The 55540-nt window shown below is 73.5% G+C and carries 49 protein-coding genes and 1 pseudogene (1 of these 50 cut by a window edge); 21 read left to right on the top strand and 29 right to left on the bottom strand.

The genetic code is table 11. The features are described 5' to 3' along the window. Nucleotides 1–659 carry the 5' portion of a TetR/AcrR family transcriptional regulator C-terminal domain-containing protein gene (locus ACFWYM_RS38155; protein WP_384847879.1) on the bottom strand. Its footprint begins 16 nt before the window's first position, so the window shows 659 of its 675 coding nt (coding positions 1–659); its start codon is at nucleotides 657–659; its stop codon lies beyond the left edge, outside the window. A 123-nt stretch (nucleotides 660–782) separates the two neighbouring features. Here ACFWYM_RS38155 and ACFWYM_RS38150 point away from each other — a divergent pair, with 123 nt between their 5' ends. Then, nucleotides 783–2237 carry an APC family permease gene (locus ACFWYM_RS38150; RefSeq protein ID WP_384847876.1) on the top strand — a complete coding sequence of 485 codons (1455 nt, stop codon included), beginning with the start codon at nucleotides 783–785 and terminating at the stop codon, nucleotides 2235–2237. Then, the gene (locus ACFWYM_RS38145; RefSeq protein ID WP_384847873.1) at nucleotides 2234–3925 is read left to right on the top strand and encodes an amidohydrolase; all 1692 of its coding nucleotides are present in this window, start codon (nucleotides 2234–2236) and stop codon (nucleotides 3923–3925) included. The genes ACFWYM_RS38150 and ACFWYM_RS38145 overlap by 4 nt, the downstream gene beginning before the upstream one ends. A gap of 6 nt (nucleotides 3926–3931) precedes the next feature. Here the strand turns inward: ACFWYM_RS38145 and ACFWYM_RS38140 are convergent, their stop codons facing one another. Beyond that, the gene (locus tag ACFWYM_RS38140) at nucleotides 3932–4618 is read right to left on the bottom strand and encodes a 4'-phosphopantetheinyl transferase (protein ID WP_384847940.1); all 687 of its coding nucleotides are present in this window, start codon (nucleotides 4616–4618) and stop codon (nucleotides 3932–3934) included. Between the two features lie 113 nt (nucleotides 4619–4731). Between ACFWYM_RS38140 and ACFWYM_RS38135 the strand changes: the two genes are divergently transcribed. The 4 genes from ACFWYM_RS38135 to ACFWYM_RS38120 all read left to right on the top strand — a co-directional run bounded on the left by ACFWYM_RS38135 (nucleotide 4732) and on the right by ACFWYM_RS38120 (nucleotide 10697). Next, on the top strand, nucleotides 4732–5358 hold the full coding sequence (locus ACFWYM_RS38135; RefSeq protein WP_384847870.1) for a YigZ family protein: 627 nt from the start codon (nucleotides 4732–4734) through the stop codon (nucleotides 5356–5358). A gap of 99 nt (nucleotides 5359–5457) precedes the next feature. Further along, nucleotides 5458–6060 carry a hypothetical protein gene (locus ACFWYM_RS38130; RefSeq protein WP_384847867.1) on the top strand — a complete coding sequence of 201 codons (603 nt, stop codon included), beginning with the start codon at nucleotides 5458–5460 and terminating at the stop codon, nucleotides 6058–6060. Between the two features lie 108 nt (nucleotides 6061–6168). Next, a complete protein-coding gene (locus ACFWYM_RS38125; protein ID WP_384847864.1) occupies nucleotides 6169–7332 on the top strand; it encodes an exonuclease SbcCD subunit D in 1164 nt (387 codons plus the stop codon). Beyond that, nucleotides 7329–10697, top strand: coding sequence for an AAA family ATPase (locus tag ACFWYM_RS38120; protein ID WP_384847861.1), 3369 nt, complete (start codon nucleotides 7329–7331; stop codon nucleotides 10695–10697). The genes ACFWYM_RS38125 and ACFWYM_RS38120 overlap by 4 nt, the downstream gene beginning before the upstream one ends. A gap of 20 nt (nucleotides 10698–10717) precedes the next feature. Here the strand turns inward: ACFWYM_RS38120 and ACFWYM_RS38115 are convergent, their stop codons facing one another. Then, nucleotides 10718–11164, bottom strand: a complete 447-nt coding sequence (locus ACFWYM_RS38115; protein WP_384847858.1) for an Lrp/AsnC family transcriptional regulator — start codon at nucleotides 11162–11164, stop codon at nucleotides 10718–10720. 131 nt (nucleotides 11165–11295) lie between these two features. On the opposite strand from ACFWYM_RS38115, the gene ACFWYM_RS38110 reads away from it, so the two are divergent. Beyond that, nucleotides 11296–11787 carry a rhodanese-like domain-containing protein gene (locus tag ACFWYM_RS38110; protein WP_384847937.1) on the top strand — a complete coding sequence of 164 codons (492 nt, stop codon included), beginning with the start codon at nucleotides 11296–11298 and terminating at the stop codon, nucleotides 11785–11787. Between the two features lie 96 nt (nucleotides 11788–11883). Continuing rightward, the gene (locus ACFWYM_RS38105) at nucleotides 11884–12729 is read left to right on the top strand and encodes an SDR family oxidoreductase (protein WP_384847855.1); all 846 of its coding nucleotides are present in this window, start codon (nucleotides 11884–11886) and stop codon (nucleotides 12727–12729) included. A gap of 12 nt (nucleotides 12730–12741) precedes the next feature. On the opposite strand, the gene ACFWYM_RS38100 is transcribed toward ACFWYM_RS38105, so the two are convergent. Both ACFWYM_RS38100 and ACFWYM_RS38095 read right to left on the bottom strand, forming a co-directional pair. After that, nucleotides 12742–14445, bottom strand: coding sequence for a DUF885 domain-containing protein (locus ACFWYM_RS38100; protein ID WP_384847852.1), 1704 nt, complete (start codon nucleotides 14443–14445; stop codon nucleotides 12742–12744). Between the two features lie 135 nt (nucleotides 14446–14580). Next, nucleotides 14581–15078, bottom strand: a complete 498-nt coding sequence (locus tag ACFWYM_RS38095; RefSeq protein WP_384847849.1) for an Lrp/AsnC family transcriptional regulator — start codon at nucleotides 15076–15078, stop codon at nucleotides 14581–14583. A gap of 60 nt (nucleotides 15079–15138) precedes the next feature. Between ACFWYM_RS38095 and ACFWYM_RS38090 the strand changes: the two genes are divergently transcribed. After that, nucleotides 15139–16386, top strand: coding sequence for a trans-sulfuration enzyme family protein (locus tag ACFWYM_RS38090; protein WP_384847846.1), 1248 nt, complete (start codon nucleotides 15139–15141; stop codon nucleotides 16384–16386). Here ACFWYM_RS38090 and ACFWYM_RS38085 read toward each other — a convergent pair. Together ACFWYM_RS38085 and ACFWYM_RS38080 are read right to left on the bottom strand one after the other, a co-directional pair. Further along, complete coding sequence (locus tag ACFWYM_RS38085) at nucleotides 16319–17731, bottom strand: GNAT family N-acetyltransferase (protein WP_384847843.1); 1413 nt, start codon at nucleotides 17729–17731, stop codon at nucleotides 16319–16321. The genes ACFWYM_RS38090 and ACFWYM_RS38085 overlap by 68 nt on opposite strands. A 135-nt stretch (nucleotides 17732–17866) precedes the next feature. Then, the gene (locus tag ACFWYM_RS38080; protein WP_384847839.1) at nucleotides 17867–19459 is read right to left on the bottom strand and encodes an alkaline phosphatase D family protein; all 1593 of its coding nucleotides are present in this window, start codon (nucleotides 19457–19459) and stop codon (nucleotides 17867–17869) included. A 280-nt stretch (nucleotides 19460–19739) separates the two neighbouring features. On the opposite strand from ACFWYM_RS38080, the gene ACFWYM_RS38075 reads away from it, so the two are divergent. Further along, nucleotides 19740–20156 carry a VOC family protein gene (locus tag ACFWYM_RS38075; protein WP_384847836.1) on the top strand — a complete coding sequence of 139 codons (417 nt, stop codon included), beginning with the start codon at nucleotides 19740–19742 and terminating at the stop codon, nucleotides 20154–20156. Here ACFWYM_RS38075 and ACFWYM_RS38070 read toward each other — a convergent pair. Further along, nucleotides 20114–21568, bottom strand: coding sequence for a PLP-dependent aminotransferase family protein (locus ACFWYM_RS38070; protein WP_384847833.1), 1455 nt, complete (start codon nucleotides 21566–21568; stop codon nucleotides 20114–20116). The genes ACFWYM_RS38075 and ACFWYM_RS38070 overlap by 43 nt on opposite strands. A 107-nt stretch (nucleotides 21569–21675) precedes the next feature. On the opposite strand from ACFWYM_RS38070, the pseudogene ACFWYM_RS38065 reads away from it, so the two are divergent. Then, nucleotides 21676–22461: pseudogene (locus tag ACFWYM_RS38065) on the top strand (EamA family transporter); the annotation flags it as partial. 93 nt (nucleotides 22462–22554) lie between these two features. Here ACFWYM_RS38065 and ACFWYM_RS38060 read toward each other — a convergent pair. Beyond that, nucleotides 22555–23427, bottom strand: a complete 873-nt coding sequence (locus ACFWYM_RS38060; protein WP_384847830.1) for an alpha/beta fold hydrolase — start codon at nucleotides 23425–23427, stop codon at nucleotides 22555–22557. Between the two features lie 99 nt (nucleotides 23428–23526). Next, a complete protein-coding gene (locus ACFWYM_RS38055; protein WP_384847828.1) occupies nucleotides 23527–24186 on the bottom strand; it encodes an NADPH-dependent F420 reductase in 660 nt (219 codons plus the stop codon). A gap of 169 nt (nucleotides 24187–24355) precedes the next feature. Between ACFWYM_RS38055 and ACFWYM_RS38050 the strand changes: the two genes are divergently transcribed. Both ACFWYM_RS38050 and ACFWYM_RS38045 read left to right on the top strand, forming a co-directional pair. After that, nucleotides 24356–25195 (top strand): RNA polymerase sigma-70 factor, encoded by an 840-nt coding sequence (locus ACFWYM_RS38050; RefSeq protein WP_384847934.1) that lies wholly within the window; start codon nucleotides 24356–24358, stop codon nucleotides 25193–25195. Between the two features lie 266 nt (nucleotides 25196–25461). Beyond that, on the top strand, nucleotides 25462–26223 hold the full coding sequence (locus ACFWYM_RS38045) for a GntR family transcriptional regulator (RefSeq protein ID WP_384847824.1): 762 nt from the start codon (nucleotides 25462–25464) through the stop codon (nucleotides 26221–26223). A gap of 44 nt (nucleotides 26224–26267) precedes the next feature. Here the strand turns inward: ACFWYM_RS38045 and ACFWYM_RS38040 are convergent, their stop codons facing one another. The 3 genes from ACFWYM_RS38040 to ACFWYM_RS38030 all read right to left on the bottom strand — a co-directional run bounded on the left by ACFWYM_RS38040 (nucleotide 26268) and on the right by ACFWYM_RS38030 (nucleotide 29517). Then, on the bottom strand, nucleotides 26268–27425 hold the full coding sequence (locus tag ACFWYM_RS38040; RefSeq protein WP_384847821.1) for an ROK family transcriptional regulator: 1158 nt from the start codon (nucleotides 27423–27425) through the stop codon (nucleotides 26268–26270). An 85-nt stretch (nucleotides 27426–27510) separates the two neighbouring features. Then, nucleotides 27511–28176 (bottom strand): response regulator, encoded by a 666-nt coding sequence (locus ACFWYM_RS38035; RefSeq protein WP_384847818.1) that lies wholly within the window; start codon nucleotides 28174–28176, stop codon nucleotides 27511–27513. 78 nt (nucleotides 28177–28254) lie between these two features. Beyond that, a complete protein-coding gene (locus ACFWYM_RS38030; protein ID WP_384847816.1) occupies nucleotides 28255–29517 on the bottom strand; it encodes a sensor histidine kinase in 1263 nt (420 codons plus the stop codon). Between the two features lie 108 nt (nucleotides 29518–29625). On the opposite strand from ACFWYM_RS38030, the gene ACFWYM_RS38025 reads away from it, so the two are divergent. Genes ACFWYM_RS38025 through ACFWYM_RS38015 form a run of 3 tightly spaced genes read left to right on the top strand, consistent with a single transcriptional unit; the run spans nucleotide 29626 to nucleotide 31794 of the window. Next, nucleotides 29626–30567 carry an ABC transporter ATP-binding protein gene (locus tag ACFWYM_RS38025; protein ID WP_384847813.1) on the top strand — a complete coding sequence of 314 codons (942 nt, stop codon included), beginning with the start codon at nucleotides 29626–29628 and terminating at the stop codon, nucleotides 30565–30567. After that, on the top strand, nucleotides 30564–31298 hold the full coding sequence (locus tag ACFWYM_RS38020) for an ABC transporter permease (RefSeq protein WP_384847810.1): 735 nt from the start codon (nucleotides 30564–30566) through the stop codon (nucleotides 31296–31298). Before ACFWYM_RS38025 ends, ACFWYM_RS38020 begins: the two co-directional genes overlap by 4 nt. A gap of 55 nt (nucleotides 31299–31353) precedes the next feature. Next, the gene (locus ACFWYM_RS38015) at nucleotides 31354–31794 is read left to right on the top strand and encodes a hypothetical protein (protein WP_384847807.1); all 441 of its coding nucleotides are present in this window, start codon (nucleotides 31354–31356) and stop codon (nucleotides 31792–31794) included. 7 nt (nucleotides 31795–31801) lie between these two features. Here the strand turns inward: ACFWYM_RS38015 and ACFWYM_RS38010 are convergent, their stop codons facing one another. The 7 genes from ACFWYM_RS38010 to ACFWYM_RS37980 form a co-directional block, all read right to left on the bottom strand. Continuing rightward, nucleotides 31802–33628 (bottom strand): WD40 repeat domain-containing protein, encoded by a 1827-nt coding sequence (locus ACFWYM_RS38010; protein WP_384847804.1) that lies wholly within the window; start codon nucleotides 33626–33628, stop codon nucleotides 31802–31804. Nucleotides 33629–33682: 54 nt separating this feature from the next. Continuing rightward, nucleotides 33683–34756 (bottom strand): enoyl-CoA hydratase/isomerase family protein, encoded by a 1074-nt coding sequence (locus ACFWYM_RS38005; protein WP_384847801.1) that lies wholly within the window; start codon nucleotides 34754–34756, stop codon nucleotides 33683–33685. A 17-nt stretch (nucleotides 34757–34773) separates the two neighbouring features. After that, the gene (gene meaB / locus ACFWYM_RS38000) at nucleotides 34774–35793 is read right to left on the bottom strand and encodes a methylmalonyl Co-A mutase-associated GTPase MeaB (protein ID WP_384847798.1); all 1020 of its coding nucleotides are present in this window, start codon (nucleotides 35791–35793) and stop codon (nucleotides 34774–34776) included. A 29-nt stretch (nucleotides 35794–35822) separates the two neighbouring features. Beyond that, complete coding sequence (gene scpA, locus ACFWYM_RS37995) at nucleotides 35823–38027, bottom strand: methylmalonyl-CoA mutase (protein ID WP_384847795.1); 2205 nt, start codon at nucleotides 38025–38027, stop codon at nucleotides 35823–35825. Further along, nucleotides 38024–39877 (bottom strand): methylmalonyl-CoA mutase small subunit, encoded by a 1854-nt coding sequence (gene mutA / locus ACFWYM_RS37990; protein ID WP_384847792.1) that lies wholly within the window; start codon nucleotides 39875–39877, stop codon nucleotides 38024–38026. Before mutA ends, scpA begins: the two co-directional genes overlap by 4 nt. Nucleotides 39878–40026: 149 nt before the next feature. After that, a complete protein-coding gene (locus ACFWYM_RS37985) occupies nucleotides 40027–40662 on the bottom strand; it encodes a response regulator (RefSeq protein ID WP_384847788.1) in 636 nt (211 codons plus the stop codon). Beyond that, nucleotides 40659–41804, bottom strand: a complete 1146-nt coding sequence (locus tag ACFWYM_RS37980; protein WP_384847785.1) for a sensor histidine kinase — start codon at nucleotides 41802–41804, stop codon at nucleotides 40659–40661. The genes ACFWYM_RS37985 and ACFWYM_RS37980 overlap by 4 nt, the downstream gene beginning before the upstream one ends. Nucleotides 41805–42039: 235 nt before the next feature. Here ACFWYM_RS37980 and ACFWYM_RS37975 point away from each other — a divergent pair, with 235 nt between their 5' ends. After that, nucleotides 42040–42642 carry a DedA family protein gene (locus ACFWYM_RS37975; protein WP_384847931.1) on the top strand — a complete coding sequence of 201 codons (603 nt, stop codon included), beginning with the start codon at nucleotides 42040–42042 and terminating at the stop codon, nucleotides 42640–42642. Here ACFWYM_RS37975 and purB read toward each other — a convergent pair. Then, nucleotides 42639–44081, bottom strand: coding sequence for an adenylosuccinate lyase (gene purB, locus ACFWYM_RS37970; protein WP_384847782.1), 1443 nt, complete (start codon nucleotides 44079–44081; stop codon nucleotides 42639–42641). The two genes, ACFWYM_RS37975 and purB, sit on opposite strands and share 4 nt — an antisense overlap. Nucleotides 44082–44481: 400 nt before the next feature. Then, nucleotides 44482–45261 (bottom strand): SGNH/GDSL hydrolase family protein, encoded by a 780-nt coding sequence (locus tag ACFWYM_RS37965; RefSeq protein WP_384847779.1) that lies wholly within the window; start codon nucleotides 45259–45261, stop codon nucleotides 44482–44484. Nucleotides 45262–45386: 125 nt separating this feature from the next. Here ACFWYM_RS37965 and ACFWYM_RS37960 point away from each other — a divergent pair, with 125 nt between their 5' ends. Beyond that, nucleotides 45387–45632 carry a holin gene (locus ACFWYM_RS37960; protein ID WP_384847776.1) on the top strand — a complete coding sequence of 82 codons (246 nt, stop codon included), beginning with the start codon at nucleotides 45387–45389 and terminating at the stop codon, nucleotides 45630–45632. Nucleotides 45633–45684: 52 nt separating this feature from the next. Here the strand turns inward: ACFWYM_RS37960 and ACFWYM_RS37955 are convergent, their stop codons facing one another. The 6 genes from ACFWYM_RS37955 to ACFWYM_RS37930 form a co-directional block, all read right to left on the bottom strand. After that, a complete protein-coding gene (locus tag ACFWYM_RS37955; RefSeq protein WP_384847774.1) occupies nucleotides 45685–46698 on the bottom strand; it encodes a hemolysin family protein in 1014 nt (337 codons plus the stop codon). Then, nucleotides 46695–48032 (bottom strand): hemolysin family protein, encoded by a 1338-nt coding sequence (locus ACFWYM_RS37950; RefSeq protein ID WP_384847771.1) that lies wholly within the window; start codon nucleotides 48030–48032, stop codon nucleotides 46695–46697. Before ACFWYM_RS37950 ends, ACFWYM_RS37955 begins: the two co-directional genes overlap by 4 nt. Before the next feature lie 180 nt (nucleotides 48033–48212). After that, nucleotides 48213–48641, bottom strand: coding sequence for a GNAT family N-acetyltransferase (locus tag ACFWYM_RS37945; protein WP_384847768.1), 429 nt, complete (start codon nucleotides 48639–48641; stop codon nucleotides 48213–48215). A gap of 74 nt (nucleotides 48642–48715) precedes the next feature. Then, on the bottom strand, nucleotides 48716–49615 hold the full coding sequence (locus ACFWYM_RS37940) for a TIGR03621 family F420-dependent LLM class oxidoreductase (protein WP_384847765.1): 900 nt from the start codon (nucleotides 49613–49615) through the stop codon (nucleotides 48716–48718). 50 nt (nucleotides 49616–49665) lie between these two features. Next, a complete protein-coding gene (locus tag ACFWYM_RS37935; protein ID WP_384847762.1) occupies nucleotides 49666–52233 on the bottom strand; it encodes an ABC transporter permease in 2568 nt (855 codons plus the stop codon). 13 nt (nucleotides 52234–52246) lie between these two features. Continuing rightward, nucleotides 52247–53074, bottom strand: coding sequence for an ABC transporter ATP-binding protein (locus ACFWYM_RS37930; RefSeq protein WP_384847759.1), 828 nt, complete (start codon nucleotides 53072–53074; stop codon nucleotides 52247–52249). A gap of 222 nt (nucleotides 53075–53296) precedes the next feature. Between ACFWYM_RS37930 and ACFWYM_RS37925 the strand changes: the two genes are divergently transcribed. From ACFWYM_RS37925 to ACFWYM_RS37915, 3 genes are all read left to right on the top strand, one after another. Next, the gene (locus tag ACFWYM_RS37925; RefSeq protein WP_384847756.1) at nucleotides 53297–53524 is read left to right on the top strand and encodes an antitoxin; all 228 of its coding nucleotides are present in this window, start codon (nucleotides 53297–53299) and stop codon (nucleotides 53522–53524) included. A 37-nt stretch (nucleotides 53525–53561) separates the two neighbouring features. Continuing rightward, nucleotides 53562–53900: a fic family toxin-antitoxin system, toxin component gene (locus tag ACFWYM_RS37920; protein ID WP_384847753.1), complete on the top strand. Its 339-nt coding sequence runs from the start codon at nucleotides 53562–53564 to the stop codon at nucleotides 53898–53900. 170 nt (nucleotides 53901–54070) lie between these two features. Next, the gene (locus ACFWYM_RS37915; RefSeq protein WP_384847750.1) at nucleotides 54071–54445 is read left to right on the top strand and encodes a VOC family protein; all 375 of its coding nucleotides are present in this window, start codon (nucleotides 54071–54073) and stop codon (nucleotides 54443–54445) included. Here the strand turns inward: ACFWYM_RS37915 and ACFWYM_RS37910 are convergent. Then, on the bottom strand, nucleotides 54417–55082 hold the full coding sequence (locus ACFWYM_RS37910; RefSeq protein WP_384847746.1) for a class I SAM-dependent methyltransferase: 666 nt from the start codon (nucleotides 55080–55082) through the stop codon (nucleotides 54417–54419). The two genes, ACFWYM_RS37915 and ACFWYM_RS37910, sit on opposite strands and share 29 nt — an antisense overlap. Nucleotides 55083–55540 lie beyond the last annotated feature (458 nt).

Raw genomic sequence — 55540 nt, 5'->3', positions numbered from 1 at the left:
AGGTACCGCTCCAGAGCGGTGAGTTGGTCCTCCAGGCCGCGTACGAGCGCGTCCAGACCGCAGTCGAAGGCCCGGTCGGCGCGCGCCGCCTTCGAGCCTTCGAGGGCGTCGGCGAGGACCGGCACCCGCTCCGCCTGTCCCGCCGTGTCGATCATGATCGGGGGCGCCACGAGGTCGAGTGCCGAGCCGAGCAGGAAGGACTCCACGCAGGTCAGGACCGACACGAGCCGCTCCCTCGGCCAGCCCCCGCGGGCCAGCGCGGACACGACGGCCTCGTACATGGTGAGCGTGGCCGGGGAGCTGATCGTCGTCGTCGCGAGCAGCTCTATCGCGTGCGGGTGGCGCGCGAAGGCGTCCCGGTACGAACGCGCCCAGGACCGCAGGGCGTCGGGCCACGGCAGCGCGCCGAACGCCGCGACGTCCATCTCCTCCACGACCAGGCGTCGCACCCCCTCGATGACGGCGGCGCGGCCGTCGAGGTGGTTGTAGAGCGAGGCGGTCTTCACACCGAGCCGGGCCGCGAGCCGGGGCAGGCTGAAGGCGTCCGCGCCCTCCTCGTCGATCAGGGCGAGCGCCTCGCGCGCGATCAGCTCCGCGCCGAGCACGGGCGTGCGGGGCCTGCCGGGCCCCGCGCCGTCGGATGCGGCCGTGCTGCTCATGGCGTCGTCAACTCCCTTGCCCCGATGCGCTCTTCCCCGTGGCCTGCTGCGCACAGTACGGTCTCGCCAGCCCGGACTAAAGGGTTTAGTTTTTCCGGAGCCCGGCGACTCGGGAGTACGGGGGTGGCGGTGCACAGGAGTACGGGCGCGGCGGCAGGGCTGCGCCACGGCGCCATCGGCGTCGGCGACCTGGTCTTCTTCGTCGTGGCCGCCGCCGCTCCGCTCACCGTCATGGCGGGCGTGGCCCCGGTCTCCATCGGCATGGCGGGCCGCGCCGCACCGCTCGGCTATCTCGTCTCGGGCCTGCTGCTCATCGTGTTCGCGGCCGGATTCACCGCGATGAGCCGGTTCGTGCGCAACGCGGGCGCGTTCTACGCCTACGTCGGCCGCGGCCTCGGCCGCCCCACCGGCGCGGGCGCCGCGTATGTCGCGCTCTTCTCCTACAACGCGATCGAGACGGGTCTGCTCGTCGCCTTCGGCTGGTTCACCGAGTCCGGGTTCGCGGACCTGACGGGCGCCCAAGTGCCGTGGTGGGTCTGGTCGGTGGGCGGGCTTGCCGCGATCGGGGTGCTCGGCTACCTCGAGGTGACGCTCAGCGCGAAGGTGCTCGGTGTCGCGCTGTTCCTCGAAGTGCTCGTGCTGCTCGTCTTCGAGGCGGGGGTGTTCGCGCACGGCGGCGGGCCGCAGGGGCTCGACGCGGGCGCGCTGTCGCCCGGCCGCCTCGGGGACGCGGGCGTGGGCGGCATGTTCGTGCTCGCCATCGGCGCCTTCGTCGGCTTCGAGGCGACCGCGATCTACGCCGAGGAGGCCAGGGAGCCCGCGCGCACGGTGCCGCGCGCCACCTGCGTCGCCGTGGCCTTCCTCGCGCTCTTCTACACCTTCACCGTGTGGATGATCATCAACGCGTACGGGGGCGGGCGCGCCCAGGCGGTCGCCGAGGCCGACGGCGGCGCCGACATGGTCTTCGGCGCCACCGAACGCTTCGCGGGAGCGTGGGCGGCCGACGCCATGCACGTACTGATCATCACGAGCGCCTTCGCGGCGACGCTCGCCTTCCACAACGGCGCCGCCCGGTACTTCTACGCGCTCGGCCGCGAGGGCCTGCTGCCGCGCCGCCTCGGCACCGTGACGGCGCGCACCCGGGCGCCCGCCGCCGCGGTCCTCGTCCAGAGCTGCCTGGCCCTGGCGGTGGTGGCCGTGACGGTGGTGAGCGGCGTGGACCCGTACGACGTCACGTTCCTGTGGAGCAACGGCGCGGGCATCCTCGGCGTGATGCTGCTCCAGGCGCTCGCCGCGCTCGCCGTGTACGGGTTCTTCCGGCACGACCGGCGCGGACTCCCCGCCTGGCGGGTGCGGGTCGCGCCGCTCGTCGCCTGCGCGGGCCTGGTGGTCCTCATCGGCCTGGTCTGCGCCGACCTCGGCCTGCTGACCGGGGCCTCGGGGGCCGTCAACGCCGCGCTCCTCGCCCCGCTGCCGGTCCTGTTCGCGCTGGGGGCGGCCCGCGCCGTGCGCATCCGGCGGCGCGACCTCGGGGCCTACGAGAAGCTGACGACCGTCGAGACGGAGCACGCAGGATGAGCGATTCGGAGAGTTCCGAGAATTCGGAGAGTTCGGAGAGTTCGGTGCATGCGGCCATGGAGGCCCGTACGGAGACGTGGGTCTTCCTCGGGGCGGTCCGCACCGGAACCGCCCGCTACGGAGACACCACCGCGCTCGCCGTCCGCGACGGCCGGGTCCTCGCCCTCGGGGAGGAGGCGCGCGCCCTCTCCGAAGAGGCCGATCACGTTGTGGAGTTGGGCGACGGACTGCTGATGGCAGCCTTCGGAGACGGCCACGCGCACCCTCTCTTCGGTGGCCTGGAGAGCTTCGGACCGCGCATCAAGGAAGCGGCGTCCGTCGAAGCCGTCGTCTCCGAAGTGGGGCGGTGGGCCCGCGAACACCCCGACGCCGAGTGGGTCGTGGGGGCCTCGTACGACCCGGCGCTTGCGCCCGGCGGGGCGTTCGACGCGCGGTGGCTGGACGCCGTCGTACCGGACCGGCCCGTGGTGCTGCGCGCCCACGACTACCACACCGTCTGGTGCAACTCCGAGGCGCTGCGCAGGGCCGGGGTGAGCGGGGCGACACGGGATCCGCGTGTGGGGTGGATCGAGCGCCGCGCGGACGGCTCCCCGCTCGGCACCCTGCGCGAGTGGCACGCCTGCGACCTCGTCCTCGACCAGGTGCCCGCCCGCTCCGAGGACCAGCTCGTCGAGGCGCTACGAAGAGCGGGCGCCGCCTACGCGCGCGCGGGACTCACCTGGGTCCAGGACGCGTGGGTCGAGCCCGACATGGTGCCCGCCTACCTCGCCGCCGCCCGCGACGGCGCCCTCACCCTCCGCGTCGACCTGGCCCAGCGCGCCGACCCCGACCGCTGGCGCGAGCAGCTGGAGCCCTTCACGCAGACGCGGCGCCGCGTCACACAGGAGGGCGGCCCGCTGCTGTCCGCCCGCACCGTGAAGTACTTCAGCGACGGCGTCATCGAAGGCGGCACGGCCGCGCTGCTCAGCCCCTACGAGGACGCCCCGCACAGCTGCGGCATGCCCGTGTGGGAGCCGGACGCGCTCGCCGAAGCGGTGCGGGCCTTCGACGCGGCGGGCTTCCAGACCCACGTCCACGCCATCGGGGACGCGGGGGTGCGGGCGGCGCTCGACGCCGTGGAGTCGGCGGTCCGCGCGGGCCCCGCCTGGGACCGGCGCCCTGTCATCACCCACGTCCAGCTCGTCGACCCCGCCGACCTGCCCCGCTTCGCCGCCCTCGGCGTCATCGCCAACTTCGAGCCCCTGTGGGCCCAGCTCGACCCCCTCCAGACCGAGCTCTCCGTCCCGCGGATCGGCGCCGCACGGGCCGCCCTCCAGTATCCGATGGGCGACCTCGCGCGGGACGGCGTGCGGCTCTCCTTCGGCAGCGACTGGCCGGTGAGCTCGCACGTGCCCCTGGAGGGCATCCAAGTCGCGGTCACCCGGCGGACGTTCGAGGGCGAACCGGAAGCGGGCTGGACCCCGCACCAGCGCCTCACCATGGAGCAGGCCCTGACCGCGGCGACCAGCGGCGTCGCCCACCAGGCGGGCGCCGACGACCGCACGGGGCTCGCGCCGGGCGCCCCAGCGGACCTGGTCCGGCTCTCCGCCGACCCACGGGCCGTGGACCCGATGGCGGTGCGGGACGTGCGGGTGCTGGGGACGTGGCTGGCGGGCCGGGTGACGTACGCGGGCCAGACGGCGCCGTGACGTGCCTCAGGCGGCGGGCGCGGCGGGCGCGGCGGGCGTCGCGGGCAGGACGATGGCCGTGACGGCGATCCCGTCCCGCACCAGCCACCGGCCCGGGAACGAGGCGATCTCCCGCCCCGCCACCACGGGCCCCGGCACCAGGAGCCGCGCCGTGAAGGTGCCGTCGGGGCCGAAGGTGAGATGCGCCTCGTCGAAGTCGAGCCACTGCCGGGTCAGCGGGAACCACGTCTTGTAGACCGACTCCTTGGCGCTGAACAGGAGCCGGTCCCAGGGCACCTCCGGTTGCTCGGCGGCCAGGGCGGCGAGAGCGGCGCGCTCCTCGTCGTCCGCCACGAGACGCAGCACATCGGGGTCGGAGATCGGCTCCGCGGGCTCCGCGTCGATCCCGAGGGAGACCACTTCGGAGGTGCGGGCCACGACCGCGGCGCGGTAGCCGGTGCAGTGCGTCATGCTGCCGGCGACGCCCTCCGGCCAGCCCGGCGCGCCCCGCTCGCCCGGCAGGATCGCCGCGGCGGCCACGCCGATGCGGGCCAGGGCGGTGCGGGCGCAGTGCCGGACGGTGATGAACTCGCCCCGCCGCTTGGCGACGGACTTCGCGATCACCTCGGCCTCGCCGGGGAACAGGTCCGCGCCCGGGATGTCGGCACGGGTCTCCACGACGGTGACGGGCGTCCCCGCGAGGAGCGAACCCAATATGTCGACCGCTCCGGGGACTTGAGCTGCGTACTTCGAAGGAGACGTCACGACCGACAACGCTACCCGGGGCGCCGGACCTGCGGTCCCGGGGGAGCGCATACGCTGGCGGGATGCAGGACGAGTACCGCACAGTGGCCCGCGAGGGCGTGCACGAGACCGAGATCAACCGCTCGCGCTTCCTGTGCGCGCTCGCGCCCGCGGCCACCGAGGCGGAGGCCCAGGACTTCATCGCACGGATCCGCAAGGAGCACCCGACCGCGACGCACAACTGCTTCGCGTACGTCATCGGGGCCGACGCCGCGGTGCAGAAGGCCAGTGACGACGGGGAGCCCGGGGGCACGGCGGGCGTGCCCATGCTGCAGATGCTGCTGCGCCGCGAGATGCGCTACGTCGTCGCCGTCGTCACCCGCTACTACGGAGGGGTCAAGCTCGGCGCGGGCGGACTCATCCGCGCCTACGGAGGCGCGGTCGGCGAGGCCCTCGACACCCTCGGCACCCGCACCCGGCGCCGCTTCCGCCTCGCCACGGTCACCGTCGACCACCAGCGCGCGGGCAAGCTCCAGAACGACCTGCGCGCCACGGGCCGCGACGTCCGCGACGTCCGTTACGGCGAGGCGGTCACCCTGGAGATCGCCCTGCCCGACGCCGACGTCGAGTCCTTCCGCGGCTGGCTGGCGGACGCGACGGCGGGGACGGCGGGCCTTGAGCTCGGGGGAGAGGCGTACGGGGACGCTTAGCTGCCGCCCCACCGCGTCCGCGCACGACGGACTCCGAGTACGACGGCGTCCGAAAACCGCCAGCAGTCGCGTGCCGTCCCGCCGATGCTGGGACGCACCATGAATCACGACGCGCCCGGACTCCTCAGTGCCTCCGCCCCCGATCCCGCCCTCCCCTCGCCCCTGGTCGACCCCGACGACCTCGCCGGGCTCGGTGCGCTGCCGGAGCCCGTCCCGCACACCGCCCCCGAACTCGCCGCGCTGATCGGCCTGTTGACCCGGCCCCGCGCGCGGATCCGCACCGTGGCCGTCGGGCACAGCCGGGACGCGGCGTCCCGGGCGGCGGCCGAGGCGTTCGCGGCGGCGTGGGCGGCGAACGGCACCGGGGCGCGCGACCATGAGGAGGGCGGACCCGATGTGCTCGCCGTCGTCGACTGGCCCGAGCACGCCGCCTCCTGGCTCCGGCCCGCCCGGCGCCTCACCGCCCAGGAGCCCGACGCCTGGGTGATCGCCGCCGCGCCGCTCGGCTTCGCCCAGCTCGCCCGGCGCCTGCGCCGCAGCACCGACTGGGACCCGGCCCGCACCTACGCCTTCGCCGCCCTCGGCGACTCCCGCGTCCCCGCGCTCGCGGGCGCCCACACCCTGCACGGGCTGCGCGGCGCGAGCGCCGACGGGGGCACCTGGCACATCAACAGAGGGTGGGTGACGACAGGGGGCGGGTGACAACCGGCCGCGGGTGACAGCCGGTCGCGGGTGACGCAGCTCTCCCGAAGCGCCGGATACGGGAGTGCCCGCCCGTGATGTCCGACCCTGCCGTTAGTCTCGGGGATCATGAGGCTGCTGCACACTTCCGACTGGCATCTGGGCCGGGCGTTCCACCGGGTGAACATGCTCGGCGCCCAGGCCGAGTTCATCGGTCACCTCGTCGCCACGGTGCGTGAGCGCGAGGTGGACGCGGTGGTCGTGTCGGGGGACGTGTACGACAGGGCGGTGCCGCCGCTCGCCGCCGTCGAGCTGTTCGACGACGCCCTGCACCGGCTCGCCGAGCTCCAGGTGCCCACGGTCATGATCTCCGGCAACCACGACTCCGCGCGGCGGCTCGGCGTCGGCGCCGGGCTCATCGGCCGCGCCGGGATCCATCTGCGCACCGACCCGGCCGGGTGCGGCGAGCCCGTGGTGCTCGCGGACACGCACGGGGACGTGGCGTTCTACGGACTCCCGTATCTCGAACCGGCCCTGGTGAAGAGCGAGTTCGAGGTGAAGAAGGCGGGGCACGAGGCCGTGCTCGGCGCCGCCATGGAGCGGGTGCGGGCCGATCTCGCCGCGCGCGCCCCCGGCACCCGGTCCGTCGTCCTCGCGCACGCCTTCGTCGCGGGCGGCGAGGCCAGCGACAGCGAGCGCGACATCACGGTCGGCGGGGTCAGCGCGGTGCCCTCCGGAGTCTTCGACGGCGTCGACTACGTGGCGCTCGGGCATCTGCACGGCTGCCAGCGCGTCACCGAGCGCGTGCGCTACTCCGGCTCCCCGCTCGCGTACTCCTTCTCCGAGGCCGACCACCGCAAGAGCATGTGGCTCGTCGACCTGGACGGGGCCGGTGCGGTGACCGCCGAGCGGATCGACTGCCCGGTGCCGCGGCCGCTCGCCCGCATCAAGGGAGAGCTCGACCAGCTCCTGGACGACCCGGAGCTGACCGCCCACGAGGACGCGTGGGTGGAGGCCACCCTCACCGACCCGGTGCGCCCCGACGAGCCGATGGCGCGCCTCGCCGAGCGCTTCCCGCACTGCCTCAGCCTCCTCTTCGAGCCGCAGCGCGCCCCGGACGACCCGGACGTGTCGTACGCCCGGCGCCTGCAGGGCCGCGACGACCGGGAGATCGCCGAGGACTTCGTGACGCATGTGCGCCGCACCGGACCCGACACCCGCGAACAGGCCGTGCTCCAGGGCGCGTTCGACGCCGTGCGCGCCGACGACACCCTGCGCGAGGTGGCCCGATGAGGCTGCACCGGCTCACCGTCACCGCCTTCGGCCCCTTCGGCGGCACGGAGGACATCGACTTCGACGACCTCTCGGCCGCCGGGCTCTTTCTGCTGCACGGCCCGACCGGCGCCGGCAAGACCTCGGTCCTGGACGCCGTCTGCTACGCCCTGTACGGCTCCGTGCCCGGCACCCGCCAGCTCGGCGGTGGCCAGGGCGCCTCGCTGCGCAGCGACCACGCCGCGCCCGGTACGCGCACGGAGGTACGGCTCGAACTGACCGTCGCCGGACGCCACTTGGAGCTCACCCGGCAGCCCCCGTGGGCCCGCCCCAAGAAGCGCGGCACGGGGTTCACCACGGAGAAGGCGCAGAGCTGGCTGCGGGAGTACGAGCCCGCGGGGCCCGGCGGCGCGGCGGAGTGGAAGGACCTCAGCCGGTCCCACCAGGAGATCGGCGAGGAGGTCAGTCAGCTGCTCGGCATGAGCAAGGACCAGTTCTGCCAGGTCGTGCTCCTGCCTCAGGGAGACTTCGCGCGGTTCCTGCGCGCCGACGCGGAGGCCCGCGGCAAGCTCCTCGGGCGGCTCTTCGACACGCACCGCTTCGCCGCCGTCGAGCAGCACCTCGCCGAGCTGCGGCGCGCCGCCGAGGCCCGTGTCAAGGGCGGCGACGCGGAGCTCCTCACCGACGCGCACCGCATGCAGCAGGCCGCGGGCGAGGGGCCCGGCGGCGCCGAGCAGCCGCTGCCCGAGCTCGCGCCCGGCGACCCCGGGCTCGCGGACGCCGTCCTCACCTGGGCCGCCATCGCCCGCGCGGGCGCCCGCGAACGGTTCACGGTCGCGCACTGCGCGCTCGCCGCCGCCGAGTCCGCACAGCACACGGCGGAGCGCACCCTCGCCGACGTACGCCAACTCGACCAGCTGCAACAGCGGTTCGCCCGCGCGCAGGAGCGGGCCGCGCGGCTCGCCGAGGGTGCGGCCGACCACGAGCGGCTGACGGCCCGGATGGAGCGCGCCCGCAAGGCCGAGACGGTCGCGCCCGCGCTCGGACTGCGCGAGGCCACCGAGGCCGAGCACCGTGCCGCCGCGGCCGCCGAGCGGCACGCACGCGCCCAGCTCCCCGCCGCCTTCGCCGACGAGGGCGCGGCAGGGCTCGCCGCCGCCGCGCGCACCGCCGCCGAAGAGCTCGGCACGCTCGCCTCGGCCCGCCGCGCCGAACAGCGCCTGTCCGAACTCGCCGCCGAGCGCACCTCGTTGGACCAGCAGGAGCGGGCCGACGACGACCTCGCACAGGACGCCGCGGGCTGGCTCGCCGACTGGGAGCCGCGCCGCGCCGCGCTCCAGGAGCGCATCGACTCCGCACAGGAGGCCGCCGCCCGCGCCGAGCAGCTCTCCGCCCGACTGGAGTCGGCCGAGGCCCGGTTGGCGGCCGGGCACCGCCGCGACCGCCTCACCCGCGAGGCGGCGACGGCCCACGAGCGCGCGGTCACCACCCGCGAACGCACCACCGCCGCCCGCGACCGCTGGCTCGACCTCAAGGAACAGCGCCTGACCGGCATCGCGGCGGAGCTGGCCGCGGGCCTCACCCCCGGCGCCCCCTGCGCGGTCTGCGGCGCCACGGAACACCCCGCCCCCGCGCGGAAGGTGGCCGGACACGTCGACCGGGGCGCGGAGGAGGGCGCGCTCGCCGCGTACCAGCGTTCGGACGAGGAGCGTACGGAGGCGGAGCGGGCGCTCGGCGAGGTGCGGGAGTCGCTGGCGGCGGCGAAGGCGGCGGCGCTGGGGCCGGCGGCGAGGTCGGGTACGGGGTCGGGTGGCGGTTCGGCGGCCGCCGGCCCGGCGATGGGTTCGGGTGCCGCCGGGCGATCCATGGGGACGACGGCTGGGTCGGGTGCCGCTGGGCCGCCTGCGGGGGCGGCTGTTGGTTCGGGTGTTGTCGGGCCGTCCACGGGGGCGGCCGCCGACCCGGATGCCGCCCGCGGGACGACGGGTTCGGGCGACGGCTCGCCCGCCGGTGCTGACGCCACTTCAGCCACTGGCCCGACCACGGGCCCGGCCTCGGACCCACTCGCCACGGACCCCGCCTCGGACCCGCACGCCGCATCGGACACCGCGCCCTCCCCCGACCCCACCGTCGACGAACTCGCCCACTCCGTAGAGGTGTTGCGCCGGAGCCACGGAGAGGCGCGTCGCGTCGCCTCGGGGCTGCACGCCGCCCGGGAAGCCCTCGCGCAGGCCGAGCGGGAGCACGCCCACAGGCTGTCGGCGCAGCAGCAGGCCGCTCAGCGTGCCGCGTCGCGGGCCAGTCTGCGGGACGCGCTCGACCGTGAAGAGAGCGGCCTGGCCGAGGAGTTGACCCGCGCGCGGGGGGCCAGTGGGAGCGTCGCCGCGCGCGCCGCCCAGCTGGAGCGGCAGGCCGCGCTGCTCACCGAGGCCGCCGAGGCCGTGCGCACCGCCGCCGACACCGCGCAGCGCCTCAAGGACGCGGACGCGCGGCTCGCCGACGCCGCCTTCCGTGCCGGGTTCGACACGCCGTCGGCCGCCGCCGGCGCCCTCCTCGACGACGCCGCCCACCGCGAGCTCCAGCACCGCCTGGACGCCTGGCAGAGCGAGGCCGCGGCGGTGCGTTCCCTGCTCGCCGAGCCGGACGCCGCGGCCGCCGCCGAACTCCCGCCCGCCGACCCGCACTCCGCCCAGGCCACCGCCGCGGCCGCCGCCCACCGCGTGCGCACCGCGGCCTCCGCGCGCGACGCGGCGTCCCGTCGCTGCGCCGAGCTCGACCGGCTCTCGTCCCGCTCGGCCGCCGCCGCCCGCCGCCTCGCCCCGCTGCGCGCCGAGCACGACCGGATCGCGCGCCTCGCCGCGCTCACCGCGGGCACCTCGGCGGACAACGACCGCAAGATGCGCCTGGAGTCCTACGTCCTCGCGGCCCGGCTCGAACAGGTCGCGGCCGCCGCGACCGCCCGCCTGCGCCGCATGTCCTCGGGCCGCTACACCCTCGTGCACTCCGACGACCGGACCGGGCGCGGCCGCAGCGGCCTCGGCCTGCATGTGGTGGACGCGTGGACGGGCCGCGAGCGCGACACCGCGACGCTCTCCGGCGGCGAGACCTTCTTCGCCTCCCTCGCCCTCGCGCTCGGCCTCGCGGACGTGGTGACGGACGAGGCGGGCGGTGTCCGCCTCGACACGCTCTTCATCGACGAGGGCTTCGGCAGCCTCGACGACCAGACCCTCGACGAGGTCCTGGACGTCCTGGACTCCCTGCGCGAGCGCGACCGCAGCGTGGGCATCGTGAGCCACGTCGCGGACCTGCGGCGGCGCGTGCACGCGCAGTTGGAGGTCGTGAAGGGGCGGGCCGGGTCGTCGGTGCGGCAGCGGGGCGGGGCGTGAGCGGCCCCTGGCCCCGAAGGTCAGTGCCCCAGCGGACGCCGGGGCAGCGGTGAGGAGTAGACGACGCTCGTGGTCACGGACCCGAGCGCGCCGATCCGCCCCGAGACCTCCTCGAGGTGGTTCATGGAGCGCGCCGCAACCTTGATCACGAAGCAGTCGTCGCCGGTGACGTGGTGTGCCTCGAGGATCTCCGGCATCGCCTCGATGAGGTCGTGGAAGGGCTTGTAGTTGCCGTTCGGGTAGCGCAGCCGCACGAAGGCGAGGATGGGCAGGCCGAGCCGCTCCGGGTCGACCACGGCCGCGTACCCCTGGATCACGCCCGCCTCTTCCAGCCGCCGCACCCGCTCCGTGACGGCGCTCGGCGACATCGAGACGGCCCGGGCGAGCTCCGCGTAGCTGGCACGGCCCTCGCGCTGGAGGACATCGAGGATGCGCCAGTCGGTGGCGTCCGTGGAATAACCGGTCATGGCGGAGAGGAAACAGGGAAATCCCCGGCCGATCAAGAGGTACGCCGGGAATCGCGCCTTCCGGAGCCGACGGCACCGACCGTAGATTTTCTGCCATGAACACGCACATCAACACGGCGAACGCCCAGGTCATGGACACCGACCCCGCCACTCCCGTGGCCGAGAACCCGGTGCTGCGCGTGCCGCCCGCCTCCCCGGCCGCGGCCGCCGCCTACTTCGGCGCCAGCCTCGCCTTCCACGCCGACGTCTCGGACGTGGCCGCGGCGCTCGCCGCCGACGGGGACCCCGGCTTCGTCGTCGTCGACACCCGCTCCACCGAGTCCTGGGACCAGGGCCACGTCCCCGGCGCGCTGCACCTGCCGACCGCGCAGATCCCGCTCCAGGCCGAGCGCCTCCTCGACAAGTCCGTACCGGTCGTCACGTACTGCTGGGGCCCCGGCTGCAACGGCGCCACCCGCGCGGCCCTGGCCCTGGCCCAACTGGGCTTCCAGGTCAAGGAGATGCTCGGCGGCTTCGAGTACTGGGCCCGCGAGGGCTTCGCGTACGAGACCTGGGAGGGCCCGCACCAGCGCGAGGCGGACCCCCTGACGGCACCGGTCGGCGCGGACGACTGCGGCTGCTGAGGCGGGTGGGGCGCCGGAAGTGGGGCGGGGCGCCCACACGGACGCAGCGCCGAAATGGGTGGGGAATCGTCGTGGGATGAGGCACCATCAACTCCCATGCCTCACCTGCCCCCTCCCACCCCCGAAGCCCTCCGCCGCGACCCCCTCCCGCTGCGCGGCCGTACCGCCCTGGTGACCGGGGCCAGTCGGCGCGGAGGGATCGGGTACGCCGTGGCCCGGCGTCTGGCCGCCCACGGCGCGAGCGTCTATCTCCACCACCACATTCCGCACGACGCCGCCCTGCCCTGGGGCGCCGACGACCCGGCCGAGGTCGTCGCCGGGGTGCGGGAGGCGGCGGCGGACCCCGGGGCGCTCGTCTGTGCCGGGCCCGGGGATCTCACCGGGCCAGACGCCCCGGCCGCGTTGATCGACACCGCCGCCCGCGAGCTCGGCGGCCGCCTCGACGTGCTCGTCGCCAACCACGCCCTCAGCGGACGCGACGGTGACCTCGACGGCGTCGACGCCGCCATGCTGGACGCCCATTGGGCCACCGACACGCGGTCGGTGATCCTCCTCGTGCAGGCGTTCGCCCGGCGGCGCGCCGCTCTGCCGCCCCGTACGCCCGGCGGCCGCGTGATGCTGATGACGTCCGGGCAGGACATCGCGGGCGGCATGCCCGACGAGCTCGCGTACGCCCTCCAGAAGGGCGCCCTCGCATCGGTCACCAGGTCTCTCGCGACCACGCTCGCCGAGCACGCCGTCACGGTCAACGCCGTCAACCCCGGCCCCGTGGACACGGATTACCTCACCGGGGACGCCTATGCCGCCGTCGCGGACCGGTTCCCCGGCGGACGCTGGGGCATGCCCGACGACCCGGCCCGGCTCATCGCGTGGCTGGCCACGGACGAGGCGAGCTGGATCACCGGGCAGGTCATCGACTCCGAGGGCGGGTTCCGCCGTTGAGAGACGTCGCCCTCACAGCTGTGCGATCTCCTCCACCAGGTCGCCGAGCCCCAGCGAGCCCTGCGACAGCGCCGCCATGTGCCACGCCTTCAGGTCGAAGGCGTCCCCGTGGCGCGCGCGGGCCTTCTCACGGCCCGACAGCCAGGCCCGCTCGCCCAGTTTGTAGCCGATGGCCTGGCCCGGCATCGTGAGGTAGCGGATCATCTCGCTCTCCACGTAGTCCGCCGGGCGGCTGCAGTGCGCGCCGTAGAACTCCTGGGCCAGCTCGGGGGTCCAGCGCTCGCCGGGGTGGAACGGCGAGTCCGCGGGGATCGGCAGTTCCAGGTGCATGCCGATGTCGACGATGACCCGCAGGGCCCGCATCATCTGCGCGTCGAGGTAGCCGAGGCGGCGCTCCGCGTCGGTGAGGAAGCCCAGTTCGTCCATGAGCCGCTCCGCGTACAGCGCCCAGCCCTCCGCGTTGGCGCTGACGATGCCGACGGTCGCCTGGTAGCGGGAGAGGTCGGCCGCCTTGTGCACCCACTGGGCGAGCTGGAGGTGATGGCCCGGCACGCCCTCGTGGTACCAGGTGGAGACCAGGTCGTACACGGGGAAGCGGGTCGCGCCCATCGTGGGCAGCCAGGTGCGGCCGGGGCGGGAGAAGTCCTCCGAGGGCTCCGTGTAGTAGGGGGCAGCGGCGCCGCCCGGCGGGGCGATCCGGGACTCCACCTTCCGTACCCGCTCGGCGAGTTCGAAGTGCGTGCCGTCGAGCGCCGCGATCGCCTCGTCCATCAGCTCCTGGAGCCAGACCCGGGTCTCCTCGACGCCCTCGACGTGCGTGCCGTGCTCGTCGAGATGGGCGAGCGCCACCCACGGTGTGGCCGCGCCGGGCAGGATCCGCTCGGCCTCGACGCGCATCTCGGCGAGCAGCCGGTGGTACTCGGCCCAGCCGTACGCGTACGCCTCGTCGAGGTCCAGGTCGGCGCCGTTGAAGTGGCGGGAGAGGCGGGCGTAGCGCTCGCGGCCCACCGTGTCGGGGGCGCCCTCGACGGTGGGCGCGTACACGTCCCGCATCCAGTCGCGCAGGGCCACCACGGCGGCGGTGGCGGCCTGCGCGGCCGCGTCCAGCTCCGCCCGCAGGGGGTCCGGGCCCGCCGCCGCGAACTCCTCGAACCAGGGCGCCTCCCCGGCCTCGCCCGCCCACTCCGTGAGCTGCCCGATGAAGGTCGCCGTCGGCCGCGGCGGACCGTACAGCTTCCGTTCGAGGCCGAGGGCGAGCGAGGCGCGGTAGCCCTCGAAGGCGGCGGGCAGGGCGCGCAGGCGCTCCGCGACGACCGCCCAGTCCGCGGCCGTCTCGGTCGGCGTCAGCGTGAAGATCTCCCGCAGCGCGTGCGGCATCGTGTGGAGGTTGCCGACGGCGCGCAGCCCTTCGTCCGTCTCGTGCAGGGCGAGTTCGGCGGTGAGCCGCTCGCGCAGGAGCCGGGCGCAGCGGCGCTCGATGTCGCTGTCGGCGCCGGGCCGCGCCTCCGCCTCGTCGAGCCGCCGCAGCGTCGCGCGGGCGAGCTCGGCGAGCGCCTCCTGGCCTGCGGGCGAGGTGTCGGGGAGGCTGCCGTGGCTCTCCTTGACGCCGAGATAGGTGCCGGTGATCGGGTCGAGGGCGATGAGCTCGTCGACGTACGCGTCGGCGACGGCGCGGGGGAGCGGCGAGTGGGCGCTGGAGGTCGTGGTCTCGGACATGCGGCCATCCTCGTACGGAGGGCTGACGTCCGCCATCAAGATTGTCCGGCCCGGCCCGGCCCGGCCCGGCCCTGACACGAACGCGCACCGCGCCCCCCGGACTCACCCCGGACTCACCCCGGACTCACCCCGGACTCACCCCGGGCTCGCCCCCGCTCCCGCCCCTGGCGGCAACAGCGGACCGCACTCCCACTGCTGGAAGATCAACCGGGTCTCGACGCGCGCCACTTCGCCCCGCGCCGTGAACTCGTCCAGGACGAGCCGCTGCAGATCGGCCGTGTCGGCGACCGCCACGTGCACCAAGTAGTCGTCGGGGCCGGTCAGATGGAAGATCGAGCGGGACTCGGGGAGCGCTCTGATCCGCTCGACGAACGGGCCGACCAGCTCGCGACGGTGCGGCCGCACCTGCACCGAAAGGAGCGCTTCCAGGCCACGCCCGAGCCGCGCCGGGTCCAGGCGCAGCTGGTGGCCCAGGATCACGCCCGAGCGGCGCAGCCGTGACACGCGGTCCAGGCAGGTGGAGGGGGCGACGCCGACCTGCGCCGCGAGGTCGCGGTAGGTGGTCCGGGCGTCGTTCTGCAGCAGGCGAAGGATGTGGAGATCCACCGGGTCCAGTGCGACAGATTCGGCCATCTTCCGAACGTAGCACGGTAGTTGAACAGGCAACACCGCCCGCTGTTCAGGATCGGAGCCATGGAGACGACACCGGGCACCCCGGCCACCCCCTACCGCCCCCGCGCCCTCGCCACCGAGGCCGTGCACGCCGGGCGCGACGACCTCGCGGCCCTCGGTCTGCACGCCCCGCCGATCGACCTGTCCACGACCTACCCCTCGTACGACACCCGGGGCGAGGCGGCGCGCATCGACGCGTTCGCCGCCGACGGCACCCTGGACGGCGGCCCGCCCGTCTACGGGCGGCTCGGCAACCCGACCGTCGCCCGCTTCGAGACCGCGCTCGCCCGGCTCGAGGGCACCGGGAGCGCCGTCGCGTTCGCGAGCGGCATGGCGGCCCTGACCGCCGTCCTGCTGGTGCGCGCGGCGGCCGGACTGCGCCATGTCGTCGCGGTGCGGCCGCTGTACGGGTGCAGCGACCACCTCCTCACCGCGGGGCTGCTCGGCTCCGAGGTGACCTGGACCGACCCGGCCGGGATCGCCGACGCCGTCCGGGCCGACACGGGCCTCGTCCTGGTCGAGTCGCCCGCCAACCCGACGCTCGCCGAACTCGACCTGCGCGCGGTCGCCCAGGCCTGCGGCACCGTGCCGCTGCTCGCCGACAACACCTTCGCCACGCCCGTCCTGCAGCGGCCCGCAGCCGCGGGCGCGCGCCTGGTGCTGCACAGCGCCACGAAGTACCTGGGCGGGCACGGGGACGTGCTCGGCGGCGTGGTCGCCTGCGACGAGGAGTTCGCACGGAGCCTGCGCCAAGTCCGGTTCGCCACCGGCGGGGTGCTGCACCCGCTGGCCGGATATCTCCTGCTGCGCGGGCTCGCCACGCTGCCGGTGCGGGTGCGCGCCGCGTCCGCGACGGCCGCCGAGCTGGCCCGCCGGCTGGCCGCCGACCCGCGCGTGGAGCGGGTGCGCTACCCCCGTATCGGCGGCGCCATGGTCGCCTTCGAGGTGTACGGCGACCCGCACGAGGTGACCGCGGGGGTGCGCCTGGTCACCCCGGCGGTCAGCCTCGGCAGCGTCGACACCCTCATCCAGCACCCGGCGTCCATCAGCCACCGCGTCGTGGACGCCGGTGACCGGCGGGCGGCCGGGGTGGGCGAACGACTGCTGCGGCTCTCGGTCGGCCTGGAGGACGTCGAGGACCTCTGGAGCGACCTGGACCGGGCGCTCGGCCCGCGCACCGGTCCGGGCGCGGGTACCAGTACTAGTCCTGGCGCAGACCGTCGTACGGAAGCAGTGAGCGCACCGGCGTCGCGTCCAGGGACGCGGTGATCACCAGCGTGCCCTCCTCGATCTGGTAGTCGAGGGGCAGGCCGAGGCCGCGCATCGCGGCGACCATGCCGGTGTTGGACGAGCGGGTCACCGCGTACACGCTCTCGCAGCCCGCCTCGATCGCCAACGCGACCAGCCGGCCGAGGAGTTCACCGCCGATGCCGCGGCGCTGCCAGTCGTCCTCGACGAGCAGCGCCACCTCGGTCTCGTCGCCGTCCCACAGCAGGTGCCCGAGGCCCACGATGCGGCCGGAGGCGGTGCGGACCGCGAGGGTGCGGCCGAAGCGCGGGCTGAGCAGGTGGTTGAGGTAGCGGTCGGCGTCCCGGACCGGGCCGTGGTAGCGCATGGACAGGGTCTGCGGGGAGCAGCGGTCGTGCATGGCCCTGGCGGCGTCGAGGTCGTCGACGTCGGCGCGGCTGACCGTGATGTCGCTGCCCTCGGCGAGCGTCAGCACGTCCTGGCCGCCCGGCACGCGCGGGCCGAGCCGCGAGTCGAGCTCCACCAGGGCCCGGGCGCGCGCGAACTCCGTGGGTGTGAACGGCAGATACGGCCGCTCCACGGCGATCACCCCGCCCTCCGGCACGCGCAGCCGCAGCACCGTCCCGTCGAGCGCGCCCTCGACCGGGGCGCCGTCGGCGTCCTCCGCGGTGGCGGGCGCGGCCGTCGCGGGCAGCTGGCGGATGGTGCAGCGGCCCAGCAACTGGCGCAGGGCTAGGGGGAGTTCCGCCGCGTCCAGGGCGGTGCGGGTGGCGAGGCCCAGGATGCGGGTGGGGGCGTCGACCAGGTCGTGCGCGTCGGCGCGCTCGAGCCAGGTGCCGGTGCCGCCCGCGGCCGAGATCGTCCGGGTCAGCTCGGCGCCGGACAGCAGCCCGGGTGCGCGCAGCAGGAGTTCGTCGACGGTGCCCTCGGCGAGTGGGTGCGCCTGCAGGCTGAGGATGTCGACGCGCTGGTGCGCGAGCGCCGTGCACAGGGCCGCGAGCGAACCCGGCTCGTCGCGCACCGTGGTGCGCATGCGCCACAGGGACGTCTCCGCCGCTTCCTGGTCGGGGGCGGCGGGCCCGGCCTGCTCCGCGGGCGCGGAGGGCCGGGCGCCGGTATCGCCCGGCGGCGGCGCGTGCGTGTGGCGCCGTGTCCACCAGGTGTGGAACCCGGCCGTGGCGATCAGCGCGAGCGCCGAGGCGGCGAGCAGGGGCGTGCCGTGAGGGCCGTGGCCGATCAGGTTCGCCACGGTGTCCGCGACGGCCACGGCCGTGAAGAGCGCGGCCAGTTCGATCAGGTCACGGCGCCAGTGGTGCGCGGGGCGGCCGTGCTTCCTGCGGGTCACATCAGACATGTCTGCAGTCATGCACTCACTGTGAAGGATCGGTGTTGCGTGATCGCGAACGCTTTGTGTCCGATGAGTAAAGGGATACTTGGTCCCTTTTATTCAGAATTTGACCGACAGGCTGCTCGGGCCCCGGTCTACTCCTGGCCCCCTGCTTTACTCCTGGCCCACCCGCCCCGGCTGCAGCACCGTGCTGAACAGTACCTCGCCGCCCTCCTGCCGCAGCCGCACGGTCAACTCCCCGCTGTCGCCGTCGATGTCGACCTCCCCGAAGTACGGCGGGGTCTCGGCGGGCGAGGTGTTGGCGCGCGTCGGCGCCTTGATGAACCGCTGCTCGGGGCCGAACGTGGCGTCCAGCTTCGTCGCGGGGAAGCCGCCCGCCGCGAGCGGCCCGGAAACGAACTCCCAGAAGGGCGCGAAGTCCTTGAAGGCGGCGCGCGAGGGGTCGTAGTGCTGCGCCGAGGTGTAGTGCACATCGGCGGTCAGCCACACCGTGCCGGTGATCTTCCGGTGCTTGATGTGCCGCAGCAGCTCGGCGATCTGCAGCTCACGGCCGAGCGGGGCGCCCGGGTCGCCCTGCGCCACCGCCTCGAAGTTCACCTTGCCGTCGGCCACCACCAGGCCGAGCGGCATGTCCGAGGCGATCACCTTCCACACGGCCCGCGAGCGCGAGAGCTCCCGCTTCAGCCAGCGCAGCTGCTCGGCACCGAGGATGCCGGTGGCGTCGTCGGGCTGGCGGCCGGGGGAGTTGGCGTTGCGGTAGGTGCGCATGTCGAGCACGAACACGTCGAGCAGCGGGCCGTGCCGCAGCACCCGGTACACCCGCCCGTCCGTGTCGCTCGCGTGGTCCGGCGACAGCGTGGACACCGGGAAGTACTCGCTGAACGCCCGCAGGGAGCGCGCCGCGAGGACGTCGGTGCGCTTCTCCGTGTAGCGGGCGTCGTCGAGGATCTGGCCCGGGTACCAGTTGTTGTGCACCTCGTGGTCGTCCCACTGCACGATGGCGGGGACCTGGGCGTTGAACCGGCGGAGGTTCTCGTCCAGGAGGTTGTAGCGGAAGGCACCCCGGAACTCGGCGAGGCTCTCGGCGACCTTCGCCTTCTCCTCCGTGGTGACGTTGCGCCACACCGTGCCGTCGGGCAGCGTCACGCTCGGCAGGATCGGGCCGTCGGCGTAGATGTTGTCGCCGCTGCACAGGAAGAAGTCGGGGTCGAGGCGCCGCATGTCCTCGTACACCCGGTAGCCGCCCCGGTCCGGGTTGATGCCCCAGCCCTGCCCGGCGATGTCGCCGGACCACACGAAGCGCACGCCCTGCTTCCGCCCCTGGGGCGTCGTACGGAAGGTGCCGGAGACCGGCCTGCCGGTGCGCCGCGGGTCGTCGGGGTCGGCGAGGGTCACCCGGTAGTGGATCTGCTCCCCGGCGGGCAGGCCGTGCAGGCGCGTGGTGCCGGTGAAGTCCGTGCCGGGGCCGATGACCGGGCCGTGCCGGCGGGTGGGATTGCGGAACGACTCGGTGGCGGACGTCTCCACGATCATCCGGGCGGGCCGGTCGGAGCGCACCCACACCAGTCCCGAGTGCGCGCCCACGTCGCCCGCCTGCACGCCCCACGCCGCCTCTGGCCGCCCCGACCGGGCGAACGACGGCGCGGCGCCCGAGAGGGACGGCACGGCGAGTGCGGCGGGCACGGCGAGCGAGCCGCGCAGCAGGCTGCGGCGGCGCGGGGCGGGGCTCGACGGACGGTCGGACATGAAGGCGCCTCCAGAGACGGGTCAGGCCAGTGTGCAGCCCACAGACTCTTGGGGTCCGGTGACGCACACGCAACGCCCCAGTGAACAACTGCCCGCAGGGGAAGGGGAACTGGCGTGCGCTTTCTGATTCCCGGCGGGAGGCGCGGAACCTCCGGCTGCAGAGGTGCGGAACCTCCGGCGGGGAGGCGCGGACCTAGGTCCTCGGACCTGGTCCCGGTGCCGGGGGACCGGGGCCCAACGGCCGATACGCCGAAGATCACTCGCTGCCTAGCATGAGCGCATGACTCTCGACGCGCACAGCCACCTCCGCATCGCCCGTCCCTCACTCGACCTCGCCGCCGCCGAGCGCTTCTGGGTCGAGGGGCTCGGGCTGAGCATCGTCTGGCGCACTCCGGAGGGCGCGGGCCACGCCCCCGGAGAGCACGACCTGCTCATGCTCGGCTGGCCCGACGCCACCTGGCACCTCGAACTCGTCCACGAGCCGGGCGCCCCCGTCCGCCCCCGCCCCACCGAGGAGGACCTCCTCGTCCTGTACGTGGACGGGGAGGTGCCCGAGGACGCGGTGGCCCGCCTGGAGGCGCACGGCGGCAAGCGCGTGCAGTCGCCCAACCCGTACTGGAACGAGTGGGGCGTCACCGTGGAGGACCCCGACGGCTACCGCTTGGTGCTCTGCACGCGCGCGTGGTCCAACTCCTGAGCGGCGGCGGCCTCCTGAGCGGCGGCGGCCAGGAGGCGTACGCCCTCGGTGATCCGCGCGGGCGGCAGGTGCGCGTACCCGATGACCAGACACACGCCCGGTCCGTCGGCCTCTCCGTAGTGGCTCAGCGGCCGCAGCGCGATCCCGGCCGCCGCCGCCCGCGCCAGGAAGGCGCCCTGCGGCCCCCAGCGCCGCGGCAGCCGCACGATGGCGTGCAGCCCGGCGGCGATCCCGGACACCTCGGCGCCCGGGAAGTGCCGCTCCAGGGCGCTGCGGAGGGCGTCCCTGCGCTCGCGGTAGGCGCGCTGGCAGCGGCGCAACTGCCGGTCGTAGTCGCCGCGTTCGACGAACCGGGCGAGCAGCGCCTGGTCGAGTGCCGGATTGCCCAGGTCCATGGTCCGCTTGCGGGCCACGACCTCCTCGGTCAGCCGCTCCGGAGCGATCAGCCAGCCGAGCCGGAGCCCCGGCGCGAGTGACTTGCTGACCGATCCCGCGTAGGCGACGTGCTCCGGGTCGAGGCCCTGCAGGGCGCCCACGGGCGCCCGGTCGTAGCGGAAGTCCCCGTCGTAGTCGTCCTCGATCACCAGGCCGTCCACGGACCGCGCCCAGTCGAGGAGTTCGGCGCGCCGCCGGGCCGAGTAGCCGATCCCGTAAGGGAATTGGTGCGCGGGTGTCGTCACGACGGCCCGTACGCCCCGCGCGCGCAGCGGTCCGAGTGCGAGGCCCTCGTCGTCCAGCGGGAGCGGCACGCTGTCGAGGCCCGCCGACGCGAACAGGGAGGCGTGCTCGGGGCTGCCCGGGTCCTCCACGCCGACGGTGCGCAGCCCGCGCGCGTGGAGCACGAAGCCGAGCAGCGTCATGGCCTGCGCGACGCCCGAGCAGACCACGATCCGCTCCGGGTCCGCGACCACGCCCCGGCGCCGCACGAGGAGTTCGGCCAGGGCGGTGCGCAGCCGGGGCAGGCCGCGCGGGTCCGGATAGCCGAGCGCGTGGTGCGGCAGCTCGGCGAGGACCCCGCGGTGCGCGGCGGCCCACGCGGAACGGGGGAACAAGGAGAGGTCGGGCGTGCCGGGAACGAAGTCCACGCGCGCGCGTGCGGCACGGGGCGCGAGGTCACGGGCGGCGGTCGGGCGCGCGGCCCGCACGGCTCCGCCGACCCAGGTGCCCGCGCCGCGGCCGGTGCGCAGATAGCCCTCGGCGGTCAGCTGCTCGTACGCCTCGGTGACGAGCCCGCGGGAGACGCCGAGGTCCGCGGCGAGCGCCCGGCTGGACGGCAGCCGCGTGCCGGGGGCGAGGCGGCCCGAGCGGACCGCGTCGCGCAGCGCCGACTGGAGCCTGCGGCCCCGGGTGCGGGCGGGGCCCTCGGCGGCCGGCAGCAGCAACTCCCAGGCCCCGCTCTCCTTCGCCACCACGGCAGTTGGCCCCCTCTACCCTGTGTCGCGGTCCGGGAAAGTGGTCCCTGAACCAGCCCCGGAAGTGGACCTTAAACCGGTCCGGGCCCGCGCCTAGCGTCGGGTCCATGAACGCGAATCCGGTACGCGGGGCGCTCCTTGCGGCCCTCGCCTGTGTGCTCGTCGGCGGCTCCTTCACCGCGAACAGTCTCCTCGGCGACTATCCGTACGCCGGTGGGCAGTTCCTCCGGTACGGGCTCGCCTGCCTGCTCCTCCTGACCCTGCTCGGGAAGGGCGGGACCGCCCCGCTGCGCACCCTCACCGGTCGCCGGTGGGCCCGGCTCGCCGCCCTCGCCGCCGTCGGCATGGTCGGCTTCAACCTCGCGATCCTGGCCGCTGAGGAGACGGCGGAACCCGCCGTACCGGGTGTCTTCGTAGGGTGTGCCCCCGTCGTCGTGGCCGTTGTCATGCCTCTCCTTGAGGGCCGAAGGCCGCGCCGCACCGTGCTGTCGGGGGCGCTGCTCGTCGCCGCGGGGGCCTTCACCGTGCAGGGGTGGGGGCGCACCGACGGGCCCGGAATCGCCTTCTCCTTGTGCGCACTTGCCGGTGAGGTGGGCTTCGCGGTGCTCGCGGTGCCGGTGCTGCGGCCCCTCGGTCCGAAGCTGCTGTCGGCGGTGGTGTGCGGGATCGCCGCCGTGGAGTCCGCCGTCGTCGGCCTGGTGGCGGACGGGCGGGGCGTGCTGCGGGTGCCGGACGGAGTGGAGGCGGGGGCGCTGCTGTGGCAGGCGGCGGTGGTCACCGTCGTCGGGTTCGTCTGCTGGTACAGCGGCATGCAGCGGATCGGGGCCGAGCGCGCGACGCTCTTCTCCGGCCTCATCCCGGTGGCCGCCGCCTGCACCGCGCCGCTGGTCGGCACGGGCGGCTACGGGCTGCCCCAGGCGGTCGGCAGCGGACTGGTCGGCGCCGGTGTCGCCTGGGGCTCGGGGGTGCTGCGCCTGGTGCGGTGCTCAGGCGCTGGTGTCGAGGATGACGCGGGCGACGCTCGCCGGGTCGTCGTGCATGGGGACGTGACCGGCGCCGGGCAGGCGGACCAGGCGGGCGTCCGGGATGGTGTGCTTGGCCCTGATGCCCTGGCGGCGCAGCAGGAGCCGGTCCCTGGTGCCCCAGGCGACGGTGACGGGGAGCCCGTTCACGGCGTCACGGAACAGGTCGTCGCGTCCCGCGGCGAGGGTCTGCTCGAAGCCCGTGGCGTCGCGCAGCGCGAGCGTCTCGGCGACGACAGCCTCCGGTGAACGGCGCCCGGGGTGGGCGTAGATGGCACTGGTGAGCATGGTGCGTCCGGCCACTGAGCGGGACAGGCGCTCGATGAGGGGCAGCGGCAGCACCTTGGCGCCGCGACGCAGCGCGAGGAGCATCGTGAACGCGTACCGCCGCTCCGCCTCCGACCAGAACCCGGCGGGGGAGAGGGCGGTGACGGAGCGCACGAGCTTGTCCCGGCCCATGCCGAGGGCGAGCACCCCACCCAGCGAATTGCCCGCCACATGCGGCCGTTCAACCCCCAGGGCCTGGCACAGGGCGCCCAGGACGGGCAGCACGCTCTCCGGGTCGTACGCGAGTCTGTCCGGCAGCCCGGGCGACTCCCCGAAGCCGGGCAGGTCCACCGCGATGACGTCCCGCTCGGCCGCGAGGATGTCGAACACCGGGTCCCATGCCTGCCGGTGGTGCCCGATGCCGTGCAGGAGCAGCAGCGGCTCGCCAGTGCCCGCGCGCCGGTACCTGATGGTCACCGTGCGCGGGCCCGCGGCCGACTCGACGTCGAAGGACACCTCTGACACCTGGGAGGCCGAGGCCCCGGCCATCTCTGTCACCGTTGCGGCCATGTCGCTGCTCCTGTCCCCACCGCCGGACGACGGTGTCTTAGACGCCTTGTCAGCAACAATTACCGCTCGGTAGCCTCCAGTTCAAGAGGTTCGGTGCTTTCAAGAAGAGGCCCGCTGGATCTGCCAGTTGAACATCGCGTCCCCGTGCTTGCGGAACAGGGTCAGCCACAGCGGCATCATCAGCTCCACGGCGCGCGCCGACTCGATCCCGCCGAGGTCGATGACGCGCTCCGCGGGCCAGCCGAAGGAGCCGAGCAGCTCCACCGCCTCCCGCTTCGCCGCCGCGTCGTCGCCGCTCACGAAGACCTGGTGCTCGCCGGGGACGAGTGCCGGATCCGTCATCACCGACGCGTTCAGGGTGTTGAGGGTCTTCACCACCCGCGCCTCGGGGAACGCCCGCTGGAGCTGCGCGCCCACGCTGTCCTGCCCCTCCGGCACCACGAGGCGCACATCTCCGTCCGTCATCTCCAGGGGGTTGGACACGTCGATGACCAGCTTGCCCGCGAGCCGCTCGGCGCCCGCCGCCTCCAGGGCCGCCCGCGCCACCTGCCCGCCGACCGCCTCGATCACCGCGTCCCCGAACTCCGCCGCCTCCGCGAAGGTGCCCGTGCTCGCCCTCGGACCCGCCTCCCGCGCCCACTCCAGGGCCGCCGGGTTGTCCTTGCCGCGCGAGCCCATCATCACCTCGTGACCCAACTCCACCAGCTTTCCGCCGAGTTGGCGCCCCACCATGCCCGTACCCAGAACCGCGTACCGCACTGGATCCTCCCCAGGGTGCCGCCGGCCCTCGGCGGCCACCGCGTCATTGTGCTCCGTACCGCACTCAATTCACCTGGACAGGGCGCGAACCGTCGGCTGGGATGGAGGGGTGACCACACCACCGACAGCCGATGTGACCGACGTCTTCGAAGAGCACCGTTCCGTCCTGATGGGCGTCGCCTACCGCATGCTCGGCCGCGTGGCCGACGCGGAGGACGTCGTCCAGGAAGCGTGGCTGCGCTGGTCGGGGGCCGACCGCGCGCAGGTCCGAGAGCCGCGCGCCTACCTGGTGCGGGTCACCACCCGGCTGGCCATCGACCGGCTGCGGCACGTGCAGTCGCGCCGCGAGTCGTACGTGGGGCCGTGGCTGCCCGAGCCGCTCGTCACCGACTTCGACCAGACCGTCCCGGACACCGCCGAGCGGGCCGTGCTCGCCGACTCGGTCTCGCTCGCCGTCCTCGTCGTCCTGGAGTCGCTCTCCCCGCTGGAGCGCGCCGTGTTCGTGCTCCGCGAAGCCTTCGGTTTCCCCTTCGCGGAGATCGCCCAGACCCTCGACCGCAGCGAGGCGGCGGTGCGCCAGCTCGCCGGGCGGGCCCGCAAGCACGTCGACGAGCGCCGCCCGCGCTACGAGGTCGACCCGGCCCAGCGCCGCGACCTCACCGAGCGGTTCCTCGCCGCCGCGGTCGAAGGCGATCTGACCGGGCTGCTCTCGCTGCTCGCACCCGATGTGCACCTGGTCGGCGACAGCGGCGGCAAGGCCAAGGCGCCGCTGCGGGTCATCGAGTCCGCCGACAAGGTGGGCCGCTTCATCGTCGGCGCCGCGGGCAAGGGCCTGGCCGAGCTGGGCGAGATCGAGGCGCGTTTCGTCGAGTTCAACGGAGCGGAGTCGGTGCTCCTCCTGGCCGACGGCAAGCCCGACGCCGTACTCCAGCTCGACGTCGTCGACGGGCAGATCCAGCGGGTCTACATCGTTCGCAATCCGGACAAGCTGCTCTCCCTCGCCTCCTAGGCGGGACCCCTCTGCAGCCCCCGCCCCTCGGGCGGGGGCTTCTTCATGTGCCCGCAGGGTTTCGGACACCTGGACCACGCGCGTGTAGCCGCGCACCAACAGTCCATGAATGCTCTGTGGCGCCGGTCCGGTGCGCGCTGTGACGGAATCAGGATTGGTCTTGACCAAGGGTGGGTGCGGCCCTATGGTCGCAGGGATAGTGCAGGAACCTTTAATAAACAAGGGCGCTAAAACGCCGTCGGCGCACGGTGATTGCGGAGGACAGGGTGGGGACCACGCAGTTGGAAACGGTGCCGGAACCGAAGTACTGGCATCTCAAGACCGTGCTCAGCGAGGCACTCGACTCCGAGTTCGCCGTGGGGGAGATCCTTCCGAACGAGCGTGATCTCGCGGCCAGGTTCGGCGTGGCCCGCGCCACGCTCCGCCAGGCCCTGGAGCAGCTGGAGCTGGAGGGCCGGCTGCAGCGCCGCCGCGGCGTCGGCACCACCGTCGCCCCGCCGCGCATGGGCGTCGCCGTCGAGTCCGACCGCGGCTCCTGGCCCGGAGCGGCCGGGGAAGCCTGGCAGGCCGTCGACTGCGAGCTGACCGCCGCGCCCGCCGAGGTGGCCCGCGTCCTGGAGCTCCCGGCCGACGAGCCGGTGCACACGATCCGTCGCAACCGCGTGTCGAACGGCCAGCCGGTCGCCGCCGAGCTCGTCTACGTCCCGGCGGCCTCGGTCCCCGACCTCACCGCGATCGACGCCCCGTCCGGACCGGCACGCGCGCGTGCCGTGCTGCGCGAGCTCGACCGGCTGAGCCTCGAAGGACAGGACCGCGCCGTCGAGTTGGGCTCTGCCCGCGCGGACGACGCGAAGTCGCTCGACCGGCTCCCCGGCGCCCCCGTCCTCGTCGTGACGACCCGCTTCTTCGCCGCGGGCCGTACCGCCGCGGTCTCGGTGGCGACATATCGCGCCGACACCTGCCGCCTCACGTTCGGCGACGCGGGCGGCGTGGAGATCCACCACGGGCCGGGCCGGCAGGCTTCCTGAGCTCCTTCTCGTACGGAACGGAACGGGAACTGGACGGCTCGGCATCAGCGCCGAGCCGTCACCGTGCCCTCCACGGCGAACAGCTCCTCCTCGACGTGGTCGAGCGCCAGGCGCAGCGCGCCCGTTGAGATCGCCGCCTCACCGAGCGCCGAGAGCGCCACCCGGGGCGGCCGCAGGCAGTAGCGGGCCAGCTCGCGATGCAGCGGCTCAAGCACGCCGTCCAGGCCCGCCGCCCAGCCGCCCACGACCACCAGCTCGGGGTCGAGCGCCAGGACGAGCGCCGCCACGTCGTGCACCAGGCGCTGGATGAAGCGGTCCACGGCCTTGCGGGCCTGCTCGTCGCCCTCGCGCGCGTGCGCGAAGACCTCCGCCACGGCCTGCTCGTCGAGCGGGTGCAGCGGCTCGTCCGTGGTGGACAGGAGCGTCTCCGGAGTGACGTCACGCCCCAGCAGGTGCAGCGCGCCGATCTCGCCCGCCGCGCCCCCGTACCCCCGGTGCAGCCGCCCGCCGATCAGCGAGCCCGCGCCCGGGCTGAGGCCCGCGAGCACGAAGACGACATCGTCGGACTCCGTGGCCGCGCCCTTCCAGTGCTCGGCGACGGCCGCCGTGTTGGCGTCGTTCTCCACCAGGACCGGGCACTTGAAGGACCGGCGCAGGCGCTCGCCCAGCTGCAGGCCCGTCCACTCCGGCAAGGCGGTGCCCAGGCGTACGGTGCCGTCGGCCTCGACGATGCCGGGGCTGCCGACGCCGACGGCCCGCAGCGAGCTGCGGGCGACGCCCGCACGGCGCAGCAGGTCCGCGACGACCGTGCGCAGCCGCTCCAGGCGCTCATCGGCGGGCGCCGCCTCGTCGACGTCCTTCGCGGCCGTGCCGAGCTCCCGCCCGTCCAGGTCCGACAGGACGGCGGCCACCCGGTGCGGGCCGATCTCCAGGCCGAGCAGATGCCCGGCCTCCGCCCGGAAGCGGAACTTCCGCGCGGGCCGCCCCTGGCGGCGCGTGCCGCTCTCGTCGACCGTGGTCTCCACCACGAGCCCGGCCTCGATGAGCCCCTCCACGACCCCCTCGACGGTGGGCCGCGAAAGACCCGTCACCCGGGTGATCTCGGTGAGCGTCGCGAAGTCCGTGGCGCGCAGCGCGTGCAGCACCACCGCGGAATTGATCCGCCGAAGCAGAGAGGGATCCCCGCCGGTCAGCCGCCCCAACGTCTGTCCTCCCAGCTCGTGCGCATGATGGGCGGATCGTACTCGCAGCGTGGGGTGGTGGTCATCCCGGAGTGACGAAGGACGTTCATCCGGGGGCGACGAACCCGGACTCGTACGCGGCTATCACCGCCTGGGTCCGGTCCCGGGCCCCGAGCTTCATGAGCACCGCGCTCACATGAGATTTGACCGTCTCGGTGCCGACGACGAGCTGAGCGGCGATCTCCGCGTTCGACAGGCCGCGCGCCATCAACCGGAGCACCTCGCCCTCGCGCTCGGTCAGGGCCGCCCCCGCGAGGACCGCCCGCGCCTCGGCGTTCCCGGTCGGCCCCTCGCCATGGGCCGCGGCGAGACGGCGTACCGCCGCGGGGAACAGCAGCGACTCGCCCTCGGCGACGAGCCGGACCGCGTGCACGATCTCGGCCGGGCGGGCGCGCTTGAGGAGGAAGCCGTCGGCCCCGGCGCGCAGCGCCTCGTAGACGTAGTCGTCGTTCTCGAACGTCGTCACCACGAGGATCTTCGGCGGGTCCTGGACGGTGCGCAGCACCGCACGCGTGGCCTCGATGCCGTCGAGCAGCGGCATCCGCACGTCCATCGCCACCACGTCGGGCCGCAGCTCCCGCACGAGCGGGATCACCGCCGCGCCGTCCGCCGCCTCACCGACGACCTGGATGTCGGCCTGCGCCTCCAGGACGGCGCGCAGACCCGCGCGGACGAGGGGCTCGTCGTCGACGAGGAGAACGGTGATCGGCATCCGGCCAGACTATGACCTGCCTCTCGGGGGCCGTCGGACAGGCCCCGGCTCCGACAGGGCTCAGCACTCCCGCCACGGTCACCCCAGCGGCAGCTCGACGTGCACCCGCCAGTCGTCGCCGTGCGGGCCGGTGGTGGCCCGGCCGCCGAGGAGCGTGGCGCGCTCGCGGACGCCGCGCAGGCCGCTGCCGGCCCGCCCCGTCGCGGTCCGGCCCGGGGGCAGCGCGTTGCGCACGCTCAGGTCGAGCCGCGCGCCGTCGACGGTGATCCGTACCTGCACCGGCACCGGACCGGAGTGGCGCAGCACATTGGTCAGCGACTCCTGGAGCATGCGGTAGCCCTCCCGGGAGACCGGCCCCGGCACACGCTCCACCGGGCCGCTCACCTCGACGTCGACCTCGGCCCCGGAGGCGCGCGCCGAGTCGAGGAGCCGTTCGGCGTCGGCGAGGGTGGGCGCGGCGCTCGCCTCCCGGTCCTCCTCGCGCAGCACCCGCAGGACCCGGTCGAGGTCCTCCAGGGCGGCCCGCCCCGTCTCCTCGATCGCTTCCAGGGCCCGGTCCGAGAAGTCCGGGTCACCGGCGGCACGGGCCGCGCCCGCCTGGACGACCGCGACGGTCAGGGCGTGGCCGATGGAGTCGTGCAGGTCCCGTGCGATGCGGTTGCGCTGGAGCAGCTGCTCCGTGCGCGTCTCCAGGGCGGCGAGACGCTCGGCGGGCGAGGGGCCGAGGAACCGGCGCGCGGCCAGGGCCATCCCCTTCCCCGCCACCACGACGACACCGAGCAGCGCCAGGGCGGGCACCGGCACGAGCAGTGCGTTGGCCCACGCCCAGTCCGTGGTCGGCAGCAACAGGCCCGACTGATCGGGTTCTTCGGCCGACGAATCGACCAGGGCCAGGCTGTAGCCGAGCAGCTGGGTGGTGAGGAACCACATCGCGGAGCCCGCTTCCAGGCGCAGCACCAGCCATACGGCGGTCCGGCCCCGGTCCCGCCAGGACGCGGCGGGCGCCGTGGAGACCCCCGGGTCCTCGTGCCCGTGGGCGTCCCGCACGCGCGCGTGCGCATCGCGCGTACTCACGCGCGCGTGGGCACCTGGAAACAGCATCAGGCGGGCCTGCAGCCCCTCCGCCCGGCGTACGGCGGGCACCATGGCCGCCGCCACGAGCAGCGGCACGGGCACCACGAAGACCGTCAGGGCCCACTCGGCCGGAGAGGGGGAGTGGAGGCCCGTGAAGACGAACGCGCACACCACGGCGACCACCATCCCCATGAGGAGGTGCAGCCACCGCGTGTAGGTGACCGCGCGCGCGAGGGGCCTCAACCATGGCCTCAACAACCGGAGCATGGCGTCATCGTGTCAGCAGCCCCGCGGCGTCCGGCTCCCCCGTGCGGGGGAGCCGGTCTCCTCGCACGGGGGAGGCCAAGGCCCCGCCCCGCGCCCGAGGCTTGCCCCATGACCAGCATCGACGTCCAAGAGCTCACCAAGGAGTACGGCGTGACCCGCGCGGTGGACGCCCTCACGTTCAGCGTCCGCCCCGGCCGGGTCACCGGATTCCTCGGCCCCAACGGCGCGGGCAAGTCCACCACCCTGCGCCTGGTCCTCGGCCTCGACCGGCCCACCGCGGGCACCGCCACCCTCGGCGGCCGCCCCTACCCGGAGCTCGGCACCCCGCTGCGCCACGTGGGCGCGCTGCTCGACGCGCAGGCCGCGCACGGCTCGCGCACCGCCCGCGACCATCTGCTGGCCCTCGCGGTCAGCAACGGCATCGCACGGCGCCGGGTCGGCGAGGTCCTGGAGGAGGCGGGCCTCGGCTCCGTGGCCGGGCGCCGCATCAAGACGTACTCCCTCGGCATGCGGCAGCGGCTCGGCATCGCGGCCGCCCTCCTCGGCGAACCGGACGTGGTCATCCTCGACGAGCCGTCCAACGGGCTCGACCCCGAAGGCATCATCTGGATCCGGGAGTTGATGACCGGCCTGGCCCGCGAGGGCCGCACCGTCCTGGTCTCCAGCCACCTCATGAACGAGACGGCGACGTTCGCCGACCACCTGGTGGTCCTCGGCCGCGGCCGGCTGCTCGCGGACACCTCCGCGCGGGAGTTCATCGCGGCCCACAGCGGCGCCCGCGCGCGGGTCCGCACCACCGACCCGGCCCGCCTCCGCGCCCTCCTGGCCCGCAGGGACCGCACCCTCACGGAGGCGGAGGACGGCCGCTGGACCGTCGACGGGATGGCCGCCGAGGAGGTCGGCGCGCTCGCCGCGGCCGAGGGAGTCCCGATCCTCGAACTCGCCGACGAACACGCCTCGTTGGAACAGGCGTACCTCTCCCTGACCGCGGGCGACACCCAGTTCGCCGCCGCGCGCACGAACTCCGACCGCCAGGAGGCAGGCCGATGACCACCACCGCCGTGCTCCACTCCGAATGGATAAAGATCAGGTCGCTGCGCGGCAGCCTCGGCTCGCTGCTCGCCGTCTTCGTGGCGACCGTCGCCATCACCGTCCTCGCGATGGCGTCCGTCGGCCAGGCCGAGGCCGACAACGGCGAGGACCTCCTCTTCGGTGCCTTCTACGCCCTCAACTTCGGCCAGATCGCGGCCATCGCCTTCGGTACGACGGCCGTGTCGAGCGAGTACGTGAACGGGGCGCTGCGCATCTCCCTGGCGGCCGTCCCGCGCCGCGGAGCCTTCTATGCCGCGAAGATGGCGATGGTGGGCGCGCTGGCCCTCGTCGCCGGGCTGGCCGCCACCTTCGTGTCCTTCGTGGCGGGCCAGGCGTTCATGGGCAAGTACGCCCTCGGCCTCGACGACCCGGGCGCCGTGCGGGCCTGCGCGGGCGGCGGCATCTACCTGGCGCTCATGGCGCTGTTCGCGGCGGGCCTCGCCACGGTGCTGCGCAGCGGGGTGGCCGTCCTGAGCCTGCTCATCCCGTTCATCCTGATCGTGTCGTTCGTGTTCGTCGACGTCGCGGGCAGCGTCGCGGACTTCCTGCCCGACCGGGCGGGCCAGCAGGTGCTGCACGCGAACCCCGAGGGAACGCTCGGCCCCTGGACGGGACTTGGCGTCTCGGCTCTCTGGACGGCGGCGGCGCTGCTGGCGGGCTGGTGGACGCTGCGGCGCAGGGACGCGTGAGGGTCGATCCCGACGGGCGGGCCAGTTGTCAGTGGCAGCCGCTTTACTGGTCGTCATGAGTACCGCACAGCACCTCGCCGAGATCGACCTGCTGCTCGCCCGGGCCTTCCCGGCGGAGGTCGGCAGGTCCGCGCGCGGCTTCGCGGGCCCCGGGTATCACGTGGCGGAGTTAGCGGAGAGCGACGGCTTCTGGGAGGACGACGGCAGCCGCTGGACGGAGGCGGAGGAGCAGTTCGAGGCCGAGCGCGACGGCCTCTCCCAACTCCTCACCGCCCGCTGGGGCAAGCCGGACGAGTTCGCCCTCTACAGCCTCCTGCACCGGATGGTGGACGGGGGCGAGGAGATACCGGAGCCCTGGGCCGACCTGAGCTCCCACGTCCCGAACCTGCACCTGTGGCGGGTCGACGGCCGCTGGATAGCCCTCGGCGTCTCGCAGTGGGACAAGGAACTGCCGTTCCAGCTGCTGGCGGTGGTGACGGAGGTCGATCCTCCGTAGGCGTGGTTCAGGAGTCGATGCGCCACACGCGTACCGTCTCGTCCTCGCTTCCGGTGGCGAGCCGCCGTCCGTCGGGGCTGAACGCCACGCTCTGCACCTTCGCGTCGTGCGAGAAGCGCGCGAACTCCTGCCCGCTGCGGGCGTCGACGACCATCGCCGACTCGGAACGGGCGACGGCGAGACGCCGCGGGTCCGCCGGACTGAACGCGACGGCCCAGCAGGCGCCCCCGGGCACCTCATGCTCCCTGCGGCCGCTCTGGCTGTCCCACACCGCGGCCTCGATCCCGCCGGTCACGATGTGGCGGCCGTCCCGGCTGAAATCGACACTGGTGACCAGTCCGGTGGGGATACGCAGGAGTTCCCGTCCGTCCAGGCTGTCCCAGACACGCACCGTTCCGTCCTCTCCCGCAGAGGCGATGCGCACCCCGTCGGGGCTGAACACCACATCCCAGACGGCCTTGCCGTGCGACATCTTCAGGAGCGCACGACCGTCCCGGGCATCCCAGACCCGTACCGTGTGATCACCCCCCGCCGTCACCAACCGCGCACCGTCCGGACTGGGCGTGACCCGGCGAACGAAGCCGAGGGGCGTCAAGTGGCGGACCGTGAGCAGTGCGCTGCCGTCCCGGGGGTCCCAGATCCGCGCGGTGTGATCACCGCTTCCGGTGGCAAGCCGGCGCCCGTTCACGCCGAACGCCACGCTCCACACCACACCCAGGCTGTTGGCGTGGCGCACCTTGGAGATCTCGTGGCCGTCCGAACTGTCCAGGACGTAGGCGGTGTCGCCACTCGCGGCGGCGAGGCTGCGCCCGTCCGGGCTGAACGCCACTGCCGCCACGGCCCTCCGGGCCCGCCACATGACCTCCTGACCGCTGCGCGGCGCCGGCGCGGGAGCCCAGGCGATGCGGGCGCCCCGCACTTCCGAGAGGTCCACGCGCAGCTCGTACTCCGTCACCTCGGTGTCCGGCGCCAGCGCGATACACAGCTGTCGGTACTCGAACGCGGCGTGCGCCATCCGGTGCAGCTCCATCAGACGGCGCCCCGCGTCGGTCGTCGTCTCCGCCATCGCGACCTCGGCGAGGAACGGACGCAACTCGCCTGTCCTGCCCTCGCGTTCCGCGAGGACCCACTCCCAGCGCCACAAGCGCGCCTGTTCGTTGGCGGCGGCGGCACCCCACTTGCCGCTCACCATGCGTGCCACCTGGGCGAAGCCCTCTGCGGGGACCACGGGTGCGGCGAACTCGGGCTGGAAGTCGTCCGGCGGCGCGCTGCTGGGCACCTGGCCCAGTTCGTACTTCTCGTGCAGCCAGCGGTCCGTGCCCGCCGAGTCCTCCTTGCGCGACCTGGCCACCAGCTCCCAGAAGTTCCCCTCCGTCGCGGACTTGAGGATGGCGGCCCGCGAGTTCAGCGCCTTCACCGTGCCGGGCACCGCCGCGGCCACGGCGTCCGTCTGGTCCTGGTAGCCCTTCAGGACCCAGTACCGGGCGTCCCGGTCCTGGCCCAGCAGACGGTAGACCAGCGCGAGATTGATGCAGACCATGGCGCGGCGCGGCGTCCCGTCGGGCTCCAGGCTGGCCGCGTCGTCGAGAGCGTCGCGCGCCAGCTTCAGGCGCCCGCGCCGCTCCGCGGCGTATTCCGCGTGAGCAGCCTCCTCCAACTTCGTCTGTGCCTTGCGCCAGGGCCCGTCCAGCAACTTCCGGACGTCCTGGTGGATCTCCCTCAGCGCCTCCAGTTGCTTCTCCTGCACCCCGACGAGCTCACGCAGCAGGGACAGCGCCACCCCCTGCGCGGTCTGCGATCCGATGGCGACGATGACGCCTTCGAGGAGAGGCATGACGACTCCCTGAGGATGCTGCGGACTCTCGGGCCGAGCCTGCCCGAGGCACCGTCACGGCAGCGACACAAGGCCCAACTCGCCGTCTCCCAGCGGCGCGAAGAACCCCTCCACATCCCCCTGGGAGACCTCCGCCAGCGTCGCGGGCGACCACCGCGGGTTCCGGTCCTTGTCGACGACCTGCGCGCGCACGCCCTCGGCGAAGTCCGGCGCCGCGAGCGCCGCGCACGACACCCTGAACTCCTGGTTCAGGACGGCTTCCAGAGACGGGAGGGCGCGAGCCCTGCGCACCGCCGCGAGGGTCACCTTCAGGGACGTGGGGGACTTGGACAGGATCGTCTCGGCCGCTTCCTTGGCCGCCCGCTCTCCGTGGTCGCTCAGCCGCCGCACGATCTCCTCCACGGAGTCGGCGGCATAGCAGGCGTCGATCCAGGCCCGCTCGCCCGCCAGTTCACCCTCCGGCGCGGGCTGCGCGTACTCCCGTACGACAGCGGAGACCTCGCCCCAGGTCCCCCCGGCCAGCGCCGCCGTGAAGTCCTCCAGCCGTGCCGACGGCACGAAGTGGTCGGCGAGCCCGCACAGCAGCGCGTCACCCGCGCCGACCGCGGCGCCCGTCAGTGCCAGGTGCGTGCCCAGTTCCCCGGGCGCGCGCGACAGCAGATAGGTCCCGCCGACGTCCGGCACGAAGCCGATGCCCGTCTCCGGCATCGCCACCCGCGAGCGCTCGGTCACCACGCGCACGTCGCCGTGCGCGGAGACACCGACGCCGCCGCCCATCGTGATGCCGTCCATCACGACGACGTACGGCTTCGGGAAGCGGGCGATGCGGGCGTTCATCAGGTACTCGGCGCGCCAGAACGCCGCCGCCTGCTCCGGGCGTCCGGCCAGCACGTCCGCGCGCACCGCCCGGACGTCGCCGCCCGCGCACAGGCCCCGCTCGCCCGCGCCCGTGACCACCACGGCCCGCACCGCGTCGTCCTTCTCCCACTCCGCGAGCGCCGCGTCGATCAGGTCGACCATCTCGCGGTTGAGGGCGTTGATGGCCCGGGGACGGTTCAGGACGAGATGTCCCAGCCGTCCTTCGGTGCGGACAAGGACGGGGGCTTCGGCGGGGGCTGCGCTGTTCATGTGCGTCTCTGTACCTTTCAGGGCGTGCTGGTGGTGCCGTTGGTGCTGGTGGTGCCGCTCTGGAACGCCTCCAGGATGTGCTCGGCCGCACGCGTCGCCGTCAACGACCCCTCCCGCACCCGTTGTTCCAGGCCGGGTGCCAGGTCCCGCACCGCCGGGTGGCCGTGCAGCCGCTCCAGGAGAGTGTCGTGGACCATCGCCCAGGCCCAGTCGACCTGCTGGCCGCGGCGTTTCGCGGCGAGCCGCCCGGTCGAGTCGAGGAGCGTGCGGTGCTGCTCCAGGCGGTCCCAGAGCGTGTCGAGGCCGCTGGACTCGCGGGCGCTGCAGCTCAGGACCGGTGGAGTCCAGGCCGAGTCCGCGGGGTGCATGAGCCGCAGTGCCCCTGCCAGTTCGCGCGCCGCCGACTTCGCGTCCCGCTCGTGCGGGCCGTCCGCCTTGTTCACGGCGATGACGTCCGCCAGCTCCAGGACGCCCTTCTTGATGCCCTGGAGCTGATCGCCGGTGCGGGCGAGGGTGAGGAGCAGGAAGGTGTCGACCATGTTCGCCACCGCCGTCTCCGACTGGCCGACGCCCACCGTCTCCACCAGGACCACGTCGTACCCGGCGGCTTCCATGACGACCATGGACTCGCGCGTCGCCTTCGCCACGCCGCCCAGCGTCCCGGCCGAGGGGGACGGCCGGACAAAGGCGTTCGGGTCCACCGCGAGCCGCTCCATCCGCGTCTTGTCGCCGAGGATGGAGCCGCCCGTACGCCCCGACGAGGGGTCGACGGCGAGCACCGCGACGCGGTGCCCGAGCCCGGTGAGCATCGTGCCGAGCGCGTCGATGAACGTGGACTTGCCCACGCCCGGCACCCCGCTGATGCCGATGCGCCGGGCGGCGCCCGCGTGCGGCAGGAGCTCGGTCAGCAACTCCTGTGCGAGCGCCCGGTGTTGCGGTCGGGTCGACTCGACGAGGGTGATGGCGCGCGCGATCTGCGCGCGCTTCCCGCCGAGTACGCCCTTCACATAGCTGTCGATGTCGATCGTCGGAGGCATGTGTTCAGCAGACTCACAGACTCGCGGACCTACAGCTCGTGGCCGAGGTCGGCGGCTAGGCGGGTCACCAGGTCGTACGCGGCGTCCGGGATCACCGTGCCGGGCGGGAACACCGCGGTGGCGCCCGCCTCGTGCAGGGCCTCGACGTCCTGCGGAGGGATCACCCCGCCGACGACGATCATGATGTCCTCGCGCCCCTCGGCGGCCAGCTCCGCACGGAGCGCCGGTACGAGGGTGAGGTGCCCGGCCGCCAGCGAGGAGACGCCCACGATGTGCACGTCCGCCTCGACGGCCTGGCGGGCGACCTCCGCCGGGGTCTGGAAGAGCGGGCCGACGTCGACGTCGAAGCCCAGGTCGGCGAAGGCGGTGGCGATGACCTTCTGGCCGCGGTCGTGGCCGTCCTGGCCCATCTTGGCGACCAGGATGCGCGGACGGCGCCCCTCCGCCTCGTCGAAGGCGTCCACGAGGGCGCGGGTGCGCTCCACGGACGGCGACTGGCCTGCTTCGGTGCGGTACACACCGGAGATCGTACGGATCTGACCGGCGTGCCGCCCGTACGCGCTCTCCAATGCGTCGGAGATCTCACCGACGGTGGCCTTGGCGCGGGCCGCGTCCACCGCCAGGGCGAGCAGGTTGCCTTCCAGGCCCGAGCCCGCCGAACCCCGCTCGGCCGACGCCGTCAGCGCCCGCAGCGCGTCCTGGCACGCCTGCTCGTCGCGCTCCGCGCGCAGCCGCTTCAGCTTGGCGATCTGCTGGGCGCGCACCGAGGAGTTGTCGACCTTGAGGACCTCGATCTGCTCGTCGCTGTCCACCCGGTACTTGTTGACGCCGACGACGGGCTGGCGGCCCGAGTCGATGCGGGCCTGGGTGCGGGCCGCCGCCTCCTCCACGCGCAGCTTGGGGATGCCGGCGTCGATGGCCTGCGCCATGCCGCCCGCCGCCTCGACCTCCTCGATGTGCTGCCAGGCACGGCGTGCCAGGTCGTACGTCAGCTTCTCGACGTACGCGCTGCCGCCCCACGGGTCGATGGAGCGCGTGGTGCCCGACTCCTGCTGGATCAGGAGCTGGGTGTTGCGGGCGATGCGCGCCGAGAAGTCGGTGGGCAGCGCGAGCGCCTCGTCCAGGGCGTTGGTGTGCAGGGACTGGGTGTGCCCCTGTGTCGCCGCCATCGCCTCCACACATGTACGCGTGACGTTGTTGAAGACGTCCTGCGCGGTCAGCGACCAGCCCGAGGTCTGCGAATGGGTGCGCAGCGAGAGGGACTTGGCGTTCTTCGGGTCGAACTGCTTGACCAGCTTCGCCCACAGCAGGCGCGCCGCGCGCAGCTTGGCGACCTCCATGAAGAAGTTCATGCCGATCGCCCAGAAGAACGAGAGCCGCGGCGCGAACGCATCCACGTCCAGGCCCGCGCCCTGCCCCGCCCGCAGATACTCCACACCGTCCGCGAGGGTGTAGGCGAGCTCCAAGTCCGCCGTCGCGCCCGCCTCTTGGATGTGGTAGCCGGAGATGGAGATGGAGTTGTAGCGCGGCATCTTCTGCGAGGTGTACGCGAAGATGTCGGAGATGATCCGCATGGAGGGCTTCGGCGGATAGATGTAGGTGTTGCGGACCATGAACTCCTTGAGGATGTCGTTCTGGATGGTCCCGGCCAGCTTCTCGGGCGGCACGCCCTGTTCCTCCGCCGCCACGATGTACAGCGCGAGCACCGGCAGCACGGCGCCGTTCATCGTCATCGACACGGTCATCTTGTCCAGCGGGATGCCGTCGAAGAGCTGCCGCATGTCGTAGATCGAGTCGATGGCGACGCCCGCCATGCCGACGTCACCGGTCACCCGCGGGTGGTCGCTGTCGTAGCCGCGGTGCGTCGGCAGGTCGAAGGCGACCGACAGGCCCTTCTGCCCGGCCGCGAGGTTGCGGCGGTAGAAGGCGTTGGACTCCTCGGCGGTGGAGAAGCCCGCGTACTGCCGGATCGTCCACGGCTGATTGACGTACATCGTCGGGTACGGGCCGCGCAGATACGGGGCCACACCCGGGTACGTGCCGAGGAAGTCGAGTCCCTCCACGTCGGCGCCCGTGTACAGCGGCTTGACCGCGATGCCCTCGGGCGTCTCCCACAGCAGGTCCGCCTCGGCCTTGCCCGCGGACTCCTTCACGGCGGCGCGCCACTGCTCGTCCGAGCCCGAGGGCCCGCCGCCCGGCCCCAGTTCGATGTCGGAGAAGTCGGGGATCGTCATGACGCCACTCCCATGAGGTCGAGGGTGGAGGTGAGCACCGCGACCGCGTCGCAGCCCGCGTACACGTACGCGTCGATGTCGGCGTACTCCCCGCGCCCCGCGAGGAACACCTGCCGTGCGCCCGCCGACTTGAGGGCCTTCGCGACCTCGTCCGCCTGCTCGGCGTAGAGCGCGTCGCTGGAGCACACGCACGCGACCGAGGCCCCGCTGGCCGCGAACGCCTCGGCGGCCGAGGCCGTGTTCACCGACACCGGGTCGTGCACGGGCTCGATGCCGCCCGCCATGAACAGGTTGGCCGCGAAGGTGGCGCGCGCGGTGTGCGCGGCGGCCGGGCCGAGCGCGGCGAGGAACACCTTGGGGCGGGCGCCGGTCGCCTCGAGGTGGGCGTCCGAGCGGGCGCGCAGCTCCTCGTACGCCTCGTCGCGGCGCACCCGGGGCAGCCCGCCGGCGGGGGTCGCGGGCGCGGGCTCGCGCTCCACGGCGCGCTCCGCGAGCAGCGGGAACTCGCTGACGCCGGTGATGGGTTCGCGCCGCTTGGCCAGCTTCTTGCCGCGCTCGGCCCACGTCGCGGCGAGCCGGTCGCCGATCAGCCCGGAGCGCAGGGCGCCCGCCTGGCCGCCCGCGCGCTCGATCTCCTGGAAGAACTCCCAGCCCGCGTGGGCGAGTTCGTCGGTGAGGCGCTCCACGTACCAGGAGCCGCCCGCCGGGTCGATGACCCGCGCGAGGTGCGACTCCTCCAGGAGGATCGTCGAGGTGTTGCGGGCGATGCGGCGCGCGAACGTGTCCGGCAGGCCCAGCGAGTGGTCGAACGGCAGGACCGTGACGGCATCCGCGCCGCCCACGCCCGCGCCCAGGCACGCCACCGTCGTGCGCAGCATGTTCACCCACGGGTCGCGGCGCGTCATCATCACCGGCGACGTCACCGCGTGCTGCCGCTGCGCACCGGCGGCGGGCGCCCCCGCCACCTCGGCGACGCGCGCCCAAAGGCGCCTGGCCGCACGGAACTTGGCGATGGTCAGAAACTGGTCGGCGGTGGCCGCGAACCGGAACTCCAGCTGGGCGCATGCCTCTTCGACGCCGAGCCCGGCCCCGGCGAGGTCGCGCAGATAGGCGACGCCGGTGGCGAGGGCCGCGCCGAGCTCCTGCGCGGCCGAGCCGCCCGCCTCGTGGTACGGCAGCGCGTCCACGGTCAGGGCGCGCAGGCCCGGGTGGCGCTCGCCGCACCGCCGGGCCAGCTCCACGGCGGCCGCCGTGAGGTCGACCGCCGTGCCGGTACGGGCCTCATGGCCGAGCGGGTCCACGCCGAGGGTGCCGCGTGCCGCGTCGTCGGCGACGCCCGCGGCCTCGTACAGGCGCAGCAACTCCCGTGCGGCGGGCGCGGCCTGGTCGCCCGCGTCGAGCGCGACCGGCGCCAGATCGAGGTACACGCCCGAGAGCGCCTGCTCCAGGCCGTCGACCGGCAGCCCGCCGGGGCCCACGGCCAGCCAGAGCGACGTGACGCCGTTCTCCAGGTCGGCGAGGACCGCCTCGTTGGTGCGCGCGGGATCGGCGCTTGCGTGCCGCTGCCGTACGTCCCAGCCGCCCGGGGCGTTCCCCTCGGGGGCGGCGCCCCGGACGAACGGGGCGAAGCCGGGGAAGCCGGCGTCGGGCGCGGCGTCGCGCGCGGTGTACAGGGGGCGGGTGGTGAGCCCGTCCTCGAGGGCGGTGGACAGCGCTTCCTCGGCGGCCGTGCCCGATACGTCCTTACCCGACTTGCGCAGCACGCCTTCCACCAGGCGCTGCCACTGCTCATGGGTCGCATCAGGGAACTCGGCGGCCAGGGAAAGCCCGTCGTCAGGCAGGACCGTCATGCCCCAGATGCTAGGGCGGAATTGCTGGCACGGGGTGCCATCAAGGGCTGTGACCTTGCCCTCTTCTGAGCGCCCTTGATCTCTAAAGGGCGGTGCCGTATTCAGAAGCGGGTGCCACGAGCGCCACATCCCGAGGCCACCTCCCGAGGTCACGTCCCGAGGTAGCGCAGCACCGCGAGGACCCGTCGGCTGTACCCCGTGGTGCCGCTCAGTTCGAGCTTGTCGAAGATCGCGTTGATGTACTTCTCGACGGCGCTCTGCGAGACGTGCAGCTGCGCCGCGATCGCCGCGTTCGTGTGGCCCTGCGCCATCCTGCCGAGCACCTCGCCCTCGCGCGGGGTGAGGCGCTGCAGCGGGTCGGCGTGGCGCGAGCGGGCGAGGAGCTGGCGCACCACCTCCGGGTCGAAGGCGGTCTGCCCCGCGCCGACCCGGCCGAGCGCGTCGAGGAACTCGTCGACCTGCACGACCCGGTCCTTCAGCAGATACCCGACGCCCTCGGTCTCCGTGGTCAACAGCTCGGTGGCGTACCGCCGTTCCACGTACTGCGACAGCACGAGCGCCCCCGTCCCGGGCCAGCGCTCCCGGATCTCCAGGGCGGCGCGCAGCCCCTCGTCCGTGTGCGTGGGCGGCATCCGGACGTCGATCACGGCGACGTCCGGCGGCTCGGCGGCCACCGCGTCGAGCAGCGCCCGCGCGTCGCCCACCGCGGCGGTGACGGTGTGCCCCTCGTCCGCGAGCAGCCGGACCAGGCCCTCCCGCAGCAGGGTCGAATCCTCGGCGATCATGACGCGCACGGCAGCTCCGCGGTGATGGCGGTGGGACCTCCGGCCGGGCTGGACACGGAGAGGGTGCCGTCCAGCGCGGCCACGCGCCGGGACAGGCCGAGCAGTCCGCCGCCCCCGGGGTCGGCCCCGCCCCGCCCGTCGTCCTCGACGCACAGCCGCAGCACGTCGTCGCGCCGCTCCACGAGGACGGAGACCTGGGTGGCACCGGAGTGCTTGACCGCATTGGTGACGGCCTCGGCGGCCACGAAGTAGGCCACGGACTGCGCGGCCGACGGCGGGGTGTCCCGCAGCGCGCACTCCAGTCGTACGGGGATCCCGGCGCGCTCCGCGACGGTCTCCAGGGCGGCGGCGAGCCCGCCCTCGTCCAGCGCCGCCGGGTAGACGCGCCAGGCCACGTCGCGCAGTTCACCGAGGGCCCGCTGCGCCTCCTCGTGGGCCTGGCGGAGCAGCAGGGCGGACTTGTCCGGGTCGGGGGCGCGGCGGGCCCGGCCGAGCAGCATGCCGAGGGCGACCAGGCGCTGCTGCACCCCGTCGTGGAGGTCGCGCTCGATGCGGCGCCGCTCGTCGTGCACGGCCTCGACGACCCCGGCGCGGGAGGCGGCCAGCTCGCCGATCCGGCGCTCCATGCGCGCGCGGTCGCTCGGCCCGAGGAAGTGCCGGGCCAGCCGCTCCTCCATCAGCGCGACCCCGTACACCCCCTGCGCGCACAGGAAGAGCAGGAAGAACCCGCCGAACGCGGAGGCGACCAGGGAGAACGACCACCGGTCGAGGTCGATCACGAACCAGCCCCACAGCAGCAGCGAGCCGTACGCGGCGCCGATGACCCCGCACAGCAGCACCAGCCCGCCGAGCAGTCCCGTCCCGCAGCGGGCGGCGACGTAGGCGAGGGCGGGGCGGCCGGGCTCCACGGGACCGGGATCCGTGCCGTACCAGCGGGCCATGCGGCGCCGCTCGACCCGCGCCAACAGGGCGGCGCCGCGCAGCACTTGGTCCTCTCCCGTACGCCGGTCCCGGCCGCGCCCGGGCGCCACGAGCAGCCACAGCCCCGCCGCGGCCGAGAAGACGAGCCCGGGGACGGCGGTGAGCGCCCCGGCCAGGACGCCCATGGCACGGCGCAGCCAGCTGTGGAGGTAGGTACGCATGATCGTCCACGCTAGCCGAGCGCCCCTCCCGGCGGACTGCGGAAAACCGCACTCTTGCGCTGCGGCCGCCCGCACTCCTCTGCTGCGACACCCCGCACCCGAACTCTGCGGCACCCCGCATACCGCCACGACCTGCGGATTTCCTAGCCTCGACGGCATGATCCCCAACAACGCGTACGAGCTTTCCGCCTACGAAGCCCCGGCGGGCGGCATCGCAGGCTGGGCCGCCGGACTCATGGACTCCCTGGGCGCGGCCGGCGCCGGGGCCGCCATCGCCCTGGAGAACCTCTTCCCGCCGCTGCCCAGCGAGGTGATCCTGCCGCTCGCCGGATTCGCCGCGAGCCAGGGCGAGTTGAGCCTGCTCGCCGTCCTGGTGTGGACGACGGCCGGCTCGGTCGCCGGGGCGCTCGCGCTCTACGCGGTGGGCGCACTGCTCGGCCGGGAGCGCACCGTGGCGATCGCGGCCCGCCTTCCCCTGGTGAAGGTCGCGGACATCGAGAAGACGGAGCGCTGGTTCACCCGGCACGGCACCAAGGCCGTCTTCTTCGGCCGGATGGTGCCGATCTTCCGCAGCATGATCTCGGTCCCGGCGGGCGTCGAACGCATGGGCCTGCCCGTCTTCCTGGCCCTGACCACGGCGGGCAGCCTCATCTGGAACACGGTCTTCGTGCTCATCGGCCATGCCCTGGGCACCCGTTGGCACGAGGTGACGGACCTGGTCGGCCTGTACTCCAAGGCCGTGCTCGCCGTGGTGGCCCTGGCGGTGCTCGCCTTCGTCGCCCTGCGGGTGCGCAGGGCGGGCAAGGGCGAGCACCGGGCAGGCGTCGAGCGGAGCTAGAGGATCGCGCCCGGCGTGTACGCCGCCGCGTCCGGGTACTGCTTGGCGAGCTCCTCGATCCGCGCGACCACCGAGGTGACCTGGTCGCTCGCGGCGCCCGTGAACGACAGCTTGTCGGCCATGAGTTCGTCGAGCTGCGCCCGGTCCAGCGGGATGCGGGAGTCCGCGGCGAGCTTGTCGAGCAGCTCATTGCGCTCGGCACCCTGCTCGCGCATCGCGAGGGCCGAGGCGACCGCGTTCTCCTTGATCGCCTCGTGGGCCTCCTCGCGCCCGACGCCCGCGCGCACCGCGGCCATCAGCACCTTCGTGGTGGCGAGGAACGGCAGGTAGCGATCCAACTCACGGGCGACAACGGCGGGGAACGCCCCGAACTCGTCGAGCACCGTCAGGAAGGTCTCCAGCAGCCCGTCGAGCGCGAAGAACGCGTCGGGCAGCGCGACCCGGCGTACGACGGAGCAGGAGACGTCGCCCTCGTTCCACTGGTCACCGGCCAGCTCCCCGGTCATCGACGCGTAGCCGCGCAGGATGACGGTGAGCCCGTTGACGCGCTCGCAGGAACGGGTGTTCATCTTGTGCGGCATCGCGGACGAGCCGACCTGGCCCGGCTTGAAGCCCTCGGTGACCAGCTCGTGCCCGGCCATCAGCCGGATCGTCTTGGCGATGGAGGAGGGCGCGGCGGCGAGCTGCACCAGGGCCGTCACCACGTCGTAGTCGAGGGAGCGCGGGTAGACCTGGCCGACCGAGGTGAAGGCCGACTCGAAGCCGAGGTGGGAGGCGATGCGCTGCTCGAGCTCCGCCAGCTTCGCGGCGTCGCCGCCGAGCAGGTCGAGCATGTCCTGGGCGGTGCCGACGGGCCCCTTGATCCCACGGAGCGGATAGCGCCCGATGAGCTCGTCGAGCCGACGGAAGGCGACCAGCAGCTCGTCGGCACCGGTCGCGAAGCGCTTGCCGAGCGTCGTGGCCTGCGCGGCGACGTTGTGCGAGCGGCCCGCCATGACCAGCTCGCCGTACTCCGCGGCGAGCTTCCCGAGCCGGGCGAGCACGGCGACGGCGCGGCCGCGCACCAGCTCCAGGGAGAGCCGGATCTGCAGCTGCTCCACGTTCTCGGTGAGGTCGCGGGAGGTCATGCCCTTGTGGACGTGCTCGTGCCCGGCGAGGGCGTTGAACTCCTCGATGCGGGCCTTCACGTCGTGGCGCGTGACCTTCTCGCGCTCGGCGATCGAGGCCAGGTCCACCTGGTCGACGACGCGCTCGTAGTCGGCGATGGCGGAGTCCGGCACCTCGATCCCGAGGTCCTTCTGCGCGCGCAGCACGGCGAGCCAGAGCTGACGCTCCAGCTTCACCTTCTGCTCGGGCGACCAGAGGGTGGCGAGCTCGGCGGAGGCATAACGTCCGGCGAGGACGTTCGGGATACGGGGCTTTGCAGGCGCAGCAGTCACGTGCACGGATTCTACTGGGCGTTCGTGCAGGCCAGCGCCGCGGGCTTCTTCGTCGGAAGCTACGAGCCGGGCGGACCCATCAGCCCGTCCGGCGTTTGAGGACGAGGCGCGTCCAGCGCCGATGGGGGTCTAGGACCTGTCCGGCGGATCTTGCCGCGGTCGCGGGCTGTTCCACGCCGATCTGCGGCGTTGTCGTCGGTTGCCAACGCTCCGCGTTGTCGCCCTCCTCCGCCTTGCATCTCGACGCACCACAGCCCGCTCACCGGCGACGGACGGCACAGCTCGGAATCATGCGGCCTGATCCGCCGGACAGGCCCTAGGGGCGAAGCCCCAGGACGGCGCCCCAGGGCCGCGGGAGCGGCGGTTTCGGGAAGGGGCGGGATCGGGGAAAGGAGGAGCGTCAGGCCCCCGGCCCCTCATAAGGCAGCAGCTCGGCCCGCTTGGGCGGGCGGCCGTCACCGGAGGAGCGGCCGGTGAGGCGGCGGCCGATCCACGGGACCAGGTGCTGCTGGGCGAAGCGGACGTCGGCGACCCGGCGCATGGCCCAGTTCGGCGGCGTCGAGGGCGGCAGCGGGGCCCGCCAGTCCGACTCCGGTTCATGGCCGAGCGCCTGCCACACGGCCTCGGCGACCCGGCGGTGCCCCTCGGCGGTGAGGTGCAGCCGGTCCACGTCCCACATCCGCTGGTCCCCGAGGACGGGGGCGCCGTAGAGATCCACGACGAGGGCGCCGTGCTTGTCCGCGAGCTCCTCGACGTACGCGAAGAGCTCCTCCATGCGCGGGCGGAACCGCTGCTGCACCGGGCCGTTGCGGCCGGGGCTGCGCATCAGCACCAGCTGCTCGCAGGCGGGCGCGAGACGCTCGACGGCCTCGCCGAGCAGGGCGCGCACCCGGCCCATGTCGACCTTGGGGCGCAGGGTGTCGTTGAGCCCACCCACCAGCGTGATCACGTCGGCGCCCATGGCGGCCGCCACGTCCACCTGCTCGTCGACGATCTGCCCGATGAGCTTGCCGCGCACGGCGAGGTTGGCGTACCGGAAGCCGGGGGTGTGCGCCGCCATCCGCCCGGCGAGCACATCGGCCCAGCCGCGGTAGCTGCCGTCGGGGAGGAGGTCGGACATTCCCTCGGTGAAGGAGTCGCCTACCGCGACGAGACTGGTGTAGTTGGCAATTTTCTCCATGGCGGGGCCGATCGTAACCCGATGCCCTGGTGACGGCAGCTGACAGGTGGGGGAGGCGGCGGTATGCCAGGAGGGGAACCCGTACGCCTTCTGCGCCTCAGCCCCCTCACGAGAGCGAGCCCGCCATGTGGACCGCAGCCTTCTGGAAGGCCACCGCCGAACGCGCCATCCGTACGTTCGCGCAGGCGCTCGCCGCCGTGCTGGTCGCCGGGGCGACGAACCTGCTCGACGTGGAGTGGAAGGCGGCGTTCGCCACGGCCGGGTTCGCGGCCCTGCTCGCCGTGCTCACGGCCGTCGGCGCGGAGAACGTCGGCGGCCGCGGGCCCGGCATCACGGAGCGGCCCCGGGAGGCGGGCGAGCCGGTCCTCTGACCGGCCGGCCCGCACGCACCGCCGCCAAGCGGTCCGCCTCCGCCCACCGGCGTTACGCGCTCTGCCCGAACAGCTCCCGCAGCACGTCCTCCATGGTGACCATGCCCGCGAGGCGGCCGTCCGAGCCGAGCACGGCGGCGACGTGCGTGCGGCTGCCGCGCATCGCGGTCAGCACGTCGTCCAGCGGCGTGGACTCCCGTACGCGGGCGATGGCGCGCATGTCCGGGACGCGGAACGGCAGATCGCGCGGCGCCGCGTCCAGGGCGTCCTTGACGTGCAGATAACCGACGATCCTGCGGCCCTCGTCGACCACGGGGAAGCGGGAGAAGCCGGACTCGGCGGAGAGCCGCTCCAGCTGCTCGGGCGTGACACCCACGCGCGCGTAGACGACGCGCTCCAGCGGCAGCACCACGTCCCTGACCGGGCGGCGGCCCAGCTCCAGGGCGTCGTGCAGCCGCTCCTGCGCGCGGTCGTCGATCAGGCCCGCGTCGCCGGAGTCCTTGACCAGCCGGGCCAGTTCGTCGTCCGAGAAGGTCGCGGACACCTCGTCCTTGGCCTCCACCCGCAGCAGCTTCAGCAGGAAGCTGGCGAAGGCGTTGATCGCGAAGATCACCGGGCGCAGCGCCTTGGCGAGGGTGACCAGGGGCGGGCCGAGCAGCAGCGCGCTGCGCACCGGCTCCGCGAGCGCGATGTTCTTCGGGATCATCTCGCCGAGCAGCATGTGCAGATACGTCGCCACGGCCAGCGCGATCACGAACGAGATGGGGTGGACCAGGCCGTGCGGCACCCCGACCGCGTCGAAGACCGGCTCAAGCAGGTGCGCGATAGCGGGCTCGGCGACGACACCGAGGACCAGCGTGCACAGCGTGATGCCGAGCTGTGCCGCCGCCATCAGGGCGGAGACGTGCTTGAGGCCCCACAGCACGCTGGTCGCGCGCCGGTCGCCCTCCTCGGCATGCGGTTCGATCTGGCTGCGGCGCACCGAGATGAGCGCGAACTCGGCGCCCACGAAGAAGGCGTTGACGACGAGCGTCGCCAGGCCGATCAGCAGCTGGACGGCGGTCATCGGTCCTCCTCCTCGTCCTCGGCGGGCCCGTTCACGGGTGCGTGCAGCAGCACGCGGGCGGCCCGGCGCCCGGTGGCGTCCACCACGTCGAGCCGCCACCCGGCGACCTCGACGTGGTCCCCGACCTCGGGGATGCGGCCGAGCTCGGTGGCCAGCAGGCCCGCGAGCGTCTCGTACGGTCCGTCGGGCACCCGCAGGCCGACGCGCAGCAGCTGGTCGGTGCGGGCGGCACCGTCCGCGGAGTAGAGCGTGCGGCCCTCCGGGTCGGCCCCGGCGGCGGCCAGGTCGGGGGTCTCGTGCGGGTCGTGCTCGTCGCGGACCTCGCCGACGACCTCCTCGACGATGTCCTCCAGGGTGGCGACGCCTGCGGTGCCGCCGTACTCGTCGATGACCACGGCCATCGTGCGCTTCCCGGAGAGCCGGTCCAGGAGCCGGTCGACGGTCAGCGTCTCCGGGACGAGGAGCGGCTCGCGCATCAGCTCGGCCACGGGCCGCCGGGCGCGCAGCTCGGCCGGGACGGCCAGGACGTCCTTGATGTGGACGACCCCGACGACCGTGTCGAGGTTGCCCCGGTAGACGGGGAAGCGCGAGAGCCCGGTGGCGCGCGTCGCGTTGGCGACGTCCTCGCAGGTGGCGTGGGCGTCGAGGGCGACGACCTGGACGCGCGGCGTCATCACGTTCTCCGCGTCGAGGTCGGCGAGGTTCAGGGTGCGCATGAACAGCTCGGCGGTGTCCGCCTCCAGGGCGCCCTCCTTGGCGGAGTGACGGGCCAGGGCCACCAGTTCCTGGGGGCCGCGCGCGGAGGCGAGCTCCTCGGCGGGCTCGATGCCGAAGCGGCGCACGGCGCGGTTCGCGGTGTTGTTGAGGTGTGTGATGAAGGGCCGGAACACGGCGCTGAACAGGCGCTGCGGGGCGGCGACGCGCTTGCTGACGGCGAGCGGCGAGGAGATCGCCCAGTTCTTGGGCACCAGTTCGCCGACGACCATCAGGAACACCGTCGACAGGGCCGTGCCGATGACGAGCGCCACCGACGAGGACGCCCCTTCGGGCACGCCGAGGGAGCGCAGCGGACCCGCGATGAGCTTGGCGATGGACGGCTCGGAGAGCATGCCGACCACCAGGTTGGTGACGGTGATGCCGAGCTGCGCGCCGGAGAGCTGGAAGGTGAGCTGCCGGACGGCCTTGAGGGCCCCGGCGGCCCCGCGCTCGCCCCGCTCCGCGGCCCGCTCGAGGTCGCTGCGCTCGACCGTGGTGAGCGAGAACTCCGCCGCGACGAAGACACCGCAGGCCAGCGAGAGCAGCACCGCCACGAGGAGCAGGAGCACTTCGGTCATCGGGTCACCTCCGTCCCATGATCGGCCAGGGGACTGGGGAACGCGCGATGTCGAGGGGTACTGGGAGGCTCGCCCATGGGCGGACGCTCACACCTTTCGGTCGATGGGGGTGGGGGGTGGGGCTCACCCATGGTAAAGGAGCAGCAAAGGAGGCTCCGCCGACCTGCGTCGATGCCCCGGTCACGCCTCCGTGAACGGCTTGACCCAGCGGCTCCACTGCGGCTGCGGCGCATAGCCCGCCGCGCGCCAGGCATGGTGGGCCGGTTCATTGTCGTCCAGGACCATCGCGTCGCCCCGGCGGCCGCCGAGCGCCACGAAGCGCTCCTCGGCGGCGTCGAGCAGGGCGCCGCCCACGCCCCGGCGCCGCTGGTCCGGGTGCACGGCAAGACGGTAGAGCGAGGCCCGCCAGCCGTCCCAGCCGGCGATGACGGTGCCCGCGAGCTCCCCGTCCCGCTCGGCGAGCAGCAGCGCCTCGGGGTCGCGGGCGACGAGCCGCTCCACGCCCGCGCGGTCGTCGGTGATGCTGGTCCCCTCGGCGGCGACCTTCCAGAAGGCGAGCACGGCGTCCAGGTCGGCGGGGGTGGCGTGGCGTATGCGCAGTTCACTCATGAGGTCATCTCAACAGGAGGGCGGGCGGGGCCGCCCGGCTTTTCACGATCCGGACGCCTCACGAGGGCCCGGCCTCAGTCCCCGCTGAGCTCCTCGATCACCGGGGCGAGCGCCTCCATCGCCGGTTCGAGCACCGAGATGTACGAGAACCCGTACCGCTCCCGCTGCGCGCGCAGTTGCTCCGCCTGCTGCGCGACCGTCCCGATGAGGAGGATCGGCAGGTCGAGGATCTCGTCCTCGGTGAGGTAGGGGATCTTGTCGAGGGCGGCGCGGGCCGCGGCCCGGCGGTCGTCGGTGGGCACGACCATCTGGAGCAGCAGGTTCAGCTCGGCGGGTGCCGCTGTCGAACGGCGCTCCGCCGCGAACCGCCGGTACGCCGCGACGCGCTCGGCCACCTGTGCCGCCGGGAGCACGATGAGCTTGCCGCTCGGGTCGGCGGGGTCGGTGCGGGTGCCGTGGAACGCCGCGATGTCCGCGTGCGCGGCGGTCAGCCGCAGCATGCGGTCGCCGTGGCCGCCGATCAGATACGGGGGGCGGGGCCGCTGCGGCGACGGCGGCCGGAGCCCGGGGTCGGTGAGGATCCGGTCCAACTCCTCGACGGTGCGCCGCAGATGGGTCACGCGCTCGCCGGGCGTCCCGAACGGCAGCCCGGCCGCGTCGTGTTCGGCCTGCACATAGCCGGTGCCGAGGCCGAGCTCCAGGCGGCCGCCGGTGAGGGCGTCGGTCGTGGCCACCTCGCGGGCGAGCAGCGTCGGGTTCCAGAACCCGGCGTTGAGCACGAACGTGCCGACCCGGGGCCGCTCGGTCGCCTCGGCCGCGGCGACGACCGCAGGGAAGGGCGCGGGCAGGCCGAGGTGGTCGGGGACCAGGATGACGTCGTAGCCGAGGTCCTCGGCCCTGCGGCACTTCTTGCGCCACTCCTCGCCCCCGGTGGGGGTCATCATGGTGACGCCGAAGCGGAACGGACGGCTCATGAACTCACCTCGGAGAAACGGACGTTGAGCATGCGGAGGCCGTCAGTCCATCACTCGTGCGCGATCGCCGCCAGTACATTCATGCGGGATGCACGCAGTGCGGGCAGCAGCGCCGCCACGATCCCCACCACGACCGAGCCGAGGACCACCGCGACGAGCGTCGTCCAGGGCACCGCGAACTCCTTCATGCCCTGCAGCGCGAGCACCTGGCTCACGGCCACGCCCCACACCAGGCCGAGCGCGAGCCCGAGCACCGCGCCGAACACGGCGATCACCACCGACTCCAGGCGGATCATCCGGCGCAGCTGACGCCGTGCGAGGCCGATGGCGCGCAGCAGCCCGATCTCCCGGGTGCGCTCGACCACCGACAGGGCAAGGGTGTTGACCACGCCGAGGACCGCGATGACGATCGCGAGCCCGAGCAGCGCGTACACGAGGTAGAGCAGCACCGCGATCTGCTGCCGGATCAGCTCCTTGTAGTCGGCCTGGTCGAGGACGCGCACCTGCGGATACGGGTCGAGGGCGCGCTCCAGGTTCTGGCGCAGCGTGTCGGGGTCGGTACCGGCGGCGGCGTTGACCATGAGCGCGACGTCCTGGCCGCCCGGCACGTACTGCGTCATCGTCCCGTAGCCGACGAAGAGGCCGCCCTTCATGCCGGGGCCCTCGGCCTGGTCCTGGTCGGTGAGGGCGCCCACCGTCAGGCGCGCGGTGCGCTTGCCGGGGAACTCCACCGGGACGACGGAGCCGACGCGCACCCCGTGGTCGGCGGCGAAGTCCTTGTCCATGCCGATGTGTTCGGGGGCGAGCGCCGCGGCGCTGTCGCCCTGCGCGTATGTGAGGTGCACGACGTCGTCGAGGCGCGGACCGTAGCCCGCGGCCGCCGATGTGACGTGCTTGCCGTCCGGCAGCGTCACCTCGACCGTCGCGAAGCGCTGCCGCACGACGAGCCCGGCCCCCTTGGTGGCGTTCACCTTCCGGCCGACCTCGTCGGCGAACGGCGCGAAGGTGGTGGCGTTCTGCACCACGAAGTCGGCGCCCAGCGTCTTGTCGATCTGCCGGTCGAAGGACTTCGTCATCGACGCGCTGGCCACCGAGAGGCCGCCGACCAGGGCGAGCCCGATCATCAGGGCCGCCGCCGTGGCCCCCGTGCGGCGGGGGTTGCGCAGCGCGTTGCGCTGGCTCATCCGGCCGACCGAGCCGAACACGGCGGGGAACGCCGCGCCCAGGACCCGGATCACCGGGCGCACCAGGAGCGGCCCCGCGACCACGGTGGCGACCAGCGTCAGGGCGATGCCGACGCCGAGCAGCGAGGCCGCGGACGCGGTCCGGTCGGCCGCCGCGCAGCCCGCGAGAGCCGCGAGCCCCGCCCCGCCCACGACCGCCCCGGCGATCGCCCGCGTCCGCAACGGCCGCCCCACACCGGCGACTTCGGCGTCCGCGAGCGCGGCCATCGGGGAGACCTGGGCGGCCCGGCGCGCGGGCAGATAGGCCGCGACGAAGGTGACACCGACCCCCACCACGTACGCGGCGACGGGAGTCGCCACCCCGATGACCATCTCCGTCGACTTCAGGTTCATCCCGAACACGCCCATCAGCTCGATGAGCCCCACCGCCAGGCCGATGCCCGCGGCGAGCCCGAGCGTGGAGCCCACCACGCCGAGGAGCACCGCCTCGATCAGCACGGAGCGGCGCACCTGGCGGTGGTCGGCGCCGAGCGCGCGCAGCAGTCCGAGCTCGCGGGTGCGCTGCGCGATGAGCATCGAGAACGTGTTGACGATCAGGAAGATCCCGACCAGCACGGCGACCCCGGCGAAGCCGAGCATCACGTACTTGATGACGTCCAGGAACCCGCCCAGCTGGGCAGCGTCCGACTCGGCCTGCTCGGCGGCGGTCTTGAGGTCGTAGCCGGAGCCCAGTTCGGCGGCGACGCGGCGCTTGAGGTCCGGGTCGCCGACGCCCGGCGCCGCGTCCAGCGAGATGCCCGTGGCGGCCTTGGAGTCGCCGAGGAGCCGGCGCTGGGCGGTGGGGGTGTCGACGAACAGGAGCGCGGCCCCGGGGTTGGTCGTGGTGAAGGTGGCGATGCCGACGATCTCGACCTTGAACGAGCCGGGCCGGGCGAGGACGGTGAGGGTGTCGCCGATCTCCAGGTTCTTCTTGTCGGCGGTGTCGGCGTCGAGCATGGCCTGGCCCGCGCCGTGCGGGGCGTGGCCCGAGGTGAGCTTCACGGGGCTGCGGTCGGAGGCGTACCAGTTGGTGGCGATGGTGGGGGCGCCGGTGGTCGGGCCGACGGACTTGTTCTTCTTGTCGACGACGGTGACGTTCTCGACGGCGGCGTCGACGCGGGCGTCGGCGACCCCGTCCACCTTCGCCAGCCGCCCGGCGAGGCTCGCGGGCACCGTCGCCGTCTGCCCCGAGGGCAGCGTCTCGTCAGGCCCTTCCTTGGGGCTCACCGTCACATCGGCCGAGGTGGAGGCGAAGAGCCGGTCGAAGGTGCGGCTCACGGTGTCCGAGAAGATCAGGCTGCCCGCGACGAACGCCACGGACAGCACGACGGCCAGCGCGGAGAGCGCGAGCCGCCCCTTGTGCGCGAGGAAGCTGCGCAGGGTCGCCTTGAGCATGCGCGGCCGCCCCTCAGCCCTGCTCGCCCGGTCGCGGCGACTGCTCCTGCGCTTCCCGCCCGTCCGGCGGCGCACCGTCCTGAGCCGCCGCCACCGCGTGCACCACGTCGAACCGCTTCATCCGCTCCAGGACGGCCTCCGCGCCGGGCCGCGCCATCTCGTCGACGATCCTGCCGTCCGCGAGGAAGAGCACCAGGTCGGCGTGGGCGGCGGCGCCCGGGTCATGGGTCACCATCACCACGGTCTGGCCCAGTTCGTCGACGGCACCGCGCAGGAAGCCGAGGACTTCGAGGCCCGCCCGCGAGTCCAGGTTCCCGGTCGGCTCGTCCGCGAAGATCAGCTCGGGCCGCGAGGCGAGGGCCCGCGCACAGGCCACGCGCTGCTGCTGCCCGCCGGAGAGCTCGGCGGGCCGGTGCGTGAGGCGATCGCGCAGACCAAGGGTGTCGATCACATGCTCCAGCCACTTCGGGTCGGGGCGCCGGCCCGCGATGTCCATCGGCAGCGTGATGTTCTCCAGGGCGCTGAGCGTCGGGATGAGGTTGAAGGACTGGAACATGAAGCCGATCCGGTCGCGCCGCAGCCGGGTCAGCTCCCGCTCCCGCAGCCCCGTGATCTCGGTGTCGCCGAGCCACACCTGCCCTGCCGAGGCGCTGTCGAGCCCGGCCAGACAGTGCATGAGCGTGGACTTGCCGGAGCCGGAGGGCCCCATGACCGCGGTGAAGCGCCCGCGCCCGATCTCCACGTCGACGGCGTCGAGGGCGAGCACGGTGGTCTCACCGGAGCCGTACGCCTTGGTCAGCCCGCGGGCTCGGGACGCGGCGCGGGAATCTGATGTGGACAAGGCGTCCTCCCGGGGCAAGATCGCGCCAACTCCCGTACTCTGGAAGGGAGTCGGCCAAGGTACGCAGAGGGTACGGGGCGCGGCGGGGGACCGGTATCCGTCCGAGGTCGGGCGTCGAGGCGCATGTAAGGGCCACGATCCCGCCGCGGGACACAGAGCATGTCATCGTGCGCCGTCCAGGCGCCCTTGCCGGTGCTAGCGTCCCGGCGCTAGCTTGACAACATGGCGAAGACTCAGCTGAACGTACGGGTGGACGAGGACACGGCCCGGACAGCCCGCGAGCGCGCGCTGTCGAGGGGCATGAGCGTCAATCGCTACATCGAAGAACTGGTGAAGCAGGACGCGGGCGAGATGGGGCACACGTTCGTGGATGCGGCCGCCGACTTCATGAAGCAGTACGAGTCGGTGTTCGCGGAAGAGTTCGGCACCGGGCGCGAAGGTCGTCGTTGAGCCGTTGAACCTCAGAATCGATCTTGCCTGGCTCTTGATGATCGCCGAACACAAGACCCCCGGCGACCCGCAGGTCACCGACTGGGGCGCCCTCGTCGCCGCCGTCAGCAGGCACGATGCGGAGATCTTCGGCATGCCCGTCTACGAGACCCCGCACGACCGCGCCGCCGCCCTCCTCCAACTCCTCCTGCACGTCCCGGCACTTGAGCGCTCGAACGCCCTGTTCGCCACGTCCGTCGCCTACGCATACCTGGTCGCGAGCGGCCTCAAGGTGGTCACGTCACCGGAGCAGGTGCGCGACCTCGCGCGCGTGGTGAAAGAGGAAGACGTGAGCGTGCACGACATAGCGGAACAACTGCGCCAGTGGAGCCTGTGAGCCCACGAGCCCTCCGGGCCCCGAGCCGCCCCGGGCCCCCGAGCCCCCCCCAAGCCCCCCGACCCTTTCGCCTTCTCCACCGATGAGTTCCGGTCCAGGCCCCAGTCCTCCTTCATGCATGACCCGTACCGAGCCCGCACCGGGCTCACGGACCAGGAGGAGTGGATCCCTTGCCTGCAGCCATCCAGTCGATCATCCTGACCCCACATCTCAACCGACTCGCTGCCTTCTACCGCGCCCTGCTCGGCGCCGAGGAGACCAATCGGGTACCCTCACAGGGCCCGACGTTCTTCGTCGAACTGCGCATCGGCGCAGGAGAGTTGGGCCTGGTGGCGAACGAGAAGGTGGAGATCGGCACGGACCAGCGGCTCCTGATCAGCGTGACGGTCGAGGACGTGGACGCCCTCCTCGGCCAGGTCGAGCGGCTGGGCGGCCAGGTGCTCGGCCCGCCGAACGACATGCCGTGGGGCCAGCGGGTCGCGCACATCAAGGACCCGGACGGCAACCGCGTGAACCTCAGCCAGCCTCTGGAGCAGTCTCCCTAGGCCGCCGGGCAACGCCCCGCACACAGTACGAGCTGGGCACACGGGGCCCCTTCGGCGGAACCAACACCCGCTCGTACGCACCCAGTTCGAACCCGGCATCCTCAAGAGCACCCACAATGTCCCGCCCCGAGTGACAGCCGCCGAACAGCAGCGGCCACACGGTCGCGTCCAGGGCTCGCTGAGCCAGCACCATCGAACCACCGGGCGCCCGGCCATGTTCGAAGAACCGCAGCTCACCCCCGGGCCGCAGCACCCGCCGCAGCTCGGCGAGCGCCCGGGGGAGGTCTCGCACGCTGCACAGCACGAGCGAGGCGACGGCGGCGTCGTACGCCTCGCTCTTGAGGGGCAGGGCCTCGGCGACGCCCGGCACCACGTCCACCGGGACCTCGGCGCGCCGCCCCGCCTCGGCCGCCAGCGTCCGCAGATGGCGCTCGGGTTCGATGGCGACGACCTCGCTGACCGAGGCCGGATAGTGGGCGAAGTTCAGCCCGTTGCCCGCGCCGACCTCGATGACCCGCCCGGACAGGCCGGACAGGAGCGCACGACGGTGCGGCCCGACGACCGCTTCGGCGCGCGGGCTGAAGCGGGCATAGAGACGGGCGAAGACAGGATGGTGGACGGGTTCACGTGGTGCCATGGGAACTCCTTGGCGGACCGTCGCCCCGACTCCCGGACAGACCGGAGGGGCCGAAAAGACCCAGGGGCGGTTGGAAGTCCCTTCCCCCGACGACGACCACCTCGAAACCGCGCGGGCCATGGATCCCCCACCGGCGGCCCGCAGCCGGGCGACGGCGCAAGGGGCGGGGACGCGGCTACGGGCCCGCAGGCGGGCGACCGGCGCAAGGGTCTACTGGCGGGAAGGGGTGACGGCCTGCAGCCGGGCGACGGCGCAAGGGGTGGGGACGCGGGTACGGGCTCGCAGGCGGGCGACCGGCGCAAGGGCCTACTGGCGGGAAGGGGTGACGGCCTGCAGCCGGGCGACGGCGCAAGGGGTGGGGACGCGGCGGTATGTCCGCCCGCAGTACAGCACCCCACCCAAGCCAGTACTCGTGAACTCGTCCGGCGCCCCCGGCTTTTCGAGGACGGACATACCGC

The organism is Streptomyces sp. NPDC059009 (genome assembly GCF_042740175.1).
Classification (GTDB): Bacteria; Actinomycetota; Actinomycetes; order Streptomycetales; family Streptomycetaceae; genus Streptomyces.
This window is presented reverse-complemented; position numbering and strand designations above follow the sequence as displayed.

Coding starts and splice junctions, on each gene's coding strand:
- ACFWYM_RS38025 (WP_384847813.1), top strand. CDS start 29,626: ATGACCAGCATCGACGTCCAAGAGCTCACCAAGGAGTACGGCGTGACC.
- ACFWYM_RS38115 (WP_384847858.1), bottom strand. CDS start 11,164: ATGACCGGTTATTCCACGGACGCCACCGACTGGCGCATCCTCGATGTC.
- ACFWYM_RS37925 (WP_384847756.1), top strand. CDS start 53,297: ATGGCGAAGACTCAGCTGAACGTACGGGTGGACGAGGACACGGCCCGG.
- ACFWYM_RS38145 (WP_384847873.1), top strand. CDS start 2,234: ATGAGCGATTCGGAGAGTTCCGAGAATTCGGAGAGTTCGGAGAGTTCG.
- ACFWYM_RS37940 (WP_384847765.1), bottom strand. CDS start 49,615: ATGAGCCGTCCGTTCCGCTTCGGCGTCACCATGATGACCCCCACCGGG.
- ACFWYM_RS38080 (WP_384847839.1), bottom strand. CDS start 19,459: ATGTCCGACCGTCCGTCGAGCCCCGCCCCGCGCCGCCGCAGCCTGCTG.
- mutA (WP_384847792.1), bottom strand. CDS start 39,877: ATGACGGTCCTGCCTGACGACGGGCTTTCCCTGGCCGCCGAGTTCCCT.
- ACFWYM_RS38130 (WP_384847867.1), top strand. CDS start 5,458: ATGAATCACGACGCGCCCGGACTCCTCAGTGCCTCCGCCCCCGATCCC.
- ACFWYM_RS37935 (WP_384847762.1), bottom strand. CDS start 52,233: ATGCTCAAGGCGACCCTGCGCAGCTTCCTCGCGCACAAGGGGCGGCTC.
- ACFWYM_RS37975 (WP_384847931.1), top strand. CDS start 42,040: ATGGACTCCCTGGGCGCGGCCGGCGCCGGGGCCGCCATCGCCCTGGAG.
- ACFWYM_RS37985 (WP_384847788.1), bottom strand. CDS start 40,662: ATGATCGCCGAGGATTCGACCCTGCTGCGGGAGGGCCTGGTCCGGCTG.
- ACFWYM_RS37965 (WP_384847779.1), bottom strand. CDS start 45,261: ATGGAGAAAATTGCCAACTACACCAGTCTCGTCGCGGTAGGCGACTCC.
- meaB (WP_384847798.1), bottom strand. CDS start 35,793: ATGCCTCCGACGATCGACATCGACAGCTATGTGAAGGGCGTACTCGGC.
- ACFWYM_RS38020 (WP_384847810.1), top strand. CDS start 30,564: ATGACCACCACCGCCGTGCTCCACTCCGAATGGATAAAGATCAGGTCG.
- ACFWYM_RS38015 (WP_384847807.1), top strand. CDS start 31,354: ATGAGTACCGCACAGCACCTCGCCGAGATCGACCTGCTGCTCGCCCGG.
- ACFWYM_RS37955 (WP_384847774.1), bottom strand. CDS start 46,698: ATGACCGCCGTCCAGCTGCTGATCGGCCTGGCGACGCTCGTCGTCAAC.
- ACFWYM_RS37950 (WP_384847771.1), bottom strand. CDS start 48,032: ATGACCGAAGTGCTCCTGCTCCTCGTGGCGGTGCTGCTCTCGCTGGCC.
- ACFWYM_RS38110 (WP_384847937.1), top strand. CDS start 11,296: ATGGACACCGACCCCGCCACTCCCGTGGCCGAGAACCCGGTGCTGCGC.
- ACFWYM_RS38135 (WP_384847870.1), top strand. CDS start 4,732: ATGCAGGACGAGTACCGCACAGTGGCCCGCGAGGGCGTGCACGAGACC.
- ACFWYM_RS38050 (WP_384847934.1), top strand. CDS start 24,356: ATGGGCGTCGCCTACCGCATGCTCGGCCGCGTGGCCGACGCGGAGGAC.
- ACFWYM_RS37960 (WP_384847776.1), top strand. CDS start 45,387: ATGTGGACCGCAGCCTTCTGGAAGGCCACCGCCGAACGCGCCATCCGT.
- ACFWYM_RS37980 (WP_384847785.1), bottom strand. CDS start 41,804: ATGCGTACCTACCTCCACAGCTGGCTGCGCCGTGCCATGGGCGTCCTG.
- ACFWYM_RS38005 (WP_384847801.1), bottom strand. CDS start 34,756: ATGAACAGCGCAGCCCCCGCCGAAGCCCCCGTCCTTGTCCGCACCGAA.
- ACFWYM_RS38090 (WP_384847846.1), top strand. CDS start 15,139: ATGGAGACGACACCGGGCACCCCGGCCACCCCCTACCGCCCCCGCGCC.
- ACFWYM_RS38100 (WP_384847852.1), bottom strand. CDS start 14,445: ATGTCCGAGACCACGACCTCCAGCGCCCACTCGCCGCTCCCCCGCGCC.
- ACFWYM_RS38010 (WP_384847804.1), bottom strand. CDS start 33,628: ATGCCTCTCCTCGAAGGCGTCATCGTCGCCATCGGATCGCAGACCGCG.
- ACFWYM_RS38030 (WP_384847816.1), bottom strand. CDS start 29,517: ATGCTCCGGTTGTTGAGGCCATGGTTGAGGCCCCTCGCGCGCGCGGTC.
- ACFWYM_RS37920 (WP_384847753.1), top strand. CDS start 53,562: ATGATCGCCGAACACAAGACCCCCGGCGACCCGCAGGTCACCGACTGG.
- ACFWYM_RS37910 (WP_384847746.1), bottom strand. CDS start 55,082: ATGGCACCACGTGAACCCGTCCACCATCCTGTCTTCGCCCGTCTCTAT.
- ACFWYM_RS38105 (WP_384847855.1), top strand. CDS start 11,884: ATGCCTCACCTGCCCCCTCCCACCCCCGAAGCCCTCCGCCGCGACCCC.
- ACFWYM_RS37945 (WP_384847768.1), bottom strand. CDS start 48,641: ATGAGTGAACTGCGCATACGCCACGCCACCCCCGCCGACCTGGACGCC.
- ACFWYM_RS38125 (WP_384847864.1), top strand. CDS start 6,169: ATGAGGCTGCTGCACACTTCCGACTGGCATCTGGGCCGGGCGTTCCAC.
- scpA (WP_384847795.1), bottom strand. CDS start 38,027: ATGACGATCCCCGACTTCTCCGACATCGAACTGGGGCCGGGCGGCGGG.
- ACFWYM_RS38075 (WP_384847836.1), top strand. CDS start 19,740: ATGACTCTCGACGCGCACAGCCACCTCCGCATCGCCCGTCCCTCACTC.
- ACFWYM_RS38120 (WP_384847861.1), top strand. CDS start 7,329: ATGAGGCTGCACCGGCTCACCGTCACCGCCTTCGGCCCCTTCGGCGGC.
- ACFWYM_RS38035 (WP_384847818.1), bottom strand. CDS start 28,176: ATGCCGATCACCGTTCTCCTCGTCGACGACGAGCCCCTCGTCCGCGCG.
- ACFWYM_RS38060 (WP_384847830.1), bottom strand. CDS start 23,427: ATGGCCGCAACGGTGACAGAGATGGCCGGGGCCTCGGCCTCCCAGGTG.
- ACFWYM_RS38095 (WP_384847849.1), bottom strand. CDS start 15,078: ATGGCCGAATCTGTCGCACTGGACCCGGTGGATCTCCACATCCTTCGC.
- ACFWYM_RS38085 (WP_384847843.1), bottom strand. CDS start 17,731: ATGACTGCAGACATGTCTGATGTGACCCGCAGGAAGCACGGCCGCCCC.